This is a genomic window from Streptomyces albiaxialis (assembly GCF_039530985.1).
GTDB classification, from domain to species: domain Bacteria; phylum Actinomycetota; class Actinomycetes; order Streptomycetales; family Streptomycetaceae; genus Streptomyces; species Streptomyces albiaxialis.
Genome location: NZ_BAAAPE010000002.1, coordinates 36,534 through 87,928, shown reverse-complemented (window position 1 = coordinate 87,928; position 51,395 = coordinate 36,534). Strand labels below are relative to the sequence as shown.

Annotated in this window: 55 protein-coding genes; 26 read left to right on the top strand and 29 right to left on the bottom strand. The window is 73.9% G+C overall.

The features are described from left to right. Nucleotides 1–89: 89 nt before the first annotated feature. Together ABD343_RS05370 and ABD343_RS05365 are read left to right on the top strand one after the other, a co-directional pair. Nucleotides 90–851 (top strand): ABC transporter ATP-binding protein, encoded by a 762-nt coding sequence (locus ABD343_RS05370; RefSeq protein ID WP_344524578.1) that lies wholly within the window; start codon nt 90–92, stop codon nt 849–851. Continuing rightward, nucleotides 848–3,361 carry an FtsX-like permease family protein gene (locus ABD343_RS05365; RefSeq protein WP_344524576.1) on the top strand — a complete coding sequence of 838 codons (2,514 nt, stop codon included), beginning with the start codon at nt 848–850 and terminating at the stop codon, nt 3,359–3,361. Before ABD343_RS05370 ends, ABD343_RS05365 begins: the two co-directional genes overlap by 4 nt. Here the strand turns inward: ABD343_RS05365 and ABD343_RS05360 are convergent. Further along, nucleotides 3,351–3,995, bottom strand: a complete 645-nt coding sequence (locus tag ABD343_RS05360; protein WP_344524574.1) for a LuxR C-terminal-related transcriptional regulator — start codon at nt 3,993–3,995, stop codon at nt 3,351–3,353. The two genes, ABD343_RS05365 and ABD343_RS05360, sit on opposite strands and share 11 nt — an antisense overlap. Further along, on the bottom strand, nt 3,983–5,158 hold the full coding sequence (locus ABD343_RS05355; protein ID WP_344524573.1) for a sensor histidine kinase: 1,176 nt from the start codon (nt 5,156–5,158) through the stop codon (nt 3,983–3,985). Before ABD343_RS05355 ends, ABD343_RS05360 begins: the two co-directional genes overlap by 13 nt. A 174-nt stretch (nt 5,159–5,332) precedes the next feature. On the opposite strand from ABD343_RS05355, the gene ABD343_RS05350 reads away from it, so the two are divergent. After that, nucleotides 5,333–5,521 (top strand): hypothetical protein, encoded by a 189-nt coding sequence (locus ABD343_RS05350; protein ID WP_344524571.1) that lies wholly within the window; start codon nt 5,333–5,335, stop codon nt 5,519–5,521. Nucleotides 5,522–5,526: 5 nt separating this feature from the next. Here ABD343_RS05350 and ABD343_RS05345 read toward each other — a convergent pair whose 3' ends face one another. Continuing rightward, the gene (locus ABD343_RS05345) at nt 5,527–6,597 is read right to left on the bottom strand and encodes an O-antigen ligase family protein (RefSeq protein ID WP_344524569.1); all 1,071 of its coding nucleotides are present in this window, start codon (nt 6,595–6,597) and stop codon (nt 5,527–5,529) included. A gap of 166 nt (nt 6,598–6,763) precedes the next feature. Between ABD343_RS05345 and ABD343_RS05340 the strand changes: the two genes are divergently transcribed. Then, a complete protein-coding gene (locus tag ABD343_RS05340) occupies nt 6,764–7,258 on the top strand; it encodes an NUDIX hydrolase (protein WP_344524567.1) in 495 nt (164 codons plus the stop codon). Nucleotides 7,259–7,305: 47 nt separating this feature from the next. On the opposite strand, the gene dhaM is transcribed toward ABD343_RS05340, so the two are convergent. From dhaM to dhaK, 3 genes are all read right to left on the bottom strand, one after another. After that, nucleotides 7,306–7,704: a dihydroxyacetone kinase phosphoryl donor subunit DhaM gene (dhaM, locus tag ABD343_RS05335; protein WP_344524565.1), complete on the bottom strand. Its 399-nt coding sequence runs from the start codon at nt 7,702–7,704 to the stop codon at nt 7,306–7,308. Between the two features lies 1 nt (nt 7,705). Then, entirely contained in the window at nt 7,706–8,275 is a 570-nt protein-coding gene (gene dhaL / locus ABD343_RS05330) for a dihydroxyacetone kinase subunit DhaL (RefSeq protein WP_344525552.1), read from the bottom strand. Nucleotides 8,276–8,396: 121 nt separating this feature from the next. Beyond that, nucleotides 8,397–9,389, bottom strand: coding sequence for a dihydroxyacetone kinase subunit DhaK (dhaK, locus tag ABD343_RS05325; RefSeq protein ID WP_344524563.1), 993 nt, complete (start codon nt 9,387–9,389; stop codon nt 8,397–8,399). A gap of 87 nt (nt 9,390–9,476) precedes the next feature. Here dhaK and ABD343_RS05320 point away from each other — a divergent pair, with 87 nt between their 5' ends. Beyond that, the gene (locus ABD343_RS05320; RefSeq protein WP_344524561.1) at nt 9,477–9,623 is read left to right on the top strand and encodes a hypothetical protein; all 147 of its coding nucleotides are present in this window, start codon (nt 9,477–9,479) and stop codon (nt 9,621–9,623) included. A 52-nt stretch (nt 9,624–9,675) separates the two neighbouring features. Here ABD343_RS05320 and ABD343_RS05315 read toward each other — a convergent pair whose 3' ends face one another. Then, complete coding sequence (locus ABD343_RS05315) at nt 9,676–10,254, bottom strand: TetR/AcrR family transcriptional regulator (RefSeq protein WP_344524559.1); 579 nt, start codon at nt 10,252–10,254, stop codon at nt 9,676–9,678. A gap of 90 nt (nt 10,255–10,344) precedes the next feature. Here ABD343_RS05315 and ABD343_RS05310 point away from each other — a divergent pair, with 90 nt between their 5' ends. After that, nucleotides 10,345–10,791 carry an anthrone oxygenase family protein gene (locus tag ABD343_RS05310; protein WP_344524557.1) on the top strand — a complete coding sequence of 149 codons (447 nt, stop codon included), beginning with the start codon at nt 10,345–10,347 and terminating at the stop codon, nt 10,789–10,791. A 103-nt stretch (nt 10,792–10,894) separates the two neighbouring features. Here the strand turns inward: ABD343_RS05310 and ABD343_RS05305 are convergent, their stop codons facing one another. From ABD343_RS05305 to ABD343_RS05295, 3 genes are all read right to left on the bottom strand, one after another. Then, nucleotides 10,895–11,272, bottom strand: a complete 378-nt coding sequence (locus ABD343_RS05305; protein ID WP_344524555.1) for a hypothetical protein — start codon at nt 11,270–11,272, stop codon at nt 10,895–10,897. An 11-nt stretch (nt 11,273–11,283) separates the two neighbouring features. Further along, nucleotides 11,284–11,679 carry a hypothetical protein gene (locus ABD343_RS05300; RefSeq protein ID WP_344524553.1) on the bottom strand — a complete coding sequence of 132 codons (396 nt, stop codon included), beginning with the start codon at nt 11,677–11,679 and terminating at the stop codon, nt 11,284–11,286. A gap of 140 nt (nt 11,680–11,819) precedes the next feature. Next, nucleotides 11,820–12,407 carry a TetR/AcrR family transcriptional regulator gene (locus ABD343_RS05295; protein WP_344524551.1) on the bottom strand — a complete coding sequence of 196 codons (588 nt, stop codon included), beginning with the start codon at nt 12,405–12,407 and terminating at the stop codon, nt 11,820–11,822. Between the two features lie 123 nt (nt 12,408–12,530). Between ABD343_RS05295 and ABD343_RS05290 the strand changes: the two genes are divergently transcribed. Continuing rightward, the gene (locus ABD343_RS05290; RefSeq protein WP_344524549.1) at nt 12,531–13,469 is read left to right on the top strand and encodes an alpha/beta fold hydrolase; all 939 of its coding nucleotides are present in this window, start codon (nt 12,531–12,533) and stop codon (nt 13,467–13,469) included. Here ABD343_RS05290 and ABD343_RS05285 read toward each other — a convergent pair. Then, nucleotides 13,450–13,860, bottom strand: a complete 411-nt coding sequence (locus ABD343_RS05285) for a helix-turn-helix domain-containing protein (RefSeq protein WP_344524547.1) — start codon at nt 13,858–13,860, stop codon at nt 13,450–13,452. The two genes, ABD343_RS05290 and ABD343_RS05285, sit on opposite strands and share 20 nt — an antisense overlap. A 257-nt stretch (nt 13,861–14,117) precedes the next feature. On the opposite strand from ABD343_RS05285, the gene ABD343_RS05280 reads away from it, so the two are divergent. Further along, nucleotides 14,118–14,252: a hypothetical protein gene (locus ABD343_RS05280; RefSeq protein WP_344524545.1), complete on the top strand. Its 135-nt coding sequence runs from the start codon at nt 14,118–14,120 to the stop codon at nt 14,250–14,252. Between the two features lie 64 nt (nt 14,253–14,316). Here ABD343_RS05280 and ABD343_RS05275 read toward each other — a convergent pair whose 3' ends face one another. The 3 genes from ABD343_RS05275 to ABD343_RS05265 form a co-directional block, all read right to left on the bottom strand. Further along, nucleotides 14,317–15,291, bottom strand: coding sequence for a hypothetical protein (locus ABD343_RS05275; RefSeq protein WP_344524544.1), 975 nt, complete (start codon nt 15,289–15,291; stop codon nt 14,317–14,319). A 116-nt stretch (nt 15,292–15,407) separates the two neighbouring features. Further along, nucleotides 15,408–15,968: a carboxymuconolactone decarboxylase family protein gene (locus ABD343_RS05270; RefSeq protein WP_425578101.1), complete on the bottom strand. Its 561-nt coding sequence runs from the start codon at nt 15,966–15,968 to the stop codon at nt 15,408–15,410. Between the two features lie 125 nt (nt 15,969–16,093). Further along, on the bottom strand, nt 16,094–17,335 hold the full coding sequence (locus ABD343_RS05265; RefSeq protein WP_344524542.1) for an epoxide hydrolase family protein: 1,242 nt from the start codon (nt 17,333–17,335) through the stop codon (nt 16,094–16,096). Nucleotides 17,336–17,546: 211 nt separating this feature from the next. Between ABD343_RS05265 and ABD343_RS05260 the strand changes: the two genes are divergently transcribed. From ABD343_RS05260 to ABD343_RS05250, 3 genes are read left to right on the top strand one after another with little or no spacing between them, the layout of a single operon-like run. Then, nucleotides 17,547–19,046, top strand: coding sequence for a sugar porter family MFS transporter (locus ABD343_RS05260; protein ID WP_344524540.1), 1,500 nt, complete (start codon nt 17,547–17,549; stop codon nt 19,044–19,046). Next, a complete protein-coding gene (gene zwf / locus ABD343_RS05255; RefSeq protein WP_344524538.1) occupies nt 19,043–20,479 on the top strand; it encodes a glucose-6-phosphate dehydrogenase in 1,437 nt (478 codons plus the stop codon). Before ABD343_RS05260 ends, zwf begins: the two co-directional genes overlap by 4 nt. Before the next feature lie 46 nt (nt 20,480–20,525). Beyond that, the gene (locus ABD343_RS05250) at nt 20,526–23,867 is read left to right on the top strand and encodes an AfsR/SARP family transcriptional regulator (RefSeq protein ID WP_344524536.1); all 3,342 of its coding nucleotides are present in this window, start codon (nt 20,526–20,528) and stop codon (nt 23,865–23,867) included. Here ABD343_RS05250 and ABD343_RS05245 read toward each other — a convergent pair. After that, nucleotides 23,849–24,670, bottom strand: a complete 822-nt coding sequence (locus ABD343_RS05245; protein WP_344524534.1) for an ABC transporter permease — start codon at nt 24,668–24,670, stop codon at nt 23,849–23,851. The genes ABD343_RS05250 and ABD343_RS05245 overlap by 19 nt on opposite strands. Continuing rightward, complete coding sequence (locus ABD343_RS05240) at nt 24,670–25,635, bottom strand: ATP-binding cassette domain-containing protein (protein WP_344524532.1); 966 nt, start codon at nt 25,633–25,635, stop codon at nt 24,670–24,672. The genes ABD343_RS05245 and ABD343_RS05240 overlap by 1 nt, the downstream gene beginning before the upstream one ends. A 227-nt stretch (nt 25,636–25,862) precedes the next feature. Here ABD343_RS05240 and ABD343_RS05235 point away from each other — a divergent pair, with 227 nt between their 5' ends. After that, nucleotides 25,863–26,642, top strand: a complete 780-nt coding sequence (locus ABD343_RS05235) for an SAM-dependent methyltransferase (RefSeq protein ID WP_425578116.1) — start codon at nt 25,863–25,865, stop codon at nt 26,640–26,642. 7 nt (nt 26,643–26,649) lie between these two features. Here the strand turns inward: ABD343_RS05235 and ABD343_RS05230 are convergent, their stop codons facing one another. Continuing rightward, complete coding sequence (locus ABD343_RS05230) at nt 26,650–27,111, bottom strand: GNAT family N-acetyltransferase (RefSeq protein WP_344525548.1); 462 nt, start codon at nt 27,109–27,111, stop codon at nt 26,650–26,652. Nucleotides 27,112–27,397: 286 nt separating this feature from the next. Here ABD343_RS05230 and ABD343_RS05225 point away from each other — a divergent pair, with 286 nt between their 5' ends. Then, nucleotides 27,398–28,366: a PstS family phosphate ABC transporter substrate-binding protein gene (locus tag ABD343_RS05225; protein ID WP_344524528.1), complete on the top strand. Its 969-nt coding sequence runs from the start codon at nt 27,398–27,400 to the stop codon at nt 28,364–28,366. Here ABD343_RS05225 and ABD343_RS05220 read toward each other — a convergent pair. Next, nucleotides 28,347–29,630 (bottom strand): MFS transporter, encoded by a 1,284-nt coding sequence (locus ABD343_RS05220; RefSeq protein ID WP_344524526.1) that lies wholly within the window; start codon nt 29,628–29,630, stop codon nt 28,347–28,349. The two genes, ABD343_RS05225 and ABD343_RS05220, sit on opposite strands and share 20 nt — an antisense overlap. A gap of 84 nt (nt 29,631–29,714) precedes the next feature. Next, nucleotides 29,715–31,955: a phosphoinositide-specific phospholipase C-related protein gene (locus ABD343_RS05215; protein ID WP_344524524.1), complete on the bottom strand. Its 2,241-nt coding sequence runs from the start codon at nt 31,953–31,955 to the stop codon at nt 29,715–29,717. Between the two features lie 200 nt (nt 31,956–32,155). Here ABD343_RS05215 and ABD343_RS05210 point away from each other — a divergent pair, with 200 nt between their 5' ends. Continuing rightward, nucleotides 32,156–32,404 (top strand): hypothetical protein, encoded by a 249-nt coding sequence (locus tag ABD343_RS05210; RefSeq protein ID WP_344524522.1) that lies wholly within the window; start codon nt 32,156–32,158, stop codon nt 32,402–32,404. A 183-nt stretch (nt 32,405–32,587) separates the two neighbouring features. After that, nucleotides 32,588–33,007, top strand: coding sequence for a Dabb family protein (locus tag ABD343_RS05205; protein WP_344524520.1), 420 nt, complete (start codon nt 32,588–32,590; stop codon nt 33,005–33,007). 30 nt (nt 33,008–33,037) lie between these two features. Here the strand turns inward: ABD343_RS05205 and ABD343_RS05200 are convergent, their stop codons facing one another. From ABD343_RS05200 to ABD343_RS05185, 4 genes are all read right to left on the bottom strand, one after another. Further along, on the bottom strand, nt 33,038–33,805 hold the full coding sequence (locus ABD343_RS05200) for a YqjF family protein (RefSeq protein ID WP_344524518.1): 768 nt from the start codon (nt 33,803–33,805) through the stop codon (nt 33,038–33,040). A 97-nt stretch (nt 33,806–33,902) separates the two neighbouring features. Further along, nucleotides 33,903–36,305, bottom strand: a complete 2,403-nt coding sequence (locus tag ABD343_RS05195; RefSeq protein WP_344524516.1) for an ATP-binding cassette domain-containing protein — start codon at nt 36,303–36,305, stop codon at nt 33,903–33,905. Between the two features lie 84 nt (nt 36,306–36,389). Further along, complete coding sequence (locus tag ABD343_RS05190; RefSeq protein WP_344524514.1) at nt 36,390–36,821, bottom strand: VOC family protein; 432 nt, start codon at nt 36,819–36,821, stop codon at nt 36,390–36,392. A gap of 90 nt (nt 36,822–36,911) precedes the next feature. Continuing rightward, nucleotides 36,912–37,595: an antibiotic biosynthesis monooxygenase gene (locus ABD343_RS05185; protein ID WP_344524512.1), complete on the bottom strand. Its 684-nt coding sequence runs from the start codon at nt 37,593–37,595 to the stop codon at nt 36,912–36,914. A gap of 112 nt (nt 37,596–37,707) precedes the next feature. Between ABD343_RS05185 and ABD343_RS05180 the strand changes: the two genes are divergently transcribed. The 4 genes from ABD343_RS05180 to ABD343_RS05165 are packed head-to-tail and all read left to right on the top strand — an operon-like array spanning nt 37,708 to nt 40,449. After that, the gene (locus ABD343_RS05180; protein WP_344524510.1) at nt 37,708–38,217 is read left to right on the top strand and encodes a hypothetical protein; all 510 of its coding nucleotides are present in this window, start codon (nt 37,708–37,710) and stop codon (nt 38,215–38,217) included. Next, the gene (locus ABD343_RS05175) at nt 38,214–38,615 is read left to right on the top strand and encodes a transcriptional regulator (protein WP_344524508.1); all 402 of its coding nucleotides are present in this window, start codon (nt 38,214–38,216) and stop codon (nt 38,613–38,615) included. Before ABD343_RS05180 ends, ABD343_RS05175 begins: the two co-directional genes overlap by 4 nt. Next, entirely contained in the window at nt 38,612–39,550 is a 939-nt protein-coding gene (locus tag ABD343_RS05170; RefSeq protein WP_344524506.1) for an ABC transporter ATP-binding protein, read from the top strand. Before ABD343_RS05175 ends, ABD343_RS05170 begins: the two co-directional genes overlap by 4 nt. After that, nucleotides 39,547–40,449 (top strand): ABC transporter permease, encoded by a 903-nt coding sequence (locus ABD343_RS05165; protein WP_344524504.1) that lies wholly within the window; start codon nt 39,547–39,549, stop codon nt 40,447–40,449. The genes ABD343_RS05170 and ABD343_RS05165 overlap by 4 nt, the downstream gene beginning before the upstream one ends. Nucleotides 40,450–40,518: 69 nt before the next feature. Here the strand turns inward: ABD343_RS05165 and ABD343_RS05160 are convergent, their stop codons facing one another. Then, nucleotides 40,519–40,983: a cupin domain-containing protein gene (locus ABD343_RS05160; RefSeq protein WP_344524502.1), complete on the bottom strand. Its 465-nt coding sequence runs from the start codon at nt 40,981–40,983 to the stop codon at nt 40,519–40,521. Between the two features lie 163 nt (nt 40,984–41,146). Between ABD343_RS05160 and ABD343_RS05155 the strand changes: the two genes are divergently transcribed. The 4 genes from ABD343_RS05155 to ABD343_RS05140 all read left to right on the top strand — a co-directional run bounded on the left by ABD343_RS05155 (nt 41,147) and on the right by ABD343_RS05140 (nt 44,352). Continuing rightward, nucleotides 41,147–42,010: an alpha/beta hydrolase family protein gene (locus tag ABD343_RS05155; RefSeq protein WP_344524500.1), complete on the top strand. Its 864-nt coding sequence runs from the start codon at nt 41,147–41,149 to the stop codon at nt 42,008–42,010. A gap of 45 nt (nt 42,011–42,055) precedes the next feature. Next, nucleotides 42,056–43,063, top strand: a complete 1,008-nt coding sequence (locus ABD343_RS05150; RefSeq protein WP_344524498.1) for an NAD-dependent epimerase/dehydratase family protein — start codon at nt 42,056–42,058, stop codon at nt 43,061–43,063. 197 nt (nt 43,064–43,260) lie between these two features. Then, nucleotides 43,261–43,893 (top strand): hypothetical protein, encoded by a 633-nt coding sequence (locus tag ABD343_RS05145; RefSeq protein WP_344524496.1) that lies wholly within the window; start codon nt 43,261–43,263, stop codon nt 43,891–43,893. Nucleotides 43,894–43,947: 54 nt separating this feature from the next. Beyond that, nucleotides 43,948–44,352 carry a hypothetical protein gene (locus ABD343_RS05140; RefSeq protein ID WP_344524494.1) on the top strand — a complete coding sequence of 135 codons (405 nt, stop codon included), beginning with the start codon at nt 43,948–43,950 and terminating at the stop codon, nt 44,350–44,352. Between the two features lie 114 nt (nt 44,353–44,466). Here ABD343_RS05140 and ABD343_RS05135 read toward each other — a convergent pair whose 3' ends face one another. After that, nucleotides 44,467–45,390 carry an NmrA family NAD(P)-binding protein gene (locus ABD343_RS05135; protein WP_344524492.1) on the bottom strand — a complete coding sequence of 308 codons (924 nt, stop codon included), beginning with the start codon at nt 45,388–45,390 and terminating at the stop codon, nt 44,467–44,469. Nucleotides 45,391–45,498: 108 nt separating this feature from the next. On the opposite strand from ABD343_RS05135, the gene ABD343_RS05130 reads away from it, so the two are divergent. After that, nucleotides 45,499–46,110 carry a TetR/AcrR family transcriptional regulator gene (locus tag ABD343_RS05130; RefSeq protein WP_344524490.1) on the top strand — a complete coding sequence of 204 codons (612 nt, stop codon included), beginning with the start codon at nt 45,499–45,501 and terminating at the stop codon, nt 46,108–46,110. Nucleotides 46,111–46,192: 82 nt separating this feature from the next. On the opposite strand, the gene ABD343_RS05125 is transcribed toward ABD343_RS05130, so the two are convergent. Beyond that, a complete protein-coding gene (locus ABD343_RS05125; protein ID WP_344524488.1) occupies nt 46,193–46,813 on the bottom strand; it encodes a TOPRIM nucleotidyl transferase/hydrolase domain-containing protein in 621 nt (206 codons plus the stop codon). Between the two features lie 59 nt (nt 46,814–46,872). Next, nucleotides 46,873–47,727, bottom strand: coding sequence for a helix-turn-helix transcriptional regulator (locus ABD343_RS05120; protein ID WP_344524486.1), 855 nt, complete (start codon nt 47,725–47,727; stop codon nt 46,873–46,875). A 102-nt stretch (nt 47,728–47,829) separates the two neighbouring features. Between ABD343_RS05120 and ABD343_RS05115 the strand changes: the two genes are divergently transcribed. After that, nucleotides 47,830–48,537 carry an SDR family NAD(P)-dependent oxidoreductase gene (locus ABD343_RS05115; RefSeq protein WP_344524484.1) on the top strand — a complete coding sequence of 236 codons (708 nt, stop codon included), beginning with the start codon at nt 47,830–47,832 and terminating at the stop codon, nt 48,535–48,537. Nucleotides 48,538–48,563: 26 nt separating this feature from the next. Here the strand turns inward: ABD343_RS05115 and ABD343_RS05110 are convergent, their stop codons facing one another. Beyond that, nucleotides 48,564–49,628, bottom strand: coding sequence for a saccharopine dehydrogenase NADP-binding domain-containing protein (locus tag ABD343_RS05110; protein ID WP_344524482.1), 1,065 nt, complete (start codon nt 49,626–49,628; stop codon nt 48,564–48,566). Nucleotides 49,629–49,762: 134 nt separating this feature from the next. On the opposite strand from ABD343_RS05110, the gene ABD343_RS05105 reads away from it, so the two are divergent. After that, complete coding sequence (locus ABD343_RS05105) at nt 49,763–50,788, top strand: helix-turn-helix domain-containing protein (protein WP_344524480.1); 1,026 nt, start codon at nt 49,763–49,765, stop codon at nt 50,786–50,788. Here ABD343_RS05105 and ABD343_RS05100 read toward each other — a convergent pair. Then, nucleotides 50,742–51,305 (bottom strand): MmcQ/YjbR family DNA-binding protein, encoded by a 564-nt coding sequence (locus tag ABD343_RS05100; RefSeq protein WP_344524478.1) that lies wholly within the window; start codon nt 51,303–51,305, stop codon nt 50,742–50,744. The two genes, ABD343_RS05105 and ABD343_RS05100, sit on opposite strands and share 47 nt — an antisense overlap. Nucleotides 51,306–51,395: the final 90 nt, after the last annotated feature.

The following is a 51,395-nucleotide window of genomic DNA, read 5'->3' as shown; positions in this document are numbered from 1 at the left end:
CAGGCTGCTCCCTCCCCTCCGTGACCAGGCGTTTCTAGCGTTCTCCGTAGCACTACGGCACACAGGGCTACGGCTACGGAGGGACACGCATGCTCGGGCTCGACCGGGTCAGCAGGGAGTACCGGAGGGGCGTACGCGCGCTGGATGACGTGAGCCTCCATCTTCCGCCGGGGCGGTTCCTCGCCGTCATGGGCCGCTCCGGGTCCGGCAAGTCGACGATGCTGGCCTGCGCAGCCGGACTGGACAGGCCCACCAGCGGGACCGTCCGTGTCGGCGGCACCGACCTGTCGGGGCTGAAGCCCGAGGCCCTCACACGGCTGCGCCGGGACCGCGTCGGCTTCGTCTCCCAGGACCTCAATCTGCTGCCCGCGCTGACCGTGCTGGAGAATGTCGCGCTCCCGCTCCTCCTCGCGGGAGCCGCCCCGGGAGCCGCCCCGGGAGGCGCTCCCGAGGAGCGCGCGCGGCGCGCGCTCGCCGCCGTCGGGCTGCCGGACCGCGCGGACGACAGGCCCGCGCGCCTCTCCGGCGGCCAGCGGCAGCGGGTCGCCGTCGCGCGCGCCCTCGTGACGGGCGCCGGGCTGCTCCTCGCCGACGAGCCGACCGGCGCCCTCGACCCCGTCACCGCGCACGAGGTCCTCGCCCTGCTGCGGCACACGGCCGACACCGAGGGGCACGCCGTGCTCATGGTCACCCACGACCCCGCCGCCGCCCGCTGGGCCGATCAGACCGTCTTCCTCACCGACGGCCGCCTGACGGGGTGCCTGGAGCGGCCCGGCGAGGCCGAGATCCGACGCGAGCTGGGCCGGGAGCGGACCCCGGCACCGGTCCGGGAGCGGGGGCCGGTCCTGTGAGCGCCGTCCGGCTGCTCGCGGCGCGCTCCGCGCGCGCCCACCGCCGCGCCTGGCGCGCCGTCTTCGCCGCCCTCGCGCTCACCTCCGTCCTGCTGGGCGCGTTCGCGCTCGCCGTCGGCTCCACGGCGCTCGGCCATCCGCGCGTCGAGCGGTACGCGGCGGCGCCCCTCGTCGTCGCGGGCGACCAGAACACCCGCTACACCGCGAAGCCCTGGGGCAGCGACCCCGAGACCGTACGCGCCGCGCTGACCGGACCCGTCCGCGTGCCCGCCCGCGCCCTCGACGTGGTCCGTACGGTTCCGGGCGTACGGGAGGCCGTGCCCGACCGTGTGTTCCAGGCGTCCACGGGACGGGCCTCGCGCCCGGTGCCGGGCCGCTCCTGGCGTGCCGCGGCGCTCGCGCCGTACGCCCTGCGCGAGGGGCGCGCGCCCCGTGCCGCGCACGAGGCCGTCGCGGGCGGCGACCTGGGCGTACGCCCCGGACAGCGGATCGGCGGGCACCGGATCGTGGGCGTCGCCGAGGGGCCGCGCGCGCTGTACGTCACCGAGCGCGAGGCCCGGGCCCGTACCGGGCACGGCGGCGCGCTCGACGCGATCGGCGTGTTCCCCGCACGCGGTACGGACGCGGGGGAGCTGCGTGCCCGCGTGCGGCGCGCGCTCGACAAGGCAGGGCTGCGCGACACCGGCGCCGCCCGGCGGGCGGAGGGCGACTCGGGGGCACTGCGCGTCCTGAGCGGCGACGCGCGTGGCGCGGCCGAGCACGTCCACGCGGCGCCCGTACGCTCGGGCCTCCTCGAACTGGAGGGCGCGATGGCGGGAACGCTCGTCCTCGTCGCCCTGCTCGTCGTCTCCTCGCTCATCGCGCAGGCCCTCCACCAGCGCATGGGCGAACTCGTGCTGCTCCGCACGGTCGGCGCCACGCCCCGGCAGTTCCGCGCGGCCGTCGTCCGCGAGGTGCTGCGCGTCGCGGCGCCCGCCGCGCTCTGCGGCGCCGTGGGCTCGGTGCCCGCCTTCCTCGCCCTGTGGTGGTGGCTGCCGCGCCGCGGCGCCGTGCCCGACGGGCTCGAACTCCCCACCCCCGGCTGGCTGTTCACCCTGCCCCTGGCCACCGCCGCGCTCACCGTGGGGGCCGCCGCGCTCGCCGCGCTGCTGGCCTCCCTCCGTACGGCGAAGGCGCGTCCGGCACGGGCCGAGCAGCCGCCCGGCAAGGGGCGCAGGACCACGGGGCTGGTGCTGCTCGTCCTGGGCACGGGCTCGGCCGGCACGGCGGCCACGCAGCGCGGCGAGGCCGCCGCCGCGGCGGCGAGCGGGGCCGCCGTCACGCTCGTCATCGGCTGCGCGCTGCTCGGGCCCTGGATCGCGCGGGGCGCGATGCGGCTGCTGGACCGGCCGCTGCGGCGCGCGGGCGGGCCCGGCGGCTGGCTCGCCGCCGCGCACTGCGCCGCGTACTCCCGCCGCCTCGGCGCCGCGATCACGCCCGTCGTGCTGGTGACCGCGTTCGTGCTGGTGCAGCTCTCCGCCGCCGCGACCCTGCGCGCGCAGGGCGGCGCCCAGGCGGGGGAGGCGCTGCGCGCCGATGTCGCGGTGACCGCGCCCGGTGCCCTGCCGGAGCGCGCGCTCGACCGGCTGCGCGCACGGACGCCGGGCGTCGCCGCAGCGACCGCCGTCCTGCCCGGCACGGTGGTCCTCGCGCGCAAGGAGGCCGGCGAACCCCGCCTCGAACGGCTGCCCGTGCGCGGCGTCACGCCCCGCGGCCTGAGCCGCACCCTCGACCCCGACGTCACCGAGGGCAGGCTGTCCGGGCTCCGGACCGGCACGGTCGCCGTCGGCGCGGACCGCGCCCGCGCGCTCGGACTGAGCCCGGGCTCGACCGTACGGCTGCGCTTCGGCGACGGCGTCGAGCGGAAGCTGCGCGTCACCGCCGTCTACGAACGCTCCCTCGCGCTCGGCGACTTCCTGCTCTCCCGTGCCGAACTCGCCCGCCACAGCCGGGAGCCCGCCACCACCCGCCTCCTGGTCGCCACCGACAGCGCCCGTGCGGCCCCCGCGCTCAGCCGCGCGCTCCCCGGCGCGCGCGTGGACCGCTCGCCCTCTCTGGAGCCCCCGCGCGCCGAGGACGAGGCGGCGGGGGAGGCGCTCAGCGCCGTCGCCGTGGCCGCCATCGGCGCGTTCGCCGCGCTCGCCGTGCTCAGCACGCTGAGCCTCGTCACGGCGGGCCGTCGCGGCGAGTTCGCCCTGCTGCGGCGCGTGGGCGCGGGGCGCGGTCAGACCCGGTGGATGCTCCGCTGGGAGGCGGCCGTGGTGGCGGGCTCCGGGCTGGTGCTCGGCGCGCTGGCAGCGGCCCTCCCGCTGACGGCGTTCAGCTTCGCCATGGCCCGCGCCCTGCCGTACGTACCGCCCGCGCTCGCGGTGACCGTCGCCGTGACGGTCGCGGCGACGGTCTGGGCGGGCACGGCACTCCCGGCCCGGTGGGCGCTGGGCGCGAGGGGAGCTTCGGCGCTCAGGAGTTGAGGTACGCGAGGACGGCGAGCACCCTGCGGTGTCCGCTGTCGCTCGGCGGCAGGCCGAGCTTCGCGAAGACGTTCCCGATGTGCTTGTGCACCGAACGCTCCGTGATCACCAGGGTGGTGGCGATGGTCGCGTTGTCGCGGCCCTCGGCCATCAGCTTCAGCACCTCGCTCTCGCGCGGCGTCAGCGTGTCCAGGGGCCCGCCGCCGCGCCCCTTCGACATCAGCTCGGTGACCACCTCCGGGTCCAGCGCCGTGCCGCCCGCCGCCACCCGTTCCAGCGCCGCGAGGAACTCGTCGACCCTGCCCACCCGGTCCTTCAGCAGATAGCCCACCCCGTGCGCGCCACCGCCGAGCAGCTCCGCCGCGTACGTCTCCTCGACGTACTGCGAGAGCACCAGCACCGGCAGGCCCGGGCGCTTCTCGCGGGCGGCGAGCGCGGCGCGCAGGCCCTCGTCGCGCAGGCCGGGCGGGAGCCGGACGTCGAGGACGGCGACGTCCGGCTCCCGCTCCAGCAGCAGCGGCAGCACCTCGGGCCCGGAGGAGGCGACGCCCGTCACCTCGTGGCCCGCCGAGGTCAGGAGCAGCACGAGGCCCTCCCGCAGCAGGGCGTTGTCCTCGGCGATCACCACGCGCACGGCAGTTCCACTTCCATCACGGTCGGCCCCCCGTCGGGGCTGGTCAGCACGACCGTACCGTCCAGCGCGGCGACCCGGCGGCGTACTCCCAGCAGGCCCGAGCCCCGGCCCTCGTCGGCGCCGCCCCGCCCCTCGTCGCGGACGCGGACGCGCAACAGGCGCGGGGTGTGCGAGAGTTCGACGGCGGCGTGCCCGGCGCCGCTGTGCTTCGCCGCGTTCGACAGCGCCTCGGCGACCACGAAATAGGCCGCCGCCTCCACCGCCGCAGGGGCCCGCGCCCCGTCGTCCTCGGGCCCGTCGGCCAGCCCCTCCGCGGTCACGCCGACCTCCAGCCCGCTGCTCGCGGCCAACGCCCGTACGGCGCCCACGAGTCCCCGGTCGGTCAGCACCGGCGGATGGATGCCGCGGACCACGTGCCGCAGGTCGGCGAGCGCCTCCTCGGCCTGGTCCTGCGCGTCGTCGAGCATCTTCCGCGCGCTCTCCGGGTCGCTGTCGTACGCCCGCCGGGCCAGGCCGATCCGCATCGACAGGGCGACGAGGTGCGCCTGCGTACCGTCGTGCAGGTCGCGTTCGATGCGGCGCAGCTCGGCGCCGTGCGCCGCGACCGCGCCGGCCCGCGTCGCGGCCAGCTCCTCCACACGCTCGGTCAGCGCCCGGTCGGCGGGGGAGGGGGACAGCAGCGCCCGCGACAGCCCGGCCTCCAGCGACGCGAGGCCCGGGACGAGCGGCAGCAGCACCGGGCGCCGCCGCGCCAGCCCGCACCACACCCCGTCCACGAGCAGCGCGACGGGGAAGAGCGCCATCGCCGCGTAGAACAACACGAGCCCGTAGACCGTCTGCGACACGAGCCATGCCAGTTCGCGCCGGGTGCAGGGGTCGGTCACCGCGTTCCGTACGCGGACGACGAGCGTGCCCTCGTCCAGCGGGACGCGGCTGCCGGGCACGGCCCGGCCGGACCAGGCCGCCGTACGGCGCCGCTCGGCGTCGGCCACGCGCCGGACGGTGCGTACCGCCTCCGGCAGCATCCCCGCGCCGATCACCAGCAGGCTCGCGGTGAGCGCGACGAGCACCAGGGCCACGGCGAGATACCCGACAAGGCTCAGCCCCGCCCCGACCAGGAGATGGACCAGCGCACGGTCTGCGTTACGGAGCGCCTGACGCATGGTGATCAGTCTAGGGTTCGACCGCGCGGCGGTCGGTGGAGCCAGCTCCACCTTCGTCCGGGTGCCCGCACCGTGCCCCGCGCGCGACGGGACCGGCAGGCTGGACCCGTTCGCAGCCGGGGCCGCCGTCCGGAGCCCCGCCCTTACCGACTTACCGACGACGGAGGAAGTCCCGTGCGTTCCCTGCTCTGGCTGGTCCTGTCCCTCGCCGTGATCGGCAACGTGTTCGTCGGCGTCGCGGTCTCCGACGGCCCGACGCAGGTCGTGCTCAGCTCCGTCTCGGGCCTGTGCGTACTCGGCTGCGGGATCGGCCTGTACGCGACGCGCGACAGGAGCGGCGGCTCGGACTACGGGGCGGGCTGAGGGCGCTACGGAGCGAGGTGCTGGTGGGACGGGGTCCGATAGCTCATCCGGTGCGCCGTCGCGAACCCGGCGAGCATGCCCGCGCCGGTGGTGACCTCGGTGAAGCTCAGCGCGTTGCCGACGCAGGACACCGCGGCGAGCGCGGCCAGCGCCGCGCCCGCCGTCAGCACCACCGCCGTCGGCCGCGGCGAGCGCCACAGCGCGAGCAGCAGCCAGCCGAACGCCGCGCCCAGCAGCGCGACTCCGGGCACCCCCTGCTCGGCGCCCATCTGAAGGGGCGCCGAGTGCGGCTTGCCGTCCGTGTCGGCCTGCTGCCCCGCCGTCTCGCTGGTCTCGCCGAAGCTGTCGGGCCCCGAGCCCAGCAGCGGATGGTCGCGGACGGTGCTGAGGGCGTCCTCCCACAACTCGACCCGGTGCTCGGTGAGCTGCCCCTCCAGGGAGGACGACAGCCCCGCCGGAAGCGCGCGTTCCGCCACCGCCCAGGTCGTCCCGGTGGCCAGCGCGACCGCCAGCAGCAGCCCGGCGAAGGCCGGTCCCCGGCGGCGGATCCGCCCGGCGGCCAGCGCGCACAGCAGTACGCCCATCGCCGCCGTGAATCCGATCAGCGACTCCCACGCCAGCCCCACGCTCGCGATCAGCGCGCCGAGCAGCAGCAGGAGAACGCGCCGTAGCCCGCCCCTCGGGGCCGCCCACGCGGCGCAGCACGCGGCGCCCACCGAGAGCACGAGCAGCGCGGCCGTCGCTCCCGCGCGCCCCGGCGGCATGGTGGAGGCCGTGCCGGGAACGGCGTCGGGCGAGGCCAGCGTGAGGGTGAGGCCCACCAGGGACGTCAACGCGGGCGCGCCGACCGGGAGCAGCGAACCCAGGATCCGCCCGCAGGCGTAGCCCGCGCCGACCGCCAGCACGGCGAGCAGCACTCCCTCCGGGCGCGCGTCGCGGCCCGTTGCCGAGAGCAGCGCCCACCCCGCGCAGCAGCCCAGGACGAGGACGCCCGCGACGTCGGGGACCGTGCTGTCCCGCTCCCGCGGTCCCCGCGCGGGGGGCGAGCCGGGCGAGCCGAGCGCCGGTGACGCCATTCCCGTACGACCCCCCGAAGGCACGGCGGACGGCCCCGCATCACCACGCTGTGACACGAGCCGCGACTTAGGGTGCCACCGTAGCCCCTGTTTTGACGCTGCGTAGAGGGATGGCCAGGAATCGTGAGCCGGGTGGTCCGGGCGCCGGACCACGTAGGGTCGCCGTATGGCAACACCCGACTTCATCCGTGACCTGCGTGTCAGCGCCGGTCATCAGCTCCTCTTCCTCCCCGGCGTCAGCGCCGTCGTCTTCGACGACACGGGACGGGTCCTGCTCGGCAGACGGGCGGACACGGGCAACTGGTCCATCATCGGCGGCATTCCCGAGCCCGGCGAGCAGCCCGCAGACTGCGCGGTGCGCGAGGTATGGGAGGAGACCGGCGTCCGCTGCGTCCCGGACCGGGTGGTCCTGGTCCAGGCCCTGGAGAAGCCGGTCACCTACCCGAACGGCGACATCTGCCAGTACATGGACGTCACCCTGCGCTGCACCGCGACCGGCGAGGCGGCGGGGGCGGCCCGCGTGAACGACGACGAGTCACTGGAGGTCGCCTGGTTCGGCACGGACGAACTCCCCCCGCTCAGGGAGTTCGCCCTCTTCCGCATCAAGCAGGCCTCCGCGGAGGGCCCGGCCTGGTTCGAACCGGCCACGGCCTCGCCCTAGCACCGCCTTCCGTCGGGCGGCACGGTGCCGGGGCGGGGCAGGCCGGGCTACACCTTCCGGTAGCCGTACGCCTCCTCGGCCGCCGCCGCGACAGCGGGCAGGTCGGCGCCGCCCGCGGCCGTGACCACCGCCGCGACGGCGCCCTCGACCAGCGGCGCGTCGACCAGCCGGGTGGGCTCGGGGAGTTCGTCGCCCTCGGCCAGCAGCGCCTTCGCCGTCAGCACCGCGCTGCCGAGGTCGACGAGGAGGGCGACACCCGCCCCGTCGTCCACCCGGGCCGCGGCCTCGGTGATCAGTTCGGAGCTGGTGCCGAGGCCGCCGTCCGGCAGTCCTCCCGCGCCCGTGACCGGCGCGTCCGGCACACCCGCGAGCGACGCCGCGAGCCGCGCCACCGAGTCCGCGACCTCGGCGCTGTGCGAGACCAGCACGATTCCGACCCGCCCCATGTCACTCACCCCCGCCGTGCGCGAGCGCCGCGACCAGTAGGGCAGCCGATGTCGCGCCGGGGTCCTGGTGGCCGATGCTCCGGTCGCCCAGATAGCTGGCCCGGCCCTTCCGCGCCAGCAGCGGAACGGTCGCCTCCGCGCCCTCCGAGGCGGCCGCCGACGCGGCGTCCAGGCCCTTGGGCATCGCGTCGACCGCGGGCACCAGCGCGTCCAGCATCGTCTTGTCGCCCGGCGCGGCACCGCCGAGCTGCGTCACCGCGTCGACGCCCGCACGCAGCGCTTCCGCCAGCTCCGGCACGCCCACCGACGGCGCGTCACCGAGCGCCTTGCCCGTACGCCGCAGCAGCGTCCCGTAGAGCGGGCCCGAGGCGCCGCCCACCGTCGAGACCAGCTTCTTGCCCGCGAGCATCAGCACAGCGCCGGGCGTCTCCGGCTCCTCGTCCGCGAGCGCGGTGCGCACCGCGTCGAAGCCGCGCCGCATGTTGGTGCCGTGGTCGGCGTCGCCGATGGCCGAGTCCAGGTCGGTCAGCCGGTCCGCCTCCCGGTCCATGGCGTCGGCCGCCGCCCGCATCCAGCGTGTGAAGAACCCGGCGTCCAGCGATTCCCCGCTCACCTCGGCCCCTTCCTGCTCGTCGTCCTGCCGCTGTCCCGTTCCCGCTCCTGTTGCTGTTCCCGCTCGCGACCGGCCCGGCTCACAGGCCCCACCGCAGCCCCGGCGTCCGTACGGGCGCGTCCCAAAGCCGCAGGATCTCCTCGTCGGCCCGGCACAGCGTCACCGAGGCACCGGCCATGTCGAGCGAGGTCACGTAGTTCCCGACGAGCGTACGGGCGACGGACACCCGGCGCTCGCCGAGCACGCGGTGCACCTCGGCGGCGAACCCGTACAGCTCGATCAGCGGCGTGGCACCCATCCCGTTCACCAGCGCGAGGACCGGTGCGTCGGGGCGCAGGTCCTCCAACACCGCGTCCACTGCGAAGTCCGCGATCTCCCCGGACGTCATCATCGGCCGCCGCTCCCGCCCCGGCTCGCCGTGGATCCCGATGCCCAACTCCAGTTCACTGGCCGGAAGGTCGAACGTCGGGCTGCCCTTCGCGGGCGTCGTGCACGCGCTCAGCGCCACGCCGAAGCTCCGCGAGGACTCGCACACCTGCCGCGCCACGGCCTCCACCCGCTCCAGCGGCGCGCCCTCCTCCGCGAGCGCGCCCGCGACCTTCTCGACGAACAGGGTGGCGCCCGTGCCGCGCCGCCCCGCCGTGAACGTGCTGTCCGTGACCGCCACGTCGTCCTGCACCAGCACCTTGGCGACCCGCATGCCCTCGTCCTCGGCGAGCTCGGCGGCCATGTCGAAGTTGAGGACGTCACCCGTGTAGTTCTTGACGATGAACAGCACGCCCTCGCCGCTGTCCACGGCCGCCGCGGCGCGCACCATCTGGTCCGGCACGGGCGACGTGAAGATCTCCCCGGGGCACGCCGCGTCGAGCATCCCCCGCCCCACGAAGCCCCCGTGCAGCGGCTCGTGCCCCGAACCGCCGCCCGACACCAGCGCGACCTTCCCCGAAACGGGCGCGTCCTTCCGCACCACGACCCGGTTCTCCACGTCGACGGCCAGCTCCGGATGCGCGACGGCCATCCCCCGCAGCGCATCGGGGACGACGGACTCGGGCACGTTGATCAGCATCTTCATGTGTACCTCCGACGGTGGCTGCTTGCACGTGCGGGTCATGAATGAGAGGCGGCGTCGCGATTGTGCCTCACACGGAGGCGGACGGCAGTGGCTACACGACACGACCTGCCATCCACCGCGACGGCGCAGGCGGAGACCAAGACGCTGGACACAGGGCAGGCGCGCCGGGCGCTGCTCGGTGCGGCGGGGCACCACGCTGACAACGCCGGATTCGGGCTCGACCCGACAATCTGATGCGCCGTCACCCTTCCTCGGTGAGCTGCAACACGTGCCCGTCCACGGGGTGTCAGGCCATGGCGAGCCGGTCCACGAGCATCTGCACCCTGCGCTCGGTGTGCTCCGGGGGCAGTCGTCCTTCCCGGGTCAGGGTCGCGAGACCGTGCAGGGATGCCCAGAACGTCTCGGTGAACAGGCCTGGGTCGACGCCGTCCCCGGCGACCTCGCCGAGGGTCTCGAGGAGTGCGGCGAAGGCGTCCTTGAGGGGTGCCGGGGTGTCCTCCCGGGCGTATGCGAGGCCGCCGTCGAGCTGGAACAGGGCGTCGTAGACCGCCGGGTTACGTGCGGCGAAGTCGAGGTAGGCACGGGCCAGGGCGGCGACCCGCTCGCGTGGGCCGTCCGCGGCGGCGGTAGCGGCCCGCATCGCCACGGCCATCTCGGAAGCGCCCTGCAGTGCGACGGCGCCGATGATCTCGCGTTTGCCGCGGAAGTGGCTGTAGAGGACCGGCTGGCTGTATTCGATGCGCTCGGCGAGCCGGCGGGTGGTGACCGCGTCCCAGCCCTGCTGCTCGGCGAGTTCGCGGGCCGTGGCCACGATGAGGCGCTCGCGCTCCGCCCGTTCGCGCTGCTTGCGTTCCTGTACAGACATGATCCGACCCTAGCACCGCTAGACAATGGAGCGGCAGTAGAGCTAGCGTCGACTCACCGGCTAGCAATGCTAGATTCAGAAGGGGTCATCATGCTCAACGCACTCCAGGTCGTCACCACCGTGGTTGTCGGCGTGATGGTGGGGGTGGAGTTCGCCGTCCCCTTCTTCGTCAACCCGACCCTCAACTCGCTCCCCGACGACAGCAATCAACTCGGCCGCGCCCACGGAGGCCGGAGGGGCGGCGCCGTGATGCCGTTCTGGTACATCACCTCGCTCGTCCTCGTCGCGATCTGGGCCATCGCCGGCTGGCACCGCCCCGGCAGCGGCCTCGTCGTCATCGCCGGCGCGCTGCTGGTCCTCAGCGTGATCATGTCGGTCCTGCTGCTCGTCCCGATCAACAACCGGGTCAAGACGTGGACCCCCGAGAACCGGCCCGCCGACTGGAAGCAGCAGATAAGCCGCTGGGACCGCTTCCACTACGTCCGCGTCGCCGTCATCGTCGCCGCCTTCACCTTGCTGGTCGCCGCCCTCGCCTGACCCCCTGACCGGGCACGGCTCGTTCTGCGGGCTCCGGATCGGCCGCGCGGAGGGGGTCGGCGACCGTGCCCGGCATGTCGACGACGGCGGTACGCCGGAACGGTCAAGACGCCAGCGTCTCGTAGATGCCGTGGCCCGAGGCCAGAAGCGGGGGCGAGGTGCCGTCGGGGGGTGCGGGGAAGTCGGCCACGGCGAGGTCGATCTGCTCTTCGCAGCCCTCCCGCGCGCACTCGCAGGAGAAGGGCAGCACGACATCCGATGTGTCCCCGAGCGCACGCGCCCACGACCGGGTGAGAAAGGTCTGGTACTGGACGACGAAGGCACGGTTGGCGTAGCGGAGAAGCTGCCGCCGTTCCGACTGGCTTGTCGCCACCGGCCCATGAGCGAGCACGTCGGCGAAGTGTCCTTCGACCTCCGAGACGACGTGCTCCAGACCGCACGAACCGTCGACCACCACGACCCGCCCTCCGGATTGCCTCACCTCCGCCACGATCACCTCGCCCAGGCCAGCCGGTCCTTCATGGGCGCTGACCAGCGGTCCGGGACCGGCATCTCCTCGTACCGGATCGCAGCCGGATGCCCCGCGGCAATCGCCCGGTCGTGGTGCTCCCAGGTGTGAGCGTCGGCGCAGCGCAGCAGCGTTCCGGTGGCACGCGCCAGCCCCAGCGTGCGGGCCTGGGCGGCGCCGCCCCAGCGGCCGGCACCCTTGGAGATCCACGGTGCGTCCGGAACGGCTTCCAGCGGTGTACGCGTCCGCCCGTCCTCTTGCACCACCCACTCAAGCTGCCAGTGCGCGGGCAGCCTCTGCCCGCGCAGGCAATCGTGCAGTTCGCGTATACAGGCGTAGCCGCCCTCGTGCACGGGCGTCAGAACGGTGATCGTCGGCATCGGACATTCCCACGCGGACAAGAGGTGACTGGTTCAACGGGCAACGGAATACCGAGACGGACGCCGACGGGCGCGAGGCCGCCCCCAACCAGGCTTGATGTCCGCTGCATGTCACCTCCCCGGATCAGTGCGCGGACGCGTTACGGGCGCAGCGCCTGCGACAGCGCGTCCACGGTCACGCCCACGATGGTCCGGAGCTGTGCCGGGCTCGCCCCGGCCCTGCTCATGACGGCGAGCGACTGGTTCACGGCCACCGTGTGTTCGGCGAAGGCCTCGGCGTGCTGGTCGGTCAGCCGGCCGCCCGCCTTCAGCGCGGTGCGCAGGCGCTGGCGCTGGAGGCCGAGCGCCTTCCTGGTGTGCTCGGCGACGCCCGGGCTCAGCACGGGGATCGCCATGGCCGACTGGGCGATCAGGCACCCATCGGGCACCTCGGGGTCGGCGATGCGCTCAAGGGTGACGTCGAAGAACGCGCGCAGGGCGGCAACGGGCTCCGCGGCCGCGCATGCCAGGGCGGCGTCGTACTTCTCGCCGTAGCGCGCGGCGTAGCGCTCCAGGCAGCGCAGGAAGAGCGTGTCCTTGCCGCCGAGGGAGGAGTAGATGGAGCTGCGGTTCAGGCCGGTCGCCCGGGACAGATCGTCCAGCGAGGTGTCGGCGTAGCCCTCGCGCCAGAACTGGGTCATCGCGGCGTCGAGTGCCGCGTCCATGTCGAACTGCTTCTTGCCTGCCACGGTGCTTCCTTGCCGGTGCGTCGACGGTCCGGACTGTGCCGCGCGCCATTCTATCTTGGACTGATTGGTTCAAGATGTGTAGCCTTCCGGTACACCGCCCCCCGGCATCGATGGAGGATCCCCGTGACCAGCCCGGCAACCAGCGCTCCGCATGTCTCCGAAAGCAACCCCGTCCGCGATCTGCCCCTGCGGCATCTGGCCGGATTCACCCACCGCTGGGCCGACGCGGACGGTCTCCGCCTGCACGCCGTCGAAGGCGGACGGCCGGGCGCCCCGGCCGTCGTCCTGCTCGCCGGATTCCCGCAGACCTGGTGGGCCTGGCGGAAGGTGATGCCCGCCCTCGCCGACCGGTTCCACGTCCTCGCGATCGACCTGCCGGGCCAGGGCCACTCCGAGCGTCCGGAGGGCGGCTACGACACGCACACGGTCGCCGCGCACGTCCACGCCGCCGTGCGGGAACTCGGCGTGTCGAGGTACACCCTGGCCGCCCACGACATCGGCGCCTGGGTCGCCTTCTCCCTCGCCCTCGGCTTCGGGAGCCACCTGCGCGGGGTCGCTCTGCTCGACGCCGGAATACCCGGGATCACGCTCCCGGAGGCGATTCCCACCGACCCGGAACGCGCGTGGAAGACCTGGCATTTCGCGTTCCACACCGTGCCCGGCCTGCCCGAGACGCTGCTCGCCGGCCGCGAACGCGAGTACGTCGGCTGGTTCCTGAAGGCGAAGGCCCTGTCTCCCGACACGTTCGACGACGCCGAGACCGAGCACTACGCGGCGGCCATCGCCGCCGACGGCGGCCTGCGCGCCTCCCTCGCGTACTACCGGGACGCCGCGGAGTCGGCGCGCAAGAACCGCGAGGCCCTCGACCGGCAGCACCTGACCGTGCCGGTCCTCGGCGTCTCCAGCAGCCACGGCTCCATCCCGGACATGGCCGCCTCCCTCAGCCCATGGGCCGACAACACCACCCGGACCGTCGTGCCCGACGCCGGACACTTCATCCCCGAGGAGCAGCCCGAGGCCGTCGCCGCCGCGCTGGCGGACTTCATCGCCACCGACGACTGACACCCGGGCGGCGACGGCCCGGCCGCCTCGCGGTGACCAGTGCCGCCGGTCCGCGTTTCCGGCGGTCGCGTCGTCGCGTCGTCGCGTCCCCCCTCGTCGTGCCGTCTCGGCCGTCCTGCGCGGTGCGGCGGCGTTCCAGCAGTATCGGGAAGGTGCCCACGGCGTCCGGGGCCGTGGAGAGTTCGGCGATGACCTTCGCGTCGTCCAGGGGGCCGCGCAGGAACTCCTCCAGGCGGTGCATGCGGTAGCGGACCGTGTTCTGGTGGCAGTACAGGGCCCGCCCCGCCTCGGCCGCCGAGCCGTGCGCTTCGAGCCAGGCCCGGGCCGTCGCGAGCAGGGTGGTGCGGTCGTCCTCGGGGAGCGAGAGCACGCCGCCGAGGATGCGGTGCACGGCGCGCTGGGTGGTCTCCAGTTGTTCATCACCAGTTCCGTCAGCGGTGAGTCGTCGAGCTGGCGTACCGCGGCGGTGTCCGGCGGCAGCGACTCCGCCGCCACCTGCGCGTACCGCAGCGCGCGGCCGGTCTGGTCGAGCCGGTCGTAGCGCGGGCTCATTCCCACGCGGCTCGTGGCGACGGCGCGTACGGCGTCCAGGATCCCCTCCACCGGCTGCCGTGGCGGGCAGGAGAGCACTCCCGTCTCGGAGCTGCGTTGGGCCCGGGGACGTCGCCGCCCACTCCGGATGACGTCATCGCCGCCGCCTTCGAGGAGTTCGCGGTCCTCATCGACGAGGACGAGGCCCGCACGGCCCTGCACGAGGCCGAACCCGCCCCGCCGAACGGATGACGACGAGGCGGGCGCTGGGTGCGGGGCGTGCGGCGCGGGGCTCTGCGGCGAGGTCGGCGTCGTCTCACCATCGGTCGACCACGCGCACGCGCGGCGAACGCAGAGGGTGCGGCTCGGTGGGGAGGGTGTCGCGTGCGCGGTTTCTGATGGCGATCAGCGCGTCTTCCCAGTGGGCCTCGCGCAGTTCGGCGTCCGTCATGCTCAGGCCGTCGGGGTGCTGTCCGATGGCGGCGAGGTGTCCGAGGTGGCCCCAGGGCAGCCGTTCGACCCGCCAGCCCGGCCAGGCCGCGCCCACCCGCGCGACGAGCCCCGGTGAGGCGGTCTCGGCGGTCCAGTAGCGCAGGCGACGGGTGCGCAGATCGATGACCGCGCCGTCGGTCACGGCGTCCTCGGCGGCCAGGGGGAAGGGCGCCCCGGCGGTCAGGGTGCGAAGGAGGGATTCCCCGTGGTGTGCCAGCAGCGGGACGACCGGGTCGGTCAGTTGCCAGTGGGTGAGGGCCGCGTCGGCGGTGATGAGGCTGACGAGGGAGGTCGCGTCGGCGAAGGCGTCGGCGATCAGTTCGTCGTGGCGGACCGTGATCCGGCGGTCGTCGGGGGCCCAGTCGACGAACCAGTAGTCGCGTGAGGCCGGGTTCACCTCCACGGCCTGGGCTCGCGCCGGTTCGGGCGGGAGTCCGGGGAAGAGCAGGCGGCGCAGTTCCTCGTCTCCGCCCCAGGCGTAGGCGACGTCCCAGTCCTCCCAGCCCGGCGTCGCAGCCAGGTGCAGGGCCATGCTTTCGCGGTGGCTCGCGCCCGCGCGGGGTACGTCCGACGCGCAGCCGTAGAACCGGTACCGGCGCGTCACCAGGTCCAGGGCGATGCCCTGACAGGAGCGTGCCGTGTGCGGGGCTCCGCCGACGGGCCTGCCGTCGGACAGGACTCTCGCCATGAGGCCGGCACGGTCTTCGGCCCCCGCGAGGTGCCATCGGCCGTACTTCTCGTCCGACTCCCATGCGGAGCCGTCGTCGAGGCGGACGAGATAGCTGGTCCAACATCCCATCCGCGAACCGTACTCACCGACGGTTCCGGCCCAGGTGCCACCCGGGCGGACCGGCCGACTCCCCGCGGAAGGCCGGACCGTCCCTCGGGCGGCACCGTCCGGCCGCCGCTGAACCGCTAGTCGGTGTAGTTCTGGCCGGGCGGGTTGCCGGGAATCGGCCGGGCGACGAGGGCGATCGGGATGAAGAAGCAGATCTGGCTGATCGCCAGGATGAGCGTCCAGAGCGCCTGGTCGTCGTAGTGCGCGGCGACCCGGGCGTACAGCTCGTCCGGAACGCGGTCCCCGTGCGGGTCCGGGGTGAGGACGGCCTCCACCAGCTCCAGCGCGAGGCGTTCGGCCTCGGTGAAGAAGGGCGCGTCCCGCCAGGAGGACACGGCGGTGATGCGGTCCTCGGTCTCCCCCGCCTCGCGGAGGGCACGGGACCGCCCGATGGTGTGGTACGAGCTGGCGACCATCTGTCCGGCGCGGAGCTGCACCAGGCCGATGGTGGCCGACGGCACCGTGCCGTTCTGGGTCGCCTTGATCATGGACCCTATGACCGTCGCCATCTCCGGGAAGAGCTCGACGGGGTCGGGCAGCCGCGACCGGAGGCGGACCCCGTCCGTGTCGGCGGCAACGCCGGCGTCGGCGGTGTCCGCGGTCTCGGCGGCGGCGGACGTGTTCGTGGGAGTGGACATTGTGAGGCTTCCCTTCTCGGCCCGCCCCGCCGGAGCGGAGAGGCCAGGCGTGTCGTGCCGGTGTCTCAGTGACCCGACGGCACAGCCACGGGAAGTGTGAGGCGGGGGAGCGGGGCAGGCGAGGTTTACGAGCCCTGCGCGGCCTGCGCGGCCTGCCGGTACGGGCGGAAGAACTCCCGCAGCTCCTCCGCGTACAGCTCCGGCTCCTCGAACGCCGCGAAGTGCCCGCCGCGCGGGGGCTCGGTCACCCGTACCGCATTCGTCGTGCGCTCCAGCCACGCGCGCGGTGGGCGGACGACGTCGCCCGCGAAGAGGGAGAACCCGGACGGCACCTCCACCCGGCGGGCGTGCTGGGCGAGGGGGATCGCGGCGTTCGCGCGGTACATGCGCATCGACGAGGCGATGGTGCCGGTCAGCCAGTACAGGGTGATGTTCGTGAGGATCTCGTCCTTGGTGAAGCTCCGCTCGATGTCGCCCCCGCAGTCGCTCCACGAGCGCAGCTTCTCGACGATCCACGCGGCGAGCCCGGCGGGGGAGTCGGTGAGCCCGAAGGCGGCGGTCTGGGGCTTCGTACTCTGGATCGCGGCGTACGCGCCCTCGGCCCCGCTCCACGCCGCCACCTCCTCGAACCAGGCGCGCTCCTCGGGCGTGAGGTCCGCCGGGTCACCCGAGAAGCGGGGCAGGCCCCCGTCCGTACGGTGGACGGCCACGACCCGGTCGGGGTGGTCGAGCGCGAGGAATCGGCTCACGTGGCTGCCGATGTCGCCGCCCGCCGCGCCGAACCGCTCGTACCCGAGGACGCTCATCAGTTCGGCCCACAGCCCGGCGACGGCCATGGAGTCCAGGGGCGTGGCCGGGCGGTCCGAGTAGCCGAAGCCCGGGACGTCCGGCACGATCACGTCGAACGCGTCGGCGGGATCGGCGCCGTGCGCGCCGGGGTCCGTCAGGAGCGGGACGACCTTCGAGTAGCGCCAGAACGAGTCCGGCCAGCCGTGGGTGAGGATCAGCGGCAGCGCGGGCCGCCCCTCCGGCGCGACCGCCCGGGCGTGCACGAAGTGGACCCCGAGCCCCGACCCGCCGAGCCCCGTCCCGCCGAGCCCCGTCCCGCCGGACCGCGTCCCGCCGAGCCGCGCCCGGAACCGGGGGAGTTCGGCGAGCGCGGCCTCCCGCGCGGGCCAGTCGAAGCCGTCCGCCCAGTACGCGACGAGTTCGCGGAGTGCGTCGAGGTCGGTCCCCAGTGCCCAGCCGGCGTCCTCGGGCGCGTCCGGCCAGCGTGTCGCGCGCAGCCGCGCGCGGAGGTCCTCCAGCGCGGCGGGGTCGGTCTTCGGAGCGAACGGTTCGGGACGGGGCGCGGCATCGTCAGACATGCGCCGCATCCTACGTTCGCCCCGTGCGCCTGTTCCCGTCACGCGCGCCCGTACGCCCAGCTCAGGCGTATGCCCTCCTCGAAGACGCGGGTGTCCTCCGCGGGGGCCGGAGGCGGAGGCCCTCATGTCACCCGGTTGCCCCGATTTGTGTCCGAAACGTCCAGGTGCGGCGACGATGGCCGCACAGACCTCCCTCATCCGAGGACGTGACATGGTTCAGGGCTTCTCCAGGGAACCGGGCACTCAAGGGCCGCTGACAGAGGTGCCGCCCGAGGGGCTGCGGAAGATCTCCCTGTGGGCGGGCCTGATCGCCGTGGGCGGATTCCTGTTCGGCTTCGACACGGGCGTCGTCTCCGGCGCGCTCCTCTACGTCAAGCAGGATTTCGATCTGAACGCCTTCGAGCAGGGCAGCGTGGTCAGCGTGCTGCTCATCGGCGCGGTCGTCGGCGCCACCTCCGCGGGCCGCCTGACGGACCGGACGGGGCGCCGACGGGCCCTCTGCCTGGTCGGGCTGGTCTTCCTCGTGGGGACCGCAGTCGTCACGTTCGCGAACGGCTACGTGGTGCTGATGATCGGCCGCGTGGTGCTCGGCCTGGCCGTCGGGACGGCCTCGGCGACCGTCCCCGTGTATCTCTCGGAGATCTCCCCGACGCGGATCCGCGGGCGGCTGCTCACCCTCAACCAGATGATGATCACCGTCGGCATCCTCGTCGCGTACCTCGTCAACCTCGCCTTCGCGGGCAGCGAGATGTGGCGGGCCATGTTCGCCGTCGGCGCGATTCCCGCACTGGTCCTGGTGGCCGCCACGCTGTGGGTGCTGCCCGAGTCCCCGCAGTGGCTGATCGCCCATGGCCACGTCGACGCGGCACGCCGGGACATCGCCGCCGTCACCAACGAGGCCACCGCGGACGCGCTGATCGCACGGGCCCGGCGCCGGATCGAGGGCCAGCGGGACAAGGACGCGGAGGCCGGGGCCCCGGAGGGGAAGCCAGAGGGTGAGCCGGAGAAGAAGGGGGCCCGGCGGATGCTGGCCCCCGACGTACGGCCCGCGCTGGTCGTGGGCCTGGTGCTGGCCGCCGTGCAGCAGTTCGGCGGCATCAACACGATCATCTACTACGCGCCGACCATCATCCAGCAGACCGGTCTCAACGCCTCGAACTCCATCTTCTACTCCGTCGCGATCGGCGTGATCAACCTCGTCATGACGCTGGTCGCGATCCGGCTCGTGGACCGCGCGGGCCGCCGCCCGATGGTCCTCGTCTCGCTGGCCCTGATGGCCGTCTCGATCTTCATGCTGGGGCTGGCGTTCGTCGTCGGCATGAATTCGGTGCTCACGCTGCTGTTCATGGTGATCTACATCGCCTCGTTCGCGGGCGGCCTCGGACCGGTGTTCTGGACGCTGATCGGCGAGATCTTCCCGCCGTCCGTGCGCGCCGAGGGGTCGAGCCTGTCCACGGCCGTCAACTGGGTGTCCAACTTCGCCGTGAGCCTCGCCTTCCTGCCGCTGGCCCGTCTCATCGGCCAGGGCGAGACGTTCTGGATCTTCTCCGGGATCTGCCTCCTCGCGTTCTTCTTCGTCAGCCGCTACGTCCCCGAGACCCGCGGCCGCGACCCCGAACAGATCGAGGAGGCCCTCCAGGCCCGCTTCGGGCAGCGGACCGCGCCGGAGCACGGGCGCCCGGCCGCCACCACGGACGGGAGCGCGCGGTGAACGGCACCTCCGACACGCCCCTCGACCTCGGCGACCTCGAACGCGCCGACGCCCTGGTCCTCTTCGGCATCTCCGGCGACCTCGCCAGGAAGATGCTGCTGCCCGCGCTCTACCGGCTCACCGAGTCGGGGAAGCTGACCGTCCCCGTCATCGGTGTCGCCGCCACCGACTGGGACGACGACGCGCTGCGCCGCCACGCCCGCGAGGCGGTGACCGACGCGGGCACGGACATCGACGAGGCGGTCTTCTCCCGGCTCGCCGCGAAACTGTCCCTCGTCGCCGGGGACTTCACCGACGACGCGACGTTCGCCCGGCTCCGCGACGCCGTCGCCCACCTCGGGTTCCTCACGCACTACCTGGCGATCCCGCCGTCCCTGTTCACCACCGTCGCCGCCGCGCTGGCCCGCGCCGGGCTCAACCGGGACGCCCGGCTGGTGGTCGAGAAGCCGTTCGGCCACGACCCCGCCTCCGCGCGCGAGCTGCAGAAGGCGCTGAGCGCCTCCTTCGACGAGAGGCATCTGCTGCGCGTCGACCACTTCCTCGGCTCCGAGGCCGTCGAGGGCCTCATGGTGGCCCGCTTCGCCAACACCCTGCTCGCCCCCATCTGGCACCGCAGCTACGTCGACAACGTGCAGATCTCCCTCACCGAGGACTTCGACGTCGCCGACCGCGGCTCGTTCTACGACACCGTCGGCTGCGTGCGCGACGTCGTCCAGAACCACCTCCTCCAGGTCCTCGCCTACCTGGCCATGGACCCGCCGAGCGTCACCAACGCCCGCGCCCAGGCCCTGGAGAAGTGGCGCGTGCTGCACGCGACCCGCACCATCGACCCCGCCGACACCGTGCGCGGACAGTACGAGGGCTACCGGGACGTCGCCGGGGTCGCGCCGGACTCCACCACCGAGACCTACTTCGCCACCCGCCTCTACGTCGACAACTGGCGCTGGTCCGGCGTCCCCTTCCACCTCCGCAGCGGCAAGGCCCTCGCCGTCTCCGCCACCGAGGTCGTCGTGGAGCTGCGCAAGCCCCCTCTGGAGCTGTTCGGCGACGTGGAGACGGAGACCCCGCCCAACCTCATCCGCTTCCGCATCGACGGCGACACCGGGATCAGGGCCGACCTCACGCTGCGCAAGCCCGACCGGGGCACCGCCCCCGTTCCCGTCCCCATCGGCGTCGACTTCGCCCGCGTACTGGGCCGCCAGGAACTCCCGTACGAGAACATCCTCGAAGGCGCCGTCGAGGGCGACCCCGCGTACTTCGCCTTCTACCCGACGGTCCTGGAGTGCTGGCGCGTCGTCGAGCCCGTACTGGACCCGGGCGGGACGCCTCTCCCGTACGCGCGCGGCTCCTGGGGTCCCGAGGCGGCCGACCGGCTGCCCGGCCTCCGCGCCTGGCACCAGCCGGGCCGCCGCCTCTTCGGCGACGACGGCTGAACGGACGCCGAATCGCGGCGCCGCCCGCTGTGAGACGCTGACGGGCGTGCGCATAGGTGTTCTGGGTCCGCTGGAGGTGTCGGTCGGCGGAGCGCCCGTCACGGTCGCGGGGAGCAGGCTCCGCGCACTGCTGATCCGGCTCGCCCTCGACCCCGGCCGGTACGTCGCCACGGGCGCGCTCGCCGACGGGCTGTGGGAGGACGAGCCGCCCGCCGACCTGGGGAACGCGCTCCAGTCCCTCGTCTCCCGGCTGCGCCGGGCGCTCGGACGGCCGGAGGCGGTCGAACACGGCGGGCCCGCGGGCTACCGCCTGGCCGTGCCGCCCGAGGCGGTGGACGCGGTCCGCTTCGAACGGCTGGCCCGCGACGGAGGCCGGGCGCTCCGCGCCGGTGAACCCGCCGCCGCGCGACGGCTGCTCGACGAGGCGCTCGGGCTGTGGCGCGGGGACGCGCTGGCGGACGTCGCCCGCGCGCCGTTCGCCGAGGGCCCGGCGCACCGGCTGGAGGAGCTGCGCGTCGAGGCCGTCACCGACCGCCTGGAGGCCGTCCTCGGCTCGGGCCCGGCGGCCGGGGCCGTGCCCGAACTGGAGGCGCTGACCACGGCCCACCCGCTGCGCGAACGCCCCCGCCTCCTGCTGGTCGAGGCCCTCGCCGCGGCGGGCCGAGGGCCCGAGGCGCTCGCGGCGTACGAGGAGTTCCGCGCCCGTCTCGCCGACGAGCTCGGCACCGACCCCTCGCCCGAACTGCGCGCCGCGCACCTGGCCGTCCTGCGGGGCGGGGGAGCACGGAGCATCGGGTCCGGGACCGGGCCCGCGGAGGGGGAGAACAGGGACAGCCGGGAGCCGGAGAAGATCCCCACCAACCTGCGGGCCCCGCTCACCAGCTTCGTCGGGCGCGACGGCGAACTCCGGCGCGTACGCGGCCTGCTGGCCGAAGCGCGCCTCGTCACCCTGACGGGGCCCGGCGGAGCCGGGAAGACGCGGCTGGCGACGACCGTGGCGGCGGACCTCGCCCACGACGCTCCGGACGCGGGCCCGGGCGACGCCCCCGCCCGCGACCTCCCCGGCGGCGTATGGCTCGCCGAACTCGCCCCCGTCACCGGCGCGGACGACGTGCCCCTCGCCGTGCTCGGCGCGCTCGGGGCCCGGCAGGCCGCCGTCCTGGACCCCCGCCACCAGGCGCCCCAGGACGTGCTGACCCAGGTCGCCGAGGCCCTCGCCGCCGCGCCCGCCGTGCTGGTCCTCGACAACTGCGAGCACGTCGTCGAGGCCGCCGCGCACCTCGCCGAGCAGCTCCTGGGCCGCTGCCCCCGGCTGCGGGTGCTCGCCACCAGCCGGGAACCGCTGGGCATCGCGGGGGAGGCGCTGTGCCCCGTGCCGCCGCTGGGCCTCCCCCCGAACGCCGCCGAAGCGCCCCGTTCCCCGGCGGTACGTCTCTTCGCCGACCGGGCGCGCTCGGCGGACCCCGCCTTCGCCGTCACCGGTGACAACGCCGCCGCCGTCGCCGAGATCTGCCGCCGGCTGGACGGGCTGCCGCTGGCGATCGAGCTGGCCGCGGCGCGGCTGCGGTCGCTGCCGCTCGACGCGGTCGCCGCCCGGCTCGACGACCGCTTCCGCCTGCTGACCACCGGGCCGCGCACCGCGCTGCCCCGCCACCGCACCCTGGAGGCCGTGGTCGCCTGGAGCTGGGAACTGCTCGACGAGGAGGAACGGCGCCTGGCCGAGCGGCTGTCGGTGTTCCCCGGCGGCGCCACCCCGGCCGCCGTGGCCGGGGTGTGCGGCATGGACGAGACGGCCGCGCTCGACCTGCTCGCGGCGCTCGCGGACAAGTCGCTGCTGCACCTCGCCGACGACGACGGGCCCCGCTACCGGATGCTGGAGACCATCCGCGAGTTCGGCCAGGGGCGGCTGGAGCGGTCCGGCACGCTGGACGAGGCCCGGGCGGCCCACGCGGCGTACTTCGTCGCGCTGGCGGAGACCGCGGACCCGCACCTGCGGGCACACGGACAGTTGCGCTGGATCGCGCTGCTCGACGCCGAGCACGACAACCTCCTCGCGGCCCTGCGCTGGGCCGTCGAGTCGGGGGACGCCGCCACCGCGGTCCGTACGGGCGCCTCGCTCGGCACGTACTGGAGCATCCTGGGCCACCACGCCGAGGCCGCCGAGTGGCTGCGGCTCGCGCTGGAGGTCCCCGGCCCCTCCCCGGAGGAACCGCGCGCCGTCGCCCTCGCCTTCTACCTGATCAACAGCGCCTCGTCCGGCCGGGTCGAGCACCTCGCCGGGCCCGCGCGGGAGCTGAAGGAGCTGGCGGCCCGGGTCGACGCCGGGGAGGGGCACGCCCTGCTGGCGGCGCTGGAGCCGGGCGTCGCGATGTTCACGGAGGAGGACGACACGGGCATCGCGCTGATCGAGGCCCGGCTCGGCCACCCGGACCCCTGGACCCGCGCGATGCTCCGGCTGATGCGCGCCGCGTTCCGCGAGAACAAGGGGTACGCCGCGGGGCTGCGCGAGGACCTGGACGCGGCGGCGGAGGGTTTCCGCTCGGTCGGCGACCGGTGGGGACTCGCGATGGCCCTGACGCAGCTCGGCGAGTTCCACGCCCTGACCGGCGAGACCGGCGCGGCCCGGGAGGGCATGGAGGAGGCCCTGCGGCTGATGCGCGAACTCCGGGCGCGGAACGACATCGGCCAGTTGCGCGTCCGCCTCGCCCAGCTCGACGCCCGCGCGGGCCGGACCGCGCGGGCACGCGCCGAACTGAAGGACCTGCTGCGCGGGGCGCGGCGCGAGGGCCGCCCGCACGTGGCCGTCATCTGCCTGGGCGCGCTCGGCGACATCGCCCGCCGCGAGGGCGACTTCGCGACGGCGGCCCGGTGGTACGAGGACGCGCTGCGGACCTGGCACGAGGGCCCCGGCGCGGTCCCGCAGGCCGTGCCGCAGTTCCGGGCGCTCCTGCGCACGGGAATGGCCCACCTGGAGTGCGCCCGGGGTGACCTGGACGCCGCCGAGCGGCACCTGGCCGACGCGCTGGAGGCGACCGACCTGGCCCAGGACATGCCGATCAGCGCGTTCGTCGGCGTCGGCATCGCCGACCTGGCGGCGCACCGGGGCCGGCCCGCGTACGCGGCGGAGCTGCTGGGCGCGGCAGACGCCGTGCGCGGGGTGAGCGACGTCGCGCAGCCCGACGCGGAACGGCTGACCGCCGAGCTGCGCCGCGCGCTGGGGGAGGGCTTCGCGGCGGCACGCGCGCGCGGCGCGGCGCTCGGCCGCCGGGAAGCGCTCGCGCTGCTACGGGTGGGGACCGGGGTCGGGGCGGGGGCCGGGGGCGGGGCCGGTGGGGGCGGTGGCGCTCCCGCTCCCGGGGCCCGTGCCGGTCACGCGCGGCGCCGGTAGGCCCGTACCGCCAGGGGGAAGGCCACGGCGAGGACGCCCGCTCCCCACAGCGCCGTGGCCAGGACGGGGGCGGCGACCTCGCCGCCCACCAGCAGACCGCGCGACGCCTCCATCGCGCGCGTCACCGGGTTGACGTCCACCCAGGTCTGCAGCCAGCCGGGCAGGGTGTCGGCGGGCACGAGCACGTCGGTGCCGAACGTCAGCGGGAACAGCGCCATGAACCCGATGCCCTGCACCGCGCCCGGCTCTCGCACCAGCATGCCGATCAGCACGAACACCCAGCTCAGACAGAACGCGAAGGCCATCACCAGCAGGCAGGCGGCGAGCGCGGACAGGGGATCGGTCCCGATCCGGAAGCCCACCGCGTAGCCGAAGCCGAGCTGCACGACGATCGTCACCACGAAGCGGATGACGTCGCCGAGCACCGAGCCGACCAGCGGCGCCGAGCGCGCGATGGGCATGGAGCGGAAGCGGTCGAAGACGCCCTTCTTGATGTCGTCGTTGAGATTGATCCCGGTCTGCACGGACGCGAAGAGCACGTTCATCACCATCAGCCCGGGGAGCAGGAACTGGAGGTACGCGTGCGTCGACCCGGCGACGGCGCCGCCCAGCAGGTAGACGAACATCACGATGAACAGCACCGGCTGCATGGTCACGTCCAGCAACTGCTCGGGCGTGCGCAGCGTCTTCGTCAGGCTGCGCCGCGCGAGGGCGAGGCTGTGCCGGACCAGCGGGAACGGGCGCCGTCCGCCCTCCCGTCCCGGCGCCGTCGCCCGTTCCGGGACCGTCAGGGTGCTCGTCATCAGGCCGCCCTCCCCTTCTCGTGGTTCTCCTGCGCGCTCCCGTGGCCGGTGAGAGTGAAGAAGACGTCGTCCAGGTCGGGCAGGCGCAGCGCCAGTTCCGCCACCCCGATGCCGTGCTCGTCGAGGCGCCGTACGACCGTGCCGAGCGTCCCGTCGTCCTCCACCGGGACCGTGAGGACCCCGCGTCCCGGTGACTCCGGCTCGTGCCCGGTGGCCCCGGCGAGGATCGCGGCCGCCATGGGCAGCGCCCCGGCGTCCTGCGGGCGCAGCTCCAGATGCCGCCCGCCGACCCGCCGCTTCAGCTCCGCCGGGGTGCCGTGGGCGATGACCCGGCCGTGGTCCATGACGGAGATCTCGTCGGCGAGCGCGTCGGCCTCCTCCAGGTACTGGGTGGTGAGCAGCACCGTCGCCCCGTCCGCGACGAGCGAGCGGACGATGCCCCACATGTCCTCGCGGCGCACCGGGTCCAGGCCCGTCGTGGGCTCGTCGAGGAAGACGACGTCCGGCCTGCCCACGAGGGACGCGGCCAGGTCGAGGCGGCGCCGCATGCCGCCGGAGTACGTCTTCGTCTGCCGCCCGGCGGCCTCGGTCAGCTCGAAGTGCGCCAGCAGCTCGCGGGCCCGTGCCCGCGCCTCGGCGGCCCGCAGGTCGAGGAGCCGCCCGATGAGCACGAGGTTCTCCGTGCCGGTCAGGTCCTCGTCCACCGAGGCGTACTGGCCGGTGAGCCCGATCGCGCGGCGTACGGCCTCGGCGTCGCGGACGACGTCGAGCCCGCCGACCGTCGCGCGGCCCGCGTCGGGCCGCAGCAGCGTGGCGAGGACACGGACGGCCGTGGTCTTTCCCGCGCCGTTGGGACCGAGCACGCCGAGCACGGTGCCCTGCCGGGCCGCGAGCCCGATCCCGTCCAGCGCGGTCGTCGCGCCGAACCGCTTGACCAGGCCCTCGGCCTGGAACGCGTAGGTCATCTGTTCTCCTTCGTGGTCGTGCGGGAAGGAGGGTGGCAGCGCCCGCGGCCACGCCGCGCACCGCGCGCTGGCACGCCGCTGGCACGGTGCGGTGCGGGCTTCCGCGGGCAGAGACGGGTCATCTACCGTGCGAGGTCCGCGAGTCGGGGATCGGCGGGATGGGGGGATGGGCCGTGGAGCACGCCGGTGACGAGGTGACCCGGCTGTACGCGTCGGGCGGGGCCGGGATGCGGACCGGCGAGGCCCACTCGGCACGCATGTACGACTACCTGCTCGGGGGCCGGGACAACTTCGCGGCGGACCGGGAGGCCGCCGAGGCCGCGGTGGCGGCGTTCCCGACGCTGCGCACCGCGGCGCGGGAGAACCGCGCTTTCCTCGGCCGCGCCGTGCGCCACGTCGTCGAGGAGACCGGCATCCGCCAGTTCCTCGACATCGGCTCCGGCCTGCCGACCGCCCGGAACGTGCACCAGGTCGCGCGGCGCCACGCCCCCGACGCGCGCGTCGTGTACGTCGACAACGACCCGCTCGTGCTGGCCCACGGGCAGGCGCTGCTCGCCGCCGACGCGCGGACGACCGTGATCCAGGCCGACATCCGGGACCCGCGCGCGATCCTCGGGCACCCCGGGACGCGGGAGCTGATCGACTTCGGCGAGCCGGTGGCCCTGCTCGCGGTGGCGGTCCTGCACTTCGTCTCCGACGAGGAGGACCCGCGCGGGCTGGTCGCCCGGCTGCGCGAGGCCCTCGTCCCCGGGAGCGTGCTCGTCCTCTCGCACGCGACGGCCGAGATCTCGCCGGAGACCGCGCTCGGGGTCCAGGCCGCCTACCGGGCCCAGGGCGTCCCGCTGACCCTCCGCGACCGCGCGGCCTTCGCCGAGCTGTTCGAGGAGTTCGAGATCGCCGAGCCCGGCATCCAGGTCGTCTCCGACTGGCGCGCGACGGTTCCGGAGTCCGAACGCCCGTCCCACGCCGAGGTCTCCTGGTACGGCGGCACCGGCAGACTGCCGTGAAGGCCCTTCAGCCGACCCGCCGCTCCAGCACCTGCCCCGGCCAGGTGCCGTGGACGAAGGGCGCCGAGGGCGTGAAGCCGGCCCGCTCGTAGAAGGCGACCAGTTCGCCCCCTCCGCCCGCCCAGCAGTCCACCCGCAGCAGGTCCACTCCGGCCCGCCGGGTCTCCTCGGCGGCACGTTCCAGCAGCGCGCCGCCGATGTTCCGCCCCGCGTGCGCCCTGTCGGAGACCAGCAGGCGGACGTAGCGCTCGGGCTCCTCCGCGGGGGCGATCGGCATCTGCGGGCTGGGCCCTTCCCCCAGCACCAGGCAGCCGACGGGCACGCCGTCCAGCTCGGCGACGAAGGGCTCGTGCTCGGTCGTGTACCGCTGGATCCGCTCCGCCCCGCCGGGCTTGCGCGAGAAGGGGACGGTGCCCCACTGCTCGGTGTTGCCCCGGGCGTTCATCCAGGCCACGGCGCCGTCGAGCATGCCGAGGACGGCCGGCGCGTCGGCCGGTCCGCCCGTCCTGATCCGTATGTCGTGCCTCGTGTCGTCCCTCGTGTCGTGATCCACGGCGGAAGCATAGGCCGACGGGAGCGCGCCGGTGTCTCATGCGCCCCGTAGACGCACGTTTACGGTTCGCCCCGGTGACATGGCCCGTACACCTGGAGTTCGTGTGGCCGCACTTCGCTCTAGGAGCTGGCCGGGAGCGGTCCCCACGGCTGTCCCATCGCACCGGCCGTCTGCTATTGGCCGAGGGCAAGGAACCAGAATCGTGAACGTATTCAGGCGGCCGAGCAGAAGCGTCCGGGCCGCCGTACTGACCGGTGTCGCCACCTTCACCCTGAGCGCCTGCTGGGGCGCCGGGGCAGGAACCGAGGACGGCAAGGAACTGCTCGGCAAGGTCATGGTGGACGGCTCCAGCACCGTGACCCCGCTGGCCAAGGCCGCCGCCGAGCTGTACACCGAGAAGCAGCCCAAGGTCCGCGTCTCCGTGGGGACGTCCGGGACGGGCGGCGGCTTCAAGAAGCTCTGCGCGGGCCGCGCGGACATCGCCGACGCCTCGCGGCTGATCAAGGCCAAGGAGCGGGCGGCGTGCGCGGAGCGGGGGGTGAACTACGAGGAGTTCTCCGTCGCCAACGACGCGCTGACCGTGGTGGTCAGCAAGCGGGTGTCGTGGGTGGACTGCCTGTCCACGCGGCAGTTGAGGAAGATCTGGCGGCCCGGCTCGCGGGTCCACAGTTGGAACCAGGTCGATCCGTCGTTCCCCGACGTCCCCCTCAAGCTGTACGGCCCCGGCGCCGACTCGGGCACCTTCGACTACTTCACCAAGGCCATCAACGGCGAAGAGGGCGCCTCCCGTACCGACTACACCTCGACGGAGGACGACAACGTGACGGTGCGCGGCGTCTCCCGCTCGCGCGGCGGCATGGGCTACTTCGGCTTCTCCTACTACGAGGAGAACGAGAACGACCTCAAGTCCCTCATGATCGACAGCGGCGACGGCTGCATCGTCCCCAGCGTCACGAGCGTCCAGAACGGCACGTACAAGCCGCTGTCCCGGCCGCTCTTCATCTATCCCACGGCCGAGGCCCTCAAGCGGCCCGAGGTCGAGGACTTCGTCGAGTACTTCGTGGAGCACCACGCCCAGATCACGGCGGGCACCCAGTTCATCCCCCTCAACTCCGAGCAGGAGGACAAGCTGAGGGCCGACCTGGACAAGCTCAAGTCGGAGGCCGAGTAGCCGCGCCGCGCTTCCGGCGCGGGCCCCGGCGTCCGCGCCCGGCCAGCAGCAGCGCGCAGGCGACCACGCCCAGGGCGACGGTGGCGAGGCCCGAGGCGCCCAGCGCCGCGCGCGGCCCCAGCGCCTCGGTGAGCGGGCCGCCGAGCGCGGTGCCGAGCGGCGAGGCGGTGAGCAGGGCCGCGCTGCGCGCCGCGAGCATCGCGGCGAGGTGCCGCGGGGGCGAGGCCGCCTGCATCAGCGTCACCGACAGGGGCACGAACGGGCCGTAGATCGCGCCGCCGAGCGTGAAGCAGACGAGGGTGACGACCGCCGGCGCGTGGGTCCCGAAGGGCAGCAGCGTCAGACCCCAGGCGACCACGATCGCGAGCGTCACCGGCCAGAGCGGCGCCCTGCGCAGCGTGCCGACCGTGAGCCCGCCGAGGACCGCGCCGATGCCGAACAGCATCCAGTACAGGCCGAGCACCGTGCCCGGCGCGTGCAGGTCGTCGGTCACATGGAGGGGCAGGGCGACCTCGACGGGACCGTAGAGGAAGTTGAAGAACCAGGTGAGCGTCAGCAGGCCGAGCAGCTCGGGCCGGGAGCGCAGCAGCCCGAACCCGCCGCGGGCGGCCTCGCGGTCCACGGGCGGGGCGTGCCCCGCGTCCGGCAGCCGGACCCGTACGACCAGCACGGCGAGGAAGACGTAGGTCAGCGCGTCCACGCCGATGACGAGCGCCGGGCTGACGTACGTCACCAGCACGCCGGCGAACGCGGGCCCGGCGATCGTGGCGCTGAAGCTGAGCGTGCTGACGAGGGTGTTCGCCGCCAGCCGCTCCTCGTCCGGCAGCAGCTCGGCGAGCAGCGTGTACTTGCCCGCGCTGCCCCAGGCGTGCAGCAGCGAGGAGGCCGCGAGCAGCACGACGTACAGCGGCGGCGTCAGCACCCCGGCGAGCCAGGCGAGCGGCACGGCGCCGAGGAAGACGCCGCGCGCCACATTGTCGAGGAGCAGCAGCCGCCTCGCGGGGACGCGGCGCATCCGGCGGCCGAACGCGAGCGCGCCGACCACGCCCGGCAGCGTCGCCGCCGCCACCGCGCCGCCGACCCACAGCCCCGTCGAGCCCTCCGGCGCGAGGTCGATGGCGAGCCACGCCACGGCGACGAAGCTCATGCCGTCCCCGAGGTAGGAGACGGCGAAGCCGAGCAGCAGCCGGCGGAACACGCGGTGCGAGAGCACCGGCCGGTAGGCGGCGGGCACCAGGCGCCGGAGCGCGGGCCGGGGTATCAACGGCCGTCCCGCCGGAAGCAGTTGTTCACGGCACTCACATTAGGCGCGGCCCGGAGCGCGCCGCTTCTCGATTTCCGACCGAGGTCAGGACGAGCGCGCGGCGTTGAGCGCGTCCACCGCGGCCCGGGCCGTGCCCAGGTTGGCGAAGTCGACGGCGACGAAGTTCACCGGGTGGCCCCGCTCGGACTCGCAGCGGCGCGCCCGCTTCAGCACGAAGTCCTTGTCGTTGACCTCCGCGGCGTCGATCCGGCTGCCGCCGCCGTGGGTGATGAAGTGGTTCATCAGGAACAGATTCTTGTCCTTGCCGCCCCGGTTGGGCACGCAGTTCATCTCGCGGGGGCTGGAGAACGCGAAGGGCGTCTCCATCCCGTACCGGTAGAAGTTGCGGTACCAGGGCGCCGGGCCGTCGGCGCGCTCGGCGAAGACCACCAGGCGCTTGTCGTCCTCGACCATCTTCCCCAGCGTCGGCCACTCGGCGTCCGGGTCGTCGTCGGGGGTGTGGAGCAGGTCCTCGACCCCGGCCTTGCGGAACGCGGACTCCGTCTGCTTGCCGCTGATGCCGTCCTCGATGATCAGGGTGACCACCTCGTCCGGGTGGTCCTCCAGCCACGTGCCGATCTCGCGCAGGGACTCGACGAACGGGACGGCCCCGGCGCGGCAGATCGCGTGGCACAGCCACAGTCCGGGCTCGGCCGGGCTCGCCTTGTCGATGATCCCGGAGATCCGCCGCTGGGTCTCGGGAGCGAACTCGGAGAGCTTCAGCCGCGGGACGATCTCGTCGCGGCGCTCCCAGGTGTGGGTGTCGATGAGCAGTGCCCGGGCCCCGTTGTCGAGCTGCGTGGTGATGTCGGCGTCCTGGAGGGGGCTGATGAACTGCTCGGCGGTCGAGGACATCGAGTTGTGCGTCGCCAGGTAAGCGGCCTGGTCGTAACGGACGTCGCAGAGCGCGGCGGAGCCGTTGCAGTAGGCCCTGTCCGTGCCCTTGGCCACGGTCGGCAGCAGCGCCGGACCGAGGACGATCATCGCGGTGACGGCCGCGCCGACGGTGGTCAGCAGCGCCCGCCGCGCCCGGGGCGCCAGCCTGCGGCCCGTGGCGCGGCGTTCCCACACGACGGCGAAGGCCAGCAACGGCAGCCCCGCGGCCAGCGGCATCAGCGAGGCGAGCAGCCCGGCGTCGGCCAGCGAGCGGACGCCGGTCCGCTCCAGGTCCCCGACGAGGGACGCGAGCGACGGCGGCCAGGACGCCGGGGGAGACCACACCAGCGCCTCGGTTCTCCACCGCACCAGCAGGAAGACGAGCGCCGCCAGGACACCGCCCACGGCCAGGAGTCCGCCCAGGTGCCGAAGCCGCCGTATCCTGCGCCGCGGGCCCGAGAGCCACAGGAAGACGACGGACGCGAGGCCGACGACGGCGGCGCCCGTCTGGACGGGGCCCATCACGAGCTGCGTCACGTCGCGCACCGACTTCAGCGCCCCGATGTCGGCGCCGGAGTCCTCCAGGTCCTCCGCCACGTTCCACCGGCCGCCGTCGGCGATCTTCATCAGGTCGCGCCGCGCCTTGTCGCCCCCGCTGCCCGCCGTGGTGCCCGGCAGGTGCGGGCCCACCGCGGCCAGGGCCGTGGCCACGTCGCCCTCCGCGAGCGCGCCCTCGACCTGGGGGCGCAGCTTCGCACGTTCGCTCTCCGGAACTCCGGCGAGCAGCAGCTTGGCGCCGTCCTCGGCGTCCTTCTTCCCGAGGTGCACCTTCGGCAGGTCGGGCTTGCGCCCGGCGGCGACGTCGTCGAGCGCGGTGTCGAGCTTCTTGAGCGCCGAGTCGAGCTGCTTCTCGCTGTGCCCCTCGGAGTCGGAGACGAGGCTGCTCAGATACACCTCGCCGAGGCCGCTCAGGTTGGCCAGCAGCGGGGTGAGGTCCACGGACAGGCTGAGGGTGTCGGTGTCGCCCCGCAGATAGCGGACGAGGGCGACGATCTGCTCGTCCGTCAGCTCCCGTACGGTCGCGGGCGGCAGCACCGTCTTGAGGTTGGCGGTCACCACCGACTCCGGCACCGGCAGCCGCGCCAGCAGGCTGCGCGTCACCGGCTGCGCCTCCGGGTCGACCAGCACCTCGTCGTACAGCCGGTCGTACGCCCGCTCGTCGTCCAGGGCCCCCTGGTAGAAGCCGCGGCTCAGCGCCGTGGACCGTACGGTGCCCGCGCTCACGAGGACCACCACGCACAGCACGGTCAGCACGCCCGCCAGGACCCGGCACCACCGCACCCACCGCGCGCTACGCCACCCGGCGGGCGGGAACGTCCTGCCCTCGTCCGGCGCTGCGGTACCGCTCACCACGACACTCTCCCCTTCGGATCCCGACCTCTACGACGGCCGTCACACTAAGCTCTACCTGTGCCGATTGGCATTTCGATCTTCCGTTCCTGGGCGTCGGCCGACCTCCTTGGGGTGAAGTACGGCGTGGGCGCCCGGGGACCGGGGGGCGGCCGGGGGATCGTGGGCGCATGACGGAAATCTCAAGCTCAGGAGGCCTCGTGCGCCGTACTGTCACCGGTGTCGTCACCGCACTCGTCCTCGCAGGAGGCAGCGGCGTCGCGTGCGCGGACGACGGAGGGGAGGGCCTCGCGCGCAACTCCTCCCACGTCGGCAGCAAGGCGGGGATGGCCCTGCCCAGCGCGGCCAACAGCCTCGCCCAGCGCACCGCTTCGCTCGCCGACAAGACCGGCATCGACGGCCCCCTCATCGGCCCCGGCGACCTCGGCCGGGGGCCCTACCGGACGTAGCGCCCTTCGCGCCCGCACCAGTCGGTACGCGCCGCCGCCGCGACTCCTCCCGGGGAGCGCGGCGGCGGCGCTTTTTCGTGCCATGTTTGCGAGGCGCTGTCGCGAGAGTTACAGTCTCTAACTGTCGCGAGAATATGGCGCCGCAACGGGTGCGCGCCGCCCGCGACTTGGGAGGGAATCGGCATGATCTATCACCGGATACGGCTCGCCATGCGCCCCGACGCGCCCCAGGACAAGGTCGATGAGGCCCTGGAGGCGCTGCGCAGGATGGGCCGCGAGATCGACGCCGTCGAACACTGGGCGGTCGGCCGGGACTTCGGCGGGGACTTCGAGTACGGCGCCCTGTTCGCGGTCAAGGACATCGACGCGTACCGGGCGTACATGTACGACCCGCTCCACCGTCACGTCGACGGCATCGGCCTGCCGCTGGTGCGGAACATGGTCTCCCAGGACCTCACCGACGACGAGGACCCCGACATCGGCGCGAAGATCCGCGCGATCCACGCCGAGCGCTTCGCGCACGACCCCGCGCTCGTCGAGCTGATCGACGGCCTCGGTTCGTACGAGGGCAGCGGCGCCCCGGAGGAAACGGCGGCGGGCTGACGGAGGTTCCGCCGTCCCGGCGCCGCCGGGTCAGGGCGTGGGGATGCCCGCCGGACGGGACGGGCGGCCGAAGCGGACGGGGACGCCGGGGGAGTAGAGCACGCTCACCGGCGGGCCCGCCGGCGGCGCGAGCCCCGCGGCCGTGATGAGCGACTCGTCGCACTCCAGCAGCTCGGCGCGGTGCAGCGGCCAGCGCGGATGCGTGTTGGGGAGATAGACGGGGCGGCCGAGGAAGGCGTTGTGCATGCCCCAGCGGGCGGTGAGGAAGTGCTCCAGCTCGGTCGGCTCCCCGATCCGTTCACCGACGCGGACCGTGATCCGGCTGTGCGCGCCGCGCGGCCCCGGCCAGCGGCGCGCGCTGGTGTAGATCCGCAGATCGCCCTCGGCCCGCACGTCCATGCGCGACCACTGGTACGGCAGCCCGAAACCGGCGCGCGCCATCAGGACCGGGACCAGCCGGGACGCGTCCAGCGAGCGGAAGACGACGCCGCGGCGCCCCCGCGCGTCCACCGAGTACAGCCGCACGTTCGTCTCGGGGAACGTGCCGAGATACGGGACGCCCGGCAGCCGGAACCAGCCGACCCGGTGCATCCGGAACGCCACGAGCCCGACGTATGTCACTCCGTGCAGCGTGTCCGGCGCCGCGCCCTCGGGGAGCAGCGGCGCGACCTGGGCCGGGTCGGCGGCCCAGTGGAGGAACGCGAGGTCGAGCCACGACTGCGTGAGGAGCGGGCTGGCGATCGACGCGGGCGCGTCGGCCGTGATCGGCTCGGGGGACGGCGCCGGAGCGGAGGACATCCGTCAAGGATCGCAGGACGGTCGGACGGCCGGGCATGTGCCCCTTGCCCGGCCGTCCGACCGTACGTCCGCCGCCCCTGCCGCCGGACCTGGCCGGTCAGGCGCCCACGTACTCCGCGAGGTGCTCGCCCGTGAGGGTGGAGCGGGCCGCGACGAGGTCCGCCGGGGTGCCCTCGAAGACGACCTTGCCGCCGTCGTGGCCCGCGCCCGGGCCGAGGTCGATGATCCAGTCCGCGTGCGCCATGACAGCCTGGTGGTGCTCGATGACCAGGACGGACTTGCCGGAGTCCACGAGCCGGTCGAGCAGCCCGAGGAGCTGCTCGACATCGGCGAGGTGGAGGCCGGTGGTCGGCTCGTCGAGCACGTAGACACCGCCCTTCTCGGCCATGTGCGTCGCCAGCTTCAGCCGCTGCCGCTCGCCGCCGGAGAGCGTGGTGAGCGGTTGGCCGAGGGTGAGATAGCCGAGCCCGACGTCGGAGAGCCGCTCAAGGATCTTGTGCGCGGCGGGCGTACGGGCCTCGCCCGAGCCGAAGAACTCCTCGGCCTCGGCCACCGGCATCGCCAGGACCTCGCTGATGTCCCGGCCGCCGAGACGGTGGTCCAGGACCGACGCCTCGAAGCGCTTGCCGTCGCACTCTTCGCAGGTCGTGGAGACGCTCGCCATCATGCCCAGGTCGGTGAAGACGACGCCCGCGCCGTTGCAGTTGGGGCACGCGCCCTCGGAGTTGGCGCTGAAGAGCGCCGGCTTCACCCCGTTGGCCTTCGCGAACGCCTTGCGGATCGGGTCGAGCAGCCCCGTGTACGTCGCCGGGTTGCTCCGCCGGGAGCCGCGGATCGCGGCCTGGTCGATCGAGACGACGCCCGCCTCCTCGGCCGCCGGGCTGTGGACCAGCGAGCCCTGCACGAGCGAACTCTTGCCCGACCCGGCGACCCCGGTGACGACGCAGAGGACGCCGAGCGGGATGTCCACGTCGACATCGCGCAGATTGTGCGCCGAGGCGCCGCGGACCGGCAGCGTGCCGGTGGCCTTCCGCACGGACTTCTTCAGGGACGCGCGGTCGTCGAGATGGCGGCCGGTGATGGTGTCGCTGGCCCGCAGCCCCTCGACGGAGCCCTCGAAGCAGACGGTGCCGCCCGCCGTACCGGCGCCCGGGCCGAGGTCGACGACATGGTCGGCGATCGCGATCGTCTCCGGCTTGTGCTCGACGACCAGGACCGTGTTGCCCTTGTCGCGCAGGCGCAGCAGCAGGTCGTTCATGCGCTGGATGTCGTGCGGGTGCAGGCCGATGGTGGGTTCGTCGAAGACGTAGGTCGTGTCGGTCAGCGACGAGCCGAGGTGGCGGATCATCTTGACGCGCTGCGCCTCACCGCCGGAGAGCGTGCCCGCGGGCCGGTCCAGCGAGAGATAGCCGAGGCCGATCTCCGCGAACGAGTCGAGGGTCCCGCCCAGCGCCGTCAGCAGCGGCCCCACCGAGGGCTCGTCCAGCCCGCGCACCCATTCGGCCAGGTCGTTGAGCTGCATCGCGCAGGCGTCGGCGATGGAGATCCCGTGGATCTTCGACGCCCTGGCCGCCGCGCTCAGCCGGGTCCCCTCGCACTCGGGGCAGTCGGTGAAGGTCACCGCCCGGTCCACGAACGCCCGGATGTGCGGCTGCATCGCCTCGCGGTCCTTGGCGAGGAACGACTTCCGGATGCGCAGGAACAGCCCCTCGTAGGTGAGGTTGGTCCCTCTGATCTTCACCTTGGTCGGTTCGTGGTGGAGGAAGTCGTGCAGCTCCTTCTCGGAGTAGTCGCGGATGGGCTTGTCCGGGTCGAGGAAGCCGGACTCGCTGTAGAGCACGACGTTCCAGCCCTTTTCCCCGTAGCCGGGGATGGTCAGCGCGCCCTCGGAGAGCGACTTGGAGTCGTCGTACAGCTCGGTGAGGTCGAAGTCGGTGACCTTGCCGCGGCCCTCGCAGTGCGGACACATCCCGCCGGTACGGGTGAAGGAGACCCGCTCCGCCTTCTTGCCGCCGCGCTCGACGGTGATCGCGCCGCTCGCCTTGACCGAGGGGACGTTGAAGGAGAACGCGTTGGGCGAGCCGACGTGCGGCTTCCCGAGGCGGCTGAAGAGGATCCGCAGCATCGCGTTGGCATCGGTGGCGGTGCCGACCGTGGAACGGGGATCGGAGCCCATCCGCTCCTGGTCGACGATGATCGCGGTCGTCAGCCCGTCCAGGACATCGACCTCGGGGCGCGCGAGCGTCGGCATGAAGCCCTGCACGAAGGCGCTGTAGGTCTCGTTGATCAGCCGCTGCGACTCGGCGGCGACCGTGTCGAACACCAGTGAGCTCTTGCCCGAGCCGGAGACGCCGGTGAACACCGTGAGACGGCGCTTCGGGATCTCGATGCTGACGTCCTTGAGGTTGTTCTCCCGCGCGCCGTGCACGCGGATCGCCTCGTGGCTGTCGGCGGCGTGCGGCACGTCCTGCCGCGGGTCCGTCGTCGGGGCCATGCTCATCGTCTCCATCTGTGAGTGCCGGGCCGCGTATGGCGGTATCACCGGCAACGCCTGGCTCGATCCAACCAGACGGGGAACGTACGTCTACCGGTCCTGGGCCCGCTCGCCGCCCAGTTGCTGGATGCGGACCAGATTCCCCGCCGGGTCGCGGGCCGCGCAGTCCCGTACCCCGTACGGCTGCTCGCTCGGCCCCTGGACGACCTCGGCGCCGGCGGCCAGCAGCCGCGCGTGCACCGCGTCGAGGTCGGTGGTGGCCAGGACGACGGAGGCGTACGTGCCCTTGGCCATCATCTCGGCGATCGTACGGCGCTCGTCCTCGGTGACTCCGGGGCCGTCGACCGGCGGCTTGAGGACCAGCGAGGTGTCGGGCTGCCCGGGCGGGCCGACGGTGATCCAGCGCATCCCGCAGTCCTCGACGTCGTCCCGCACCTCGAAGCCGAGCGCGTCACGGTAGAAGGCCAGACAGGCGTCGGGATCGTCGTGCGGAAGGAAGGTCGCGTGAAGGGTGAGGCCCATGCCCGTCACGCTAGGCCCGACAGGGCGACCGCCGCTTCTCCGATCCTGACCGGAACCCCGCGGCCCGTGCGCGCGGGCGCGCTGCCCGGATCACCCGGCGGGCGGGGCGAGACCCAGCAGCGGGCGGAACCGCTGGAAGCCGGTGCTGCGCAGCCCGGGCCAGGAATGCGCCCGCTGCCACCGTTCGTCGGCCGCGAGCGGGGCCGGGGGGTGCTCGACGGCGCGGCGATGGGCCTCCGCCGAGGTCCACAGCGCGTAGTTGAAGACCCGGGAGCCGTCGGGGCTCACGTAGAAGTGGGCGGAGAGCAGCCCGTCGGCCGGGGGTGTGCCGGCGCTGCCCTCGAACAGCGCCTCGACCAACCCCTCCGCCCGCGCCGTGTCCGGGCCGTCGAATTCGCGGGTGACCAGCACGACGCACCCGGCCTCGGCGGCGGGTCCGTACGCGGGAGTGCCGCGCCGCGAACGGCCACTGGCCACGCCGGTCCGCTCGATGCCGGGCACGGCCGCGTCCACCTCCCGCTTCCAGGACAGGTCCTGCGCCGGAACGTCGTCCAGGTCCTCGACCTGGGACGCGTGCAGCAACGTACTGCCGTCGTCGCCCGCCAGCACGGCGTACGAGCGCAGCCCGGGGCCCGGCCAGGGCCGCGAGCGCCAGGCGCGGGCGACGGCCTCGGCGGTCTCCCGCTGCCGCCGCGGCGTCCCCACGCGCCAGGTGCCGAACAGGGCGGCCGGCGCGGTGACGGGGCCGGGCACGGAATCGACTCGGAGTTCCATCGCCACATTCTACTTGCCTACTGGGAAAGCCAGGTGTAGCTTTCCTGATAGGAAAGTCAAGCGGGGCTCGCCTCCTCGAACCGGCTTGGCGTGTCATGGGAGGGCGGAGTCCGTGAGCACATCGGTGGATGCCGAGCAGGCATGGAGCGCGCTGCAGCGCATCCGGATCCCGCAGGAGCGGGTGTACGACGAGATGGAGCGGACCGCGTCCGGCGGCCCCGGCGCGGCGATCGCGACGGGTGCGGCCATGTGGCTCTTCCTCGCGAGCCTGGGTCTCGGCCTGCCCCAGTGGGGCGTGGGACTGCTCCTCGTCGCGTACGTCGCGGTGCTCGCCGCGCTGGCCGTCTCCTACGGCCGCCGGAACAGGATGCGGCTGCACCGCTCCCGCTACGACTGGCGGACGTCCGTCATGCTCCTCGCGGGCGCGGCGGCGACCGGAGGAACGGCCGTGCTGTCCGGCCATCTGACCGGCCGGCTGGAGCCGATGTCCGGCAGCCTGATCCAGGCCACCGTGACAACGGGCGTGTTCCTGCTGTTCATCTGCCCGGCGAGCCGCTGGGCGGCCGGTTCGCTGCGCGGCCGCGCCGGTCGGACGGCCGCCCGCGAGGGGGCGGGCCGATGAGCACCCCGACCGGGTTCGACGAGCTGATCCATCCGGCCACGCGGCTGTCGGTCGTCGCGCTGCTCGCCACCACCGAGTGGGCGGACTTCGCGTTCATCCGCGACAGCCTCTCGCTCAGCGACTCCGCCCTCTCCAAGCAGTTGCACACCCTGGAAGAGGCCGGATATCTGGAGATCCACAAGGAGGGCGGCGGCCGCAAGCGGCGCACGAGAGTGCGGCTGACGGACCGGGGCCGCACCGCCTTCGAGGGGCACGTGGCGGCGCTCCGGGCGATCGTCGAGGGCGCGGGCCTGCCGACGGCCGAGGCCGGAGAAGCGCCGACCGGAGAAGCGCCGACCGGAGAAGCGTCCACCGGAGAAGCGCCACGCGAGCAGCACCGCGCGGAGGCGGGACGATGACGCCGCCCGGACACACCGCGACCCGGCCCGTCGTCCACGTCCGCGACATGACCATGGCGTACGGGCAGGTCGACGCCCTCCACGGCATCGACCTGGACATCCGGCGCGGCGAGGTCTTCGCGCTGCTGGGGCCCAACGGGGCGGGGAAGACCACCATCGTCGAGATCCTGGAGGGCTTCCGGCGCCGCTCGGCGGGGGAGGTCCGAGTTCTCGGCACGGACCCGGAGCAGGGCGGCGACGCCTGGCGCGCCCGCATCGGACTCGTCCTGCAGTCCTGGCGCGACCACCGCCGCTGGCGCGTGGCCGAACTGCTGGCCCACTTCGCGTCGTACTATCCCGAGCCGTGCGACCCCGCCCGTCTGCTCGCCCTGGTGGGTCTCACCGCCCAGGCGGACCAGCAGGTCGAGCGGCTGTCCGGCGGTCAGCGGAGACGGCTGGACGTCGCACTCGGCATCGTCGGCCGCCCCGAGCTGCTCTTCCTGGACGAGCCGACGACGGGCTTCGACCCGGAGGCGCGGCACGAGTTCCACGTCCTGGTCGAACAGTTGGCCCGTGAGGAGGACGTCACCGTTCTGCTCACGACCCATGACCTGGCGGAGGCCGAGCGGCTCGCCGACCGGATCGCCATGCTGGTCGGCGGCCGGATCCGGGCCTGCGGCACTCCGGCGGAGCTGGCCCGCAGCGCCGCCGCGCGGGCCGAGGCCCGCTGGACGTCCGAGGACGGGACGCCCCGGCGCGAACGCACCGCGGACCCGTCGCGCCTGGTCTGGCGGCTCCACCAGGGCGCGGACGGCCCGATCGCGGGCCTGGAGGTCCGCCGCCCGACGCTGGAGGACACCTATCTGCACATGGTGCACAGGGCGGACGACGGGGCGGACGCGGACGGGACCGGAGACCCGGACGAGGTAGGAGAAGGAGAGGTACAGGCCGCATGACGGGGGATCACACGACGGACATCCGGCACGGCGGCGAGGGCCGCCCGGGCCACCGCGCGTGGCGGACCGGTCTGCTGCGCGGCCGTATCGAGCTGCGGCACCTCCTGCGCAACCCCAAGGAGATGTCCGGCCATCTGACCAACGTGGTCGTCGCGCTGGTCATCGTCGCCTACGTCAAGGACAGGGCGCCCGGCACCGAGGTTCCGCTGTCCCATCTGGTGCTCGCGGGCTTCGCCGCCTATCTCCTGTTCCAGATCGGACTGGTCAATCTCCCGCAGGCCCTCGTGGCCGAGCGCGAGGAAGGCACCCTGCTGCGGCTGCGGGCCACCCCCGGCGGGATACCGGCCTATCTCGTGGCCAAGTGCCTGCTGGTGGCCGTCACGGCGGTCGGCAGCCTGGCCCTTCTCCTGGTGGCCACCTCGCTGCTGGCGGACGGCCCGCTGCCGCGCGGCCCGGAGGGGTGGCTGACGCTGCTGTGGGTCACCGGACTCGGGCTGCTGGCCGTCGTGCCGCTGGGCGCGGCCATAGGCGCCGTACTGCCCAACCCGCGCGAGGCACTGGCGCTGATCATGCTGCCCGTGATGGGGCTGCTGTTCACCTCGGGAGCGGTGTTCCCGATCACCTCGCTGCCCGTTCCGGTGCAGCAGGTGGCGTCGGTCTTTCCGCTCAAGTGGATGGCGCAGGGCCTGCGTTCGGCCCTGCTGCCGGACGCCGCGAGGACGGCCGAGGCCGCCGGGTCCTGGGAGCTGCCCATGGTCGCCCTGGTGCTGACCGCCTGGGCCGTCCTCGGCTTCTTCCTGGCGATACCCCTCCTGCGCCGTGCCGCCCGGCGCGAGTCCGGCTCGCGTATGACCGCGCGTCACCACAAGGCGGTGCGGGGCGGGGCGGCGCCCGCGTAGGCCGGGGGCCCGCGTGGCCGGCGCCGCACCATGGGGCGGTCCCGCCTTCGGCCGGGCCCGCCCTTGGTCTCAGGCCGGGGGCGGGTCGTCGAGGAGTACGACGCCGTACTGTCCCAGGACGTCGGTGTGTTCGAGGTCGCTGCGTGCTTCGGCGGAGCCGATGGCGTGGAAGTAGCCTTCGACGGCCCCGGGGTTGTTGATGACGAGCAGCTCCGAGGTCGGGGTGATCGTCTGGAAGGTGTGGGGGACGGACCGGGGCCCGTAGACGTAGGCGCCGGGCCCGGCGTCGTACACCTCGCACTCGGCGAGCGAGTCCGAGCCGACCCAGAACCGGACGCGGCCGGACAGGACGACCCAGCTCTCGTCCTCGTGGGTGTGGCGGTGCAGGGGCGGCGCGTCCTCGCGGTCCACGGTGACGCGCAGGACGGTGACCACGCCGTTCGTCTCGGCGTCCGTCACGACCTGCTCGATGGCGTTCTTGTAGTAGGCGAAGGACCGGCCGTCGCCCGGGTTCCGCACAAGGGCAGTGCTCATGCGAGATCTCCTCACGAAGGGAGGTAGTTTATGGTTCAACTATTACATGGGGCTGCGGCTCCTCGCCATCCGCCGAGGCAACTTGGCGCGTTCTGCTCGGCCCCGCCTTTCGCCGGTGGCGATAGCCCCTCGGGGTACGCGGGGGCGGACCTACCGTCGCCGCATGTCCTCACCGATCACGGGTACGGCCGCCGGCGTACCCTTCACCGCCCTGCCGCCCTCCGGGTCACCCACCGGCCACGATCCCGACGGTCACGGCCACGGTCAGAGTCAGAGCCAGGGCCAGAGTCCCGCGCCCCTGATCGTCACCTGGCACATGCTGGACGCGCCGAGGTCGGACGCCGCGTTCGCCGCGGCGCTGCCGATGCACGGGCTGCCCGCGTGGCGGGTGCATCTCGGTATGCCGATGTGCGGGGCGCGCATGGTCGACGGCTCGACGGACGCCGTGAGGGAACTGGCGCGTCAGGACGTGCTGATGTCGTTCCTGCATCCGTTCGTCCGGCAGGCGTCCGAGGAGTTCCCGGCGGCACTGGCGGCGCTCCGCGAGCAGTTGCCGGTCGACGACGGCCCGATCGGTGTGCTCGGCGGCTCGCTGGGCGGAGCCGTCGCGCTGCGGGTCCTCGCCGGGACGGGCATCCCCGTCTTCGCCGGTGCCGTCGTGAACGCGGCCGTGCGGCTGCGCTCCGTCGTCGAGCTGTTCCCGGGCGAGTACCCGTACGACGCGGAGTCCGAGAAGGCCGTCGCGAGCATGGACTTCGTCGCCCACGCGGACCTCCTCGCCGGCCGCGCGCCGCTGCTCGTCGTCAGCGGCGAGCGCGACCACCCGGGACTACGGGCCGATGCCTCGGACCTGGTCGATGCGCTCGGGGAACAGGCCGAACTGCTGCCGGTCCCCGGACTCGCGCATCCCCTCGCCGACGAGCCCGGCATCGAGCCCGCGCCGCAACTGCCGCGGGCCCGCGCGGTGGACGCCGCCCTGGTCGGATGGTTCCGGCGGCACCTCGCGGACGGGCCGGGTCCGCTGTAGGCGAATTCGCTGTCGCGCTGATGTTCGGGGTGCTTGGCTGACGGCATGGAGCTCTTGGTGCTGGGCGGAACGGCGTGGGTAGGACGTGAGCTGTCACGACAGGCGGTCGAGCGCGGTCACCGGGTGACCTGTCTCGCGCGCGGCGAGAGCGGGAACGTCGCGAGCGGCGCGCGGCTGGTGGCCGCCGACCGGCGCGATTCCGCGGCGTACGAGCCGCTGCTGGACCGGGACTGGGACGCGGTCGTCGAGGTGTCCTGGCAGCCCGGCTTCGTCCGCGGCGCGCTCGGAGCGCTGAGCGAGCGGGCCGGGCACTGGACGTACGTCTCGTCCATCAGCGCCTACGCCTCGCACGCGGATCAGGACGCCGACGAGTCGGCGGCACTCCTGCCCCCGACCGACCAGGACGAGGCCGACCGCGCGCTGTACGGCGAGGCCAAGTCCGCGTGCGAGCAGGCGTCGTCCGCCGCGGTGGGGGACCGGCTCCTGGTCGCGCGCGCCGGACTCATCGGCGGCCCGGGCGACCACAGCGGACGTTCCGGATACTGGGCCGCTCGCGCGGCGCGCGACCAGCAGGGGACGATGCTCGTCCCCGACGCGCCCGCCCTGCCGACCCAGGTGATCGACGTGCGGGACCTCGCCGCCTGGCTGCTCGACAGCGCGGAGAAGGGCACCACGGGCACGTACGACGCCGTGGGCCCGGTCCTTCCGTTCGCCGAGTGGGTCGAACTCTCCCGGGGCGTCGGAGGTCACACCGGACCGGTGGCCACCGCCGAACCGGCCTGGCTGCTCGCCCACGACGTGGCCGAGTTCATGGGCGTCGAGTCGCTGCCGATGTGGCTGGCCAAGCCGGGCTGGGAGGGGTTCTCGGCCCGGTCCGGGGCCGCGGCCCGCGCCGCCGGGCTGCGGCACCGGCCCCGTGCGGAACTGCTGGCCGACACGCTGGCGTGGGAACGCGAGGAGGGCCTGGACCGGCCCCGGCGCGCGGGCCTCAGCGCCGCGCGCGAGAGCGCACTCCTCGCCGCGCTCGACCACTGGACACCGCCCGTGCGCTGACGGCCGGGTGCCGTGCTGGTGGTGCCGTGCTGGTGGTGCCGTACCGCCGGTGCCGTGCCGGTGGCGTCATACCCGTGGTGTCGTGGCGGCGGTGCCCGTAACGGCGGCTCGCGTTCCGCCTTGCCAGACGCGCCGCTCGGGGCTGTCTTGTTCTTGGGCAACGAGAACGGGAGCCGCCCCGGGAAGGTGAGGCCGACATGCGAGGGCGCACCGGTGGCCGCGAGGAGACCCTCACCGAGTTCGCGGAGCGGATCAGCCCCCGTCTGGGGCGCGCGGTCCGGAGGCTGAACGGCCGTCTCCGCGCGGCCGTACGTACGCGGGGGCGGCGCCGGGCCGCCGCCGGCGCCGCCGTGCTCGCGCTGCTCGCCCTCGTGGCGACCGCGCTGCCTCCGGTCCTGGACCGGCTCTCGCCCTCCGTGGACCCGGCCTCGTCGTCGTGCGTACGCGACACCGCCGAGGCGATACGGGCGCACGAGGTCGAGGGCCACGTCCTGCTGCACGTCACGGTGCGGGAGAAGCGCGTCCCCGTGAGCGACGGGGTGGCCCGCGGATACGGCTTCCGGGCCGTCGTCCGCGCGAGCCTCTCCCGGGCGCCCCGCCCGGCGGGCACCGTCACCGTGTGGGACATCCTCCGCCCCCGCTACGCGCCGGAGGCCGACGAACTCGTGCTCCTCCTGTTCCCGCAGCACCTCGACAGCACCGACGGGCAGCCCCTTTTCGGCCTCTCCGAACCGCATGTGTACGAGGTCCGCGACGGCGACCGGGTGGTGCTGGACTGCCCGGAGGGCGAGGGAACGGCTCCACTGGACGCACTGGAACAGAACCGTTGATGTTGAATGTCACGGATCGACGCAGTACGACGATTCGCGACAACGGGAGAGCACATGAACAGACTGGGCCGCGCGCTGATGGCGGTTCCCGTAGCGGTACTCATCACCGCCGGGACGGCGACCATGGCATCGGCTGCGACCGGAAAGCCGAGCGGCGCCCCTCCGTCGGGCGCCAAGTGCGTGTCGACGTCGGGCGCGAAGTCGTGCTTCTCCCCGAAGGGGGATCGGGTCTGGGTCAAGGACACGAAGGCGAACGGGGACTCGACCGCCGGGACCATCAAGTCCAAGCGACCGGGCGGTTGGGCCCGCGAGTGCTTCAACCACCGCGGCAGTGACGACGGCTGGGTGATGTGCGACTTCGACGTGCCGGAGTACCAGGACGCCTGGCTCTGGGCCGTCAACAAGCCCTTCATCGGCAGCAAGTCCAACAGGGCGATCTACACCAGCGACTACATCTGAGCCGTGCGTGACCGCACCGAGGGGCCCCGGCCGGGCGAACGATCCGGCCGGGGCCCCTCGCCCTTGCTCCGGCCCTTGTCCCGGCGTTGCCGCCCCGCTGGAGCGCGCCCCCCGTCAGGCGTCCCGTCGCATGTGCTTCCGCGCCCACTCCGCGAAGCCGGTGAGCGGAATGCCGAGGTCGGCGGCGTAGCGGGGGCGGGCGGGCTGGCCCACGGCGTTCAGCCACTCGTGCGTGGCGCCCATCGGTGGCATCCCGGCCGCGAACGCCTCCTGCTCGGTCATGTCGGGCGGGGACAGCCGTGTGCCGAGGGCGTCGGAGAGCACCTCGGCGATCCTCGTCATCGGCAAGTAGTCGCTCGCCAGCTCCAGTTCGACCCCGTCGAACCGCTCCGGGGCGGCGATGGCGGCAGCCGCGGCCGTGCCGATGTCGTCCACCGCGGCGAGCGACAGCCGCGTACCGGGACGTACGACGCTGACCAGGCCGCCCTCGACGCCGCGTGGGAAGAGGAAGTTCATGGAGGGGAGGAAGTTCTCCATGAAGAAGCCCGGCTTCAGCAGCGTCCAGTGCGGGAAGCCCGCCTCGCGGACGCGGTCCTGGATCGCGCTCTTGGCGCCGAGTGTGGGCTCCATCGAGGCCCAGCGCCCCTCGGCCCAGCCGGGGGCGTCGGTGTGCTGCCCGGCGCCGGACACGGACGTGTGCACGAACTGCGGCACCCCGGCGGCCCGCGCGCCCTCGACGAGGTTGACGCCCTGCGCGATCTCTCCCGCGAAGTCGGGGCCCTCCGGGGGCATGGCGGGCATCTGGACGGAGAAGACGGCGCGGGCGCCCTCGGCGGCGCGGATCACGGAGTCGCGGTCGTGGAGGTCGCCGGTGACGAGTTCGGCGCCGAGCGACCTGACGGCCTCGGCCCGAGCGGTGGACGGGTCGCGCACCAGGGCGCGCACGGGCACGCCCGCCGCGAGCAGGGCGCGCGCGGTGGCGCCGCCCTGCCTGCCGGTGGCGCCGGTGACCAGGACGGGTGCGGGGTCTGTGGGCATGGTGCTGACTCCTCGGGGCATGCGCGAAGGTAAAACGGCGGGGCCCGCCGTTTCTGTTCCGGTACGATATGGCGGGCCCCGCCACTTAGCAATCCCGGAGGTGACGCCATGCCGGAGCGGCTGCGTTCCGACGCCCGGCGCAACTACGCGCGGATCCTCGCCGTGGCCGAGGAAGAGGTCGCGGCGCGGGGCGCCGGTGCCTCGCTGGAGCAGATCGCGCGCACCGCGGGGGTCGGCTCGGCGACCGTGCGCCGCCATTTCCCCACCCGCCGCGCGCTGTTGGAGGCGGTGTCCCACAAACGGATCGAGGCCCTGTGCGTCCACGCCCGGGGACTCGCGGAGCACGCCGACAGCCGCGCGGCGCTCCTGGAGTGGCTGAGTGACGTCGTCGCCTACTGCGTCTCCGCGCGGGGCCTGGCGGCCGCGCTCTCCTACGACTCCGGAGGGGACGGCACCGCCGGAGCTGGCACCGCGGGGGACGGCACCGCCGGGAACGGCTCCGTGTACGAGAACTCCTGCTCGGCCGCGCTCGAAGAGGCGGCGGACCCCCTGCTGCGCCGCGCCGTGAGCGACGGTGCCGTGGCGAGCGGCGTCACCGTCGCGGACCTCATCGCGCTGAGCGTCGGCATCGCCCTGGCCACGGAGCACCACCCGGACCCGACAGCACAGGCGGAACGCCTCTTCCGGCTGGCGGTGACGGGACTGAGCCCGGGGAGCTGAGCGCGGCGGAGCAGGAGCCGGATGCGGCGGAACCGGCGAAGAAGGCGAAGACGGCGGCGCTCAGAGACGAAGACGGCGGCGCTCAGAGATTCGCGAAGAGCGCGTCGAGCGGCGCCGGTGTCCGGCCGGGGGAGAGGGCCTCCACGAGGAGGCGCCCGTAGCGGATCTTGCGTCCCTTCCTCGTGCCGAGGAAGCGCCGCAGCCGCTGTTCGCGCGTACGGTCGTGCTGCGCGGGCTGGCGCACGAAGGTCTGCCAGGGACGCTGGTCCTCCTCGGTGCGCAGGACGATCCCCTCGACCGTCTCCGGGCCCAGCGCGCGGATCATCTCCTCCTCCAGGTCCGCCACGCACACGAAGACGTCCCCGGGCGACGCTCCCGCCCGCTCCATACCGCGGTGGTAGAAGCCCTGTTCGCGCTCGTCGCACAGCCCCGTCAGGCGCAGCCCGAGGCCGTTCGGCCCGAGGAGTCCGGCGTACCGGCCGACGCTCATCGCCCCGCCCATCGGCAGCACGCACACCCCCTCCGCCGCCAGATCGCGGCCGCGCAGCGCGGCCAGCGCCTCCACGGCCGCGAAGTCGCTCGGCCCCTCCAGCAGCACGACGGTCCGTACGTCCAGCCGCGCCGCGAGGTCCCGTGCCCGCTCGCCGGAGCCGCCCGCCGCCCAGCCGGTCACCGCGTCCCGGAAAGCCTCCATGTCTGCCATGGGGCGAGTCTGCACGCCACGCGCCGGGACGGCACGCCAATATCCGGCGGCGAGCCTCGTCACTCCGCCAGGAGTTCCTGGGTGCCCAGGACGGTGAGGAGGGCGAGACGTTCGGCGTCGTCGGTGCCGGGTTCGGCCGTGTAGACCATGATCCGCAGCTCGCTGCCCGCCACGGTGAGGATGTCGCAGTCCAGCGTCACGGGGCCGACCCGCGGATGGTCGATCGTCTTGCGCGAGGCCTCGTGGCGGCCGACGGCGCCGGAGTCCCACAGCTCGGCGAACCGCTCGCTGCCCGTACGCAGTTCGGCGACCAGGTGCCGCAGCCGCGGGTCCGCCGGATAACGTTCGGCGGCCGTACGGAGGTCGGCGACGAGCGCCGCCTCGTGTTCCCGCTCCGCCTCCGGCGTACGCCGGGCCCGCGTGCCGGGGCCGAGGAAGTGCCGCCGCACGCCGTTGTACCCGCCGCCGCTCCGGCCCCCGCTCTCCTCCTCGGACCGGCCCATCAGCGCCGCGTAGGGCGCGTTGGCGATCAGCAGCGTCCACGTGGCGTCGAAGACCGCGACGGGCGTCCCCGTCAGCCGGTCCAGCAGACGCTGGACGCTCGGCGTGAGGCGCGTGGGCACCGTCTCCGGACCCGGCGGTACGAGCCCCGCCAGCCGGAACAGATGCCCCCGCTCCTCGTCCGCCAGCCGCAGCGCCCGGGCCAGCGCCTCGACGACCTGGGCGGAGGGGTGTGTGGCCCGGCCCTGTTCGAGCCGGGTGACGTAGTCGACGGAGATCCCGGCCAGCAGCGCCAGCTCCTCGCGGCGCAGCCCGGCCGCGCGCCGCTGCCCGCCCTCCGGCAGCCCCACCGCCTCGGGCCGCACCCGGTCGCGCCAGCGGCGTACCGCCTTGCCGAACTCCGCCGTCGCCATGCGCCCAGTGTGCCCCCGCGGCGGCCTGCGTGCCTGGTACCAGCGGTCCCAGGAAGACCGGGCTCCTGGCTGCGCCGGGCGGGGCGGGCGGACGGTGGGGCCATGACGACCACACTGATCACCGGAGCGAACAAGGGTCTCGGCTTCGAGACCGCCCGCCGTCTCGTCGCCGCGGGCCACACCGTCTACGTCGGCAGCCGCGACGCCGAGCGCGGCCGCCGGGCCGCCGCACGGCTCGGCGCGCGGAGCGTCCAGCTCGACGTCACCGACGACGCCTCCGTCGCCGCCGCCGTCCGGACCGTCGAGGCCGGCGGAGGCCTGGACGTCCTGGTCAACAACGCGGGCATCGAGGCCCGCGGCCCGCACAACGAGGTCGCCGGGGCCGCCGACGTCACCGCCGACATGATGCGCGAGGTCTTCGAGACGAATGTCTTCGGGCCCGTACGCGTCACCCACGCCTTCCTGCCGCTCCTGCGGCGCTCCGCCGCCCCCGTCGTGGTCAACGTCAGCAGTGGGCTGGCCTCGCTCACGCATGTGACGGAACCGGGCCACCCGGCGTCCGCCTACCCGGGCGTCGCCTACCCCGCCTCGAAGACCGCCGTCAACATGGTCACCGCGCAGTACGCGAAGGCGTTCCCGGAGATGCGGATCAACGCGGTGGAGCCCGGCTTCACGAGCACGGACCTGAACGGCAACACCGGCACCCAGACCGTCCAGGAAGGTGCCGACATCATCGTCCGCATGGCCCGCCTCACCCCCGACGGCCCCACCGGCACCTTCACCGACACCTCGGGCCCCCTGCCCTGGTAGCCACCGGCCCGGTCGGGCGCCCCGCACTACCGGTACAGGTCCCAGGACACGTGCGGGGCGAGTGCGTGGAGGAAGTCGGGGGCGTCGAAGGCCGCGGCCGCCGAGGCGACTCCGGGGGAGCGGGCGTCGCCGGTGAGGAGGCGGGAGACCGCTTCCACCGCGAGGGGCGCGGTGACCGCGTAGATGTCCTGGCCCCTGGCCACCGCGCGCCGTTCGTCGCCGCCACGGCGTACGACGGCCTCGACGAGGAACGTCTGGTCCGACCGCCCCCGCCCGTCCGCCGCGTCCGCCGCGTCCGCCGCGTCCACGGCGGGCGCGGCGGGCGCGGGGGTGTCGGGGGCCACCACGTCACCGGCGGCCTCGGCCGTCATGTACGAGTGCACCTCCGGGACGGACAGATGGCTCGGGACGGTGACGATGTCGGCCATCGAGAACTCGCCGACGACCGCGCGCGTGCCCAGCGGCTCCGGGAAGTCCCACTTCAGACGCGGCAGTTCGTCGGTCCGGTACTCCAGCCGCCCGCCCGCGTACCGGACGCGGCGCCCGCCGCGCCGTTCGCGGGAGACCGCGCCGGCGGCCCGCGTCCCGGCGGTCGGGTGCCAACTGCTCAGCCCGTACGCGATGTGCGCCTCGTCGGCGTCCGTCCACTCGTCCATCGCTGCGGTGATCAGCAGATCGCCGAGGCCGCCGAAGAAGGCCATCGCGGGGACGACCGCCACCCCCGCCTCACGGGCGCGCTCCGCGAAGTGCGCGAACGTGTCGGCGTTCGCCTCGATCTCGGCCGCCACATCCACGTACGGGATCCCGGCGCGCAGCGCCGCCTCGATCACCGGGGCGGCCGTCGCCGCGAAGGGACCGGCGCAGTTGATCACGGCGGCGGCGCCGGAGAGCGCGCGGTCGAGCGAGGCCGGGTCGCCGACGGACGCCGGGCGGACATCGGCCCCGGGGAAGGAGTCCGCGAGCGCCCCGAGCGCCGCGGCGTCGCGCCCCGAGAGCAGCGGCACGAACCCGCGTTCGCGCAGATGCGCCACCACGAAGCGCCCGGTGTGCCCGTAGGCCCCGTAGACCACCACTGCCTGCCCCGTACCCATGGTTTCTCCTGCCGTGTCCGGGCGACGAGGCCCGGGTGACGGACCGAGGACGTCGCGTTTCATGGCGAACATCCTGGCGAACGCGGAAGCCTTCCACGAGTGTCCGGAACGACGTGACCCGTACAATTCCCGACGTGACCACTGTCGCGCTCGCCGCCACCGACGGCATGCTGCACTTCGAACTGTCCCTGGCGTACGAGGTTTTCGGGACGCCCCCGCCCGCGCTGCTCGGCGGCGCGGCCGACCCCTGGTACCGCGTCCTCGTCTGCGGGCCCCGTGCCGTACGGGTCGGCCGGTTCCGGCTGGAGCCCGATCACGGCCTCGACCGGCTCCCGCGCGCCGACACGGTGATCGTCCCGGGCTGGGCCGATGTCGACGTGGATCCGCCCGCCGCGCTCGTCGACGCCGTGCGCGCGGCCCACGAGGCGGGCGCGCGCGTGGTCTCCCTGTGCACGGGCGCGTTCGTCCTGGCCGCCGCCGGACTGCTGGACGGCCGCCGCGCGACCACCCACTGGGCGCACACCCAGGTCCTGGCCGCCCGCCACCCCCGGGTGACGGTGGACCCGGACGTGCTCTACGTGGACGGCGGCACCGTCCTCACCTCCGCGGGCAAGGCCGCCGCCATGGATCTGTGCCTGCACCTCGTCCGCCTCGACCACGGCTCGGCGGTCGCCAACGCGGTCGCCCGCCGCCTGGTCGTCCCTCCGCACCGGGACGGCGGCCAGGCGCAGTTCGTCACCACCCCCGTACCGGCACCGGACCAGCACCAGCCGCTCGCGGACCTCCTCCCATGGGTGCTCGAACGGCTGGACCAGCCGCTGTCCGTGGAGGATCTGGCCCGTCGGGCCCGGCTCAGCTCACGGCACCTGGGCCGCCACTTCCGGGCGGCGACCGGCACGACCCCGCTGCAGTGGCTCCTGGTCCAACGCATCCGCCGCGCACAGGAGTTGCTGGAGGCCACCGACGACAGCGTGGACTCCATCGCGACCGCCACCGGCATGGGCACGGCCACCACGCTGCGCCGCCACTTCAACCGCACGGTCGGCGTGCCGCCGGACACCTACCGCCGTACGTTCCGCACCCGCGCCGCGCACCCCCGGGGCGGATCCGCGCTCACGGACTCCGCAGGGCGAGGCCCCTTTCCGCCAGCGTCTGCTTGAGGATCCGGACGGCCTTCGGGCCGACGCCGTGCAGCGCCAGCAGCTCCGCCTCCGTACGCCCCGCCACCCGCTCCAGGGTCGTCAGCCCCGCGCCGAACAGGGCCCGGGTGGCGGGCCTGCCTATGCCACCGGGCAGGTCGCCCTCGTGCGCGGACGCGCCGTCCGCGGAGCCGTCGGCCGCCGCCTCCGCCTCGGCCAGCGACGCCGCGAGCCGCTTCGGGGCGCGGCCGAACCAGGCAGCGCGCACCAGGGCGTTGAGGTCCTTGCCGTTGATGTCCGCGAGCGGCACACGGAAACCGATCGGCGCGGCGCCCCGCGTCAGAAGCTCGCCGCCAGGATGCGCGGCGACGGCGGCCTCGGCCTCGTCCCGGGGGAGCCGGAGCTGCACGTACCCGTCCTTCGTCACGGACGCGAAGCCTTTGCCCCGTACGGAGAAGGCGGCAATGCCGAAGTGGGTGCCCTCCTCGGTCTCCGGGAGAGCGAGCGCCGCCTTGCGGAGCTGGGCCAGGGTGGTCATGGAACGGAGTCTGGCACAGGGGTCCGACAACGGCCCGAGGCCGACCGAGGCCGCCTGAGGCCACCTGACCGAGGCCGCGCGAGGCCGCCC

Excerpts from the sequence above, each read along its gene's own strand:
- ABD343_RS05150 (WP_344524498.1), top strand. The coding sequence starts at position 42,056 with ATGGAGCTCTTGGTGCTGGGCGGAACGGCGTGGGTAGGACGTGAGCTG.
- ABD343_RS05270 (WP_425578101.1), bottom strand. The coding sequence starts at position 15,968 with ATGTCCACTCCCACGAACACGTCCGCCGCCGCCGAGACCGCGGACACC.
- ABD343_RS05200 (WP_344524518.1), bottom strand. The coding sequence starts at position 33,805 with ATGTCCTCCGCTCCGGCGCCGTCCCCCGAGCCGATCACGGCCGACGCG.
- ABD343_RS05230 (WP_344525548.1), bottom strand. The coding sequence starts at position 27,111 with ATGCTCGACGGCGCCGTGGCCTGGATGAACGCCCGGGGCAACACCGAG.
- ABD343_RS05130 (WP_344524490.1), top strand. The coding sequence starts at position 45,499 with ATGCCGGAGCGGCTGCGTTCCGACGCCCGGCGCAACTACGCGCGGATC.
- ABD343_RS05135 (WP_344524492.1), bottom strand. The coding sequence starts at position 45,390 with ATGCCCACAGACCCCGCACCCGTCCTGGTCACCGGCGCCACCGGCAGG.
- ABD343_RS05155 (WP_344524500.1), top strand. The coding sequence starts at position 41,147 with ATGTCCTCACCGATCACGGGTACGGCCGCCGGCGTACCCTTCACCGCC.
- ABD343_RS05170 (WP_344524506.1), top strand. The coding sequence starts at position 38,612 with ATGACGCCGCCCGGACACACCGCGACCCGGCCCGTCGTCCACGTCCGC.
- ABD343_RS05370 (WP_344524578.1), top strand. The coding sequence starts at position 90 with ATGCTCGGGCTCGACCGGGTCAGCAGGGAGTACCGGAGGGGCGTACGC.
- ABD343_RS05310 (WP_344524557.1), top strand. The coding sequence starts at position 10,345 with ATGCTCAACGCACTCCAGGTCGTCACCACCGTGGTTGTCGGCGTGATG.
- ABD343_RS05275 (WP_344524544.1), bottom strand. The coding sequence starts at position 15,291 with ATGGGATGTTGGACCAGCTATCTCGTCCGCCTCGACGACGGCTCCGCA.
- ABD343_RS05145 (WP_344524496.1), top strand. The coding sequence starts at position 43,261 with ATGCGAGGGCGCACCGGTGGCCGCGAGGAGACCCTCACCGAGTTCGCG.
- ABD343_RS05100 (WP_344524478.1), bottom strand. The coding sequence starts at position 51,305 with ATGACCACCCTGGCCCAGCTCCGCAAGGCGGCGCTCGCTCTCCCGGAG.
- ABD343_RS05120 (WP_344524486.1), bottom strand. The coding sequence starts at position 47,727 with ATGGCGACGGCGGAGTTCGGCAAGGCGGTACGCCGCTGGCGCGACCGG.
- ABD343_RS05125 (WP_344524488.1), bottom strand. The coding sequence starts at position 46,813 with ATGGCAGACATGGAGGCTTTCCGGGACGCGGTGACCGGCTGGGCGGCG.
- ABD343_RS05355 (WP_344524573.1), bottom strand. The coding sequence starts at position 5,158 with ATGCGTCAGGCGCTCCGTAACGCAGACCGTGCGCTGGTCCATCTCCTG.
- ABD343_RS05300 (WP_344524553.1), bottom strand. The coding sequence starts at position 11,679 with ATGCCGACGATCACCGTTCTGACGCCCGTGCACGAGGGCGGCTACGCC.
- ABD343_RS05175 (WP_344524508.1), top strand. The coding sequence starts at position 38,214 with ATGAGCACCCCGACCGGGTTCGACGAGCTGATCCATCCGGCCACGCGG.
- ABD343_RS05235 (WP_425578116.1), top strand. The coding sequence starts at position 25,863 with ATGCGGACCGGCGAGGCCCACTCGGCACGCATGTACGACTACCTGCTC.
- dhaM (WP_344524565.1), bottom strand. The coding sequence starts at position 7,704 with ATGGGGCGGGTCGGAATCGTGCTGGTCTCGCACAGCGCCGAGGTCGCG.
- ABD343_RS05140 (WP_344524494.1), top strand. The coding sequence starts at position 43,948 with ATGAACAGACTGGGCCGCGCGCTGATGGCGGTTCCCGTAGCGGTACTC.
- ABD343_RS05315 (WP_344524559.1), bottom strand. The coding sequence starts at position 10,254 with ATGTCTGTACAGGAACGCAAGCAGCGCGAACGGGCGGAGCGCGAGCGC.
- ABD343_RS05340 (WP_344524567.1), top strand. The coding sequence starts at position 6,764 with ATGGCAACACCCGACTTCATCCGTGACCTGCGTGTCAGCGCCGGTCAT.
- ABD343_RS05190 (WP_344524514.1), bottom strand. The coding sequence starts at position 36,821 with ATGGGCCTCACCCTTCACGCGACCTTCCTTCCGCACGACGATCCCGAC.
- ABD343_RS05195 (WP_344524516.1), bottom strand. The coding sequence starts at position 36,305 with ATGAGCATGGCCCCGACGACGGACCCGCGGCAGGACGTGCCGCACGCC.
- ABD343_RS05115 (WP_344524484.1), top strand. The coding sequence starts at position 47,830 with ATGACGACCACACTGATCACCGGAGCGAACAAGGGTCTCGGCTTCGAG.
- ABD343_RS05205 (WP_344524520.1), top strand. The coding sequence starts at position 32,588 with ATGATCTATCACCGGATACGGCTCGCCATGCGCCCCGACGCGCCCCAG.
- ABD343_RS05185 (WP_344524512.1), bottom strand. The coding sequence starts at position 37,595 with ATGGAACTCCGAGTCGATTCCGTGCCCGGCCCCGTCACCGCGCCGGCC.
- ABD343_RS05165 (WP_344524504.1), top strand. The coding sequence starts at position 39,547 with ATGACGGGGGATCACACGACGGACATCCGGCACGGCGGCGAGGGCCGC.
- ABD343_RS05240 (WP_344524532.1), bottom strand. The coding sequence starts at position 25,635 with ATGACCTACGCGTTCCAGGCCGAGGGCCTGGTCAAGCGGTTCGGCGCG.
- ABD343_RS05110 (WP_344524482.1), bottom strand. The coding sequence starts at position 49,628 with ATGGGTACGGGGCAGGCAGTGGTGGTCTACGGGGCCTACGGGCACACC.
- dhaL (WP_344525552.1), bottom strand. The coding sequence starts at position 8,275 with ATGCGGGCGGCGGCCGACGCCATGGACCGGGAGGCGGACCGGCTGACC.
- ABD343_RS05245 (WP_344524534.1), bottom strand. The coding sequence starts at position 24,670 with ATGACGAGCACCCTGACGGTCCCGGAACGGGCGACGGCGCCGGGACGG.
- ABD343_RS05265 (WP_344524542.1), bottom strand. The coding sequence starts at position 17,335 with ATGTCTGACGATGCCGCGCCCCGTCCCGAACCGTTCGCTCCGAAGACC.
- ABD343_RS05160 (WP_344524502.1), bottom strand. The coding sequence starts at position 40,983 with ATGAGCACTGCCCTTGTGCGGAACCCGGGCGACGGCCGGTCCTTCGCC.
- ABD343_RS05260 (WP_344524540.1), top strand. The coding sequence starts at position 17,547 with ATGGTTCAGGGCTTCTCCAGGGAACCGGGCACTCAAGGGCCGCTGACA.
- dhaK (WP_344524563.1), bottom strand. The coding sequence starts at position 9,389 with ATGAAGATGCTGATCAACGTGCCCGAGTCCGTCGTCCCCGATGCGCTG.
- ABD343_RS05345 (WP_344524569.1), bottom strand. The coding sequence starts at position 6,597 with ATGGCGTCACCGGCGCTCGGCTCGCCCGGCTCGCCCCCCGCGCGGGGA.